At 51.5% G+C, this 57,671-nt stretch carries 50 protein-coding genes (1 of these 50 running past the window's edge); 43 read left to right on the top strand and 7 right to left on the bottom strand.

Features of this window, described 5'->3' with window-relative positions; translation table 11 throughout:
- The 5 genes from AB4876_RS15895 to AB4876_RS15875 all read left to right on the top strand — a co-directional run.
- Positions 1–965, top strand: partial view of a thrombospondin type 3 repeat-containing protein gene (locus AB4876_RS15895; protein WP_368382735.1) — the 3' end only. Its footprint begins 1,363 nt before the window's first position; the window shows 965 of its 2,328 coding nt (coding positions 1,364–2,328); its start codon lies beyond the left edge, outside the window; it ends in the stop codon at positions 963–965.
- 238 nt (positions 966–1,203) lie between these two features.
- Positions 1,204–1,902, top strand: coding sequence for a class I SAM-dependent methyltransferase (locus AB4876_RS15890; protein ID WP_368382734.1), 699 nt, complete (start codon positions 1,204–1,206; stop codon positions 1,900–1,902).
- 51 nt (positions 1,903–1,953) lie between these two features.
- Positions 1,954–2,853: a D-hexose-6-phosphate mutarotase gene (locus AB4876_RS15885; RefSeq protein WP_368382733.1), complete on the top strand. Its 900-nt coding sequence runs from the start codon at positions 1,954–1,956 to the stop codon at positions 2,851–2,853.
- Between the two features lie 203 nt (positions 2,854–3,056).
- Positions 3,057–3,602 carry a CC0125/CC1285 family lipoprotein gene (locus tag AB4876_RS15880; protein ID WP_368382732.1) on the top strand — a complete coding sequence of 182 codons (546 nt, stop codon included), beginning with the start codon at positions 3,057–3,059 and terminating at the stop codon, positions 3,600–3,602.
- Between the two features lie 67 nt (positions 3,603–3,669).
- On the top strand, positions 3,670–4,062 hold the full coding sequence (locus AB4876_RS15875) for a CoA-binding protein (protein ID WP_368382731.1): 393 nt from the start codon (positions 3,670–3,672) through the stop codon (positions 4,060–4,062).
- 77 nt (positions 4,063–4,139) lie between these two features.
- On the opposite strand, the gene AB4876_RS15870 is transcribed toward AB4876_RS15875, so the two are convergent.
- Positions 4,140–4,793 carry a urate hydroxylase PuuD gene (locus AB4876_RS15870; RefSeq protein WP_368382730.1) on the bottom strand — a complete coding sequence of 218 codons (654 nt, stop codon included), beginning with the start codon at positions 4,791–4,793 and terminating at the stop codon, positions 4,140–4,142.
- 233 nt (positions 4,794–5,026) lie between these two features.
- Between AB4876_RS15870 and AB4876_RS15865 the strand changes: the two genes are divergently transcribed.
- The 13 genes from AB4876_RS15865 to ispH all read left to right on the top strand — a co-directional run bounded on the left by AB4876_RS15865 (position 5,027) and on the right by ispH (position 20,262).
- Complete coding sequence (locus AB4876_RS15865; RefSeq protein WP_368382729.1) at positions 5,027–5,815, top strand: hypothetical protein; 789 nt, start codon at positions 5,027–5,029, stop codon at positions 5,813–5,815.
- Positions 5,816–5,934: 119 nt separating this feature from the next.
- Entirely contained in the window at positions 5,935–7,449 is a 1,515-nt protein-coding gene (locus AB4876_RS15860) for a fumarate hydratase (protein ID WP_368382728.1), read from the top strand.
- A 108-nt stretch (positions 7,450–7,557) separates the two neighbouring features.
- Entirely contained in the window at positions 7,558–8,997 is a 1,440-nt protein-coding gene (sbcB, locus tag AB4876_RS15855; protein ID WP_368382727.1) for an exodeoxyribonuclease I, read from the top strand.
- On the top strand, positions 8,994–9,275 hold the full coding sequence (locus AB4876_RS15850; RefSeq protein WP_368382726.1) for a GIY-YIG nuclease family protein: 282 nt from the start codon (positions 8,994–8,996) through the stop codon (positions 9,273–9,275). The genes sbcB and AB4876_RS15850 overlap by 4 nt, the downstream gene beginning before the upstream one ends.
- Before the next feature lie 38 nt (positions 9,276–9,313).
- On the top strand, positions 9,314–11,119 hold the full coding sequence (locus AB4876_RS15845; protein ID WP_368382725.1) for an ABC transporter transmembrane domain-containing protein: 1,806 nt from the start codon (positions 9,314–9,316) through the stop codon (positions 11,117–11,119).
- Between the two features lie 18 nt (positions 11,120–11,137).
- Positions 11,138–12,154, top strand: coding sequence for an aspartate carbamoyltransferase (locus AB4876_RS15840; protein WP_368382724.1), 1,017 nt, complete (start codon positions 11,138–11,140; stop codon positions 12,152–12,154).
- Between the two features lie 18 nt (positions 12,155–12,172).
- Positions 12,173–12,787, top strand: coding sequence for an NUDIX domain-containing protein (locus tag AB4876_RS15835; RefSeq protein ID WP_368382723.1), 615 nt, complete (start codon positions 12,173–12,175; stop codon positions 12,785–12,787).
- Positions 12,784–14,379, top strand: a complete 1,596-nt coding sequence (murJ, locus tag AB4876_RS15830) for a murein biosynthesis integral membrane protein MurJ (protein ID WP_368382722.1) — start codon at positions 12,784–12,786, stop codon at positions 14,377–14,379. The genes AB4876_RS15835 and murJ overlap by 4 nt, the downstream gene beginning before the upstream one ends.
- Positions 14,380–14,501: 122 nt before the next feature.
- Complete coding sequence (ribF, locus tag AB4876_RS15825; protein ID WP_368382721.1) at positions 14,502–15,431, top strand: bifunctional riboflavin kinase/FAD synthetase; 930 nt, start codon at positions 14,502–14,504, stop codon at positions 15,429–15,431.
- A gap of 26 nt (positions 15,432–15,457) precedes the next feature.
- Entirely contained in the window at positions 15,458–18,280 is a 2,823-nt protein-coding gene (ileS, locus tag AB4876_RS15820) for an isoleucine--tRNA ligase (protein WP_368382720.1), read from the top strand.
- The gene (gene lspA, locus AB4876_RS15815) at positions 18,273–18,794 is read left to right on the top strand and encodes a signal peptidase II (RefSeq protein WP_438273420.1); all 522 of its coding nucleotides are present in this window, start codon (positions 18,273–18,275) and stop codon (positions 18,792–18,794) included. The genes ileS and lspA overlap by 8 nt, the downstream gene beginning before the upstream one ends.
- A 21-nt stretch (positions 18,795–18,815) precedes the next feature.
- Positions 18,816–19,268, top strand: coding sequence for an FKBP-type peptidyl-prolyl cis-trans isomerase (gene fkpB, locus AB4876_RS15810; protein WP_368382718.1), 453 nt, complete (start codon positions 18,816–18,818; stop codon positions 19,266–19,268).
- Positions 19,269–19,314: 46 nt separating this feature from the next.
- Positions 19,315–20,262: a 4-hydroxy-3-methylbut-2-enyl diphosphate reductase gene (gene ispH / locus AB4876_RS15805; protein WP_368382763.1), complete on the top strand. Its 948-nt coding sequence runs from the start codon at positions 19,315–19,317 to the stop codon at positions 20,260–20,262.
- Positions 20,263–20,294: 32 nt separating this feature from the next.
- Here the strand turns inward: ispH and AB4876_RS15800 are convergent, their stop codons facing one another.
- Positions 20,295–20,801, bottom strand: coding sequence for a GspH/FimT family pseudopilin (locus AB4876_RS15800; RefSeq protein ID WP_368382717.1), 507 nt, complete (start codon positions 20,799–20,801; stop codon positions 20,295–20,297).
- Positions 20,802–20,970: 169 nt separating this feature from the next.
- Between AB4876_RS15800 and AB4876_RS15795 the strand changes: the two genes are divergently transcribed.
- The 12 genes from AB4876_RS15795 to AB4876_RS15740 all read left to right on the top strand — a co-directional run bounded on the left by AB4876_RS15795 (position 20,971) and on the right by AB4876_RS15740 (position 34,990).
- On the top strand, positions 20,971–21,483 hold the full coding sequence (locus AB4876_RS15795) for a GspH/FimT family pseudopilin (RefSeq protein ID WP_368382716.1): 513 nt from the start codon (positions 20,971–20,973) through the stop codon (positions 21,481–21,483).
- Entirely contained in the window at positions 21,480–21,920 is a 441-nt protein-coding gene (gene pilV, locus AB4876_RS15790) for a type IV pilus modification protein PilV (RefSeq protein WP_368382715.1), read from the top strand. The genes AB4876_RS15795 and pilV (AB4876_RS15790) overlap by 4 nt, the downstream gene beginning before the upstream one ends.
- A 2-nt stretch (positions 21,921–21,922) precedes the next feature.
- Complete coding sequence (locus AB4876_RS15785) at positions 21,923–22,978, top strand: PilW family protein (protein ID WP_368382714.1); 1,056 nt, start codon at positions 21,923–21,925, stop codon at positions 22,976–22,978.
- On the top strand, positions 22,975–23,535 hold the full coding sequence (locus tag AB4876_RS15780) for a pilus assembly PilX family protein (protein ID WP_368382713.1): 561 nt from the start codon (positions 22,975–22,977) through the stop codon (positions 23,533–23,535). The genes AB4876_RS15785 and AB4876_RS15780 overlap by 4 nt, the downstream gene beginning before the upstream one ends.
- A gap of 57 nt (positions 23,536–23,592) precedes the next feature.
- Positions 23,593–27,423, top strand: a complete 3,831-nt coding sequence (locus AB4876_RS15775) for a pilus assembly protein (protein ID WP_368382712.1) — start codon at positions 23,593–23,595, stop codon at positions 27,421–27,423.
- A gap of 11 nt (positions 27,424–27,434) precedes the next feature.
- On the top strand, positions 27,435–27,872 hold the full coding sequence (locus tag AB4876_RS15770; RefSeq protein WP_368382711.1) for a type IV pilin protein: 438 nt from the start codon (positions 27,435–27,437) through the stop codon (positions 27,870–27,872).
- 166 nt (positions 27,873–28,038) lie between these two features.
- Entirely contained in the window at positions 28,039–28,458 is a 420-nt protein-coding gene (locus AB4876_RS15765; protein ID WP_368382710.1) for a type IV pilin protein, read from the top strand.
- The gene (locus tag AB4876_RS15760; protein WP_368382709.1) at positions 28,446–28,913 is read left to right on the top strand and encodes a GspH/FimT family pseudopilin; all 468 of its coding nucleotides are present in this window, start codon (positions 28,446–28,448) and stop codon (positions 28,911–28,913) included. Before AB4876_RS15765 ends, AB4876_RS15760 begins: the two co-directional genes overlap by 13 nt.
- On the top strand, positions 28,907–29,485 hold the full coding sequence (gene pilV, locus AB4876_RS15755) for a type IV pilus modification protein PilV (protein ID WP_368382708.1): 579 nt from the start codon (positions 28,907–28,909) through the stop codon (positions 29,483–29,485). Before AB4876_RS15760 ends, pilV (AB4876_RS15755) begins: the two co-directional genes overlap by 7 nt.
- On the top strand, positions 29,482–30,537 hold the full coding sequence (locus AB4876_RS15750) for a PilW family protein (RefSeq protein WP_368382707.1): 1,056 nt from the start codon (positions 29,482–29,484) through the stop codon (positions 30,535–30,537). The genes pilV (AB4876_RS15755) and AB4876_RS15750 overlap by 4 nt, the downstream gene beginning before the upstream one ends.
- Positions 30,534–31,100: a pilus assembly PilX family protein gene (locus AB4876_RS15745; protein ID WP_438273419.1), complete on the top strand. Its 567-nt coding sequence runs from the start codon at positions 30,534–30,536 to the stop codon at positions 31,098–31,100. Before AB4876_RS15750 ends, AB4876_RS15745 begins: the two co-directional genes overlap by 4 nt.
- Positions 31,097–34,990 carry a PilC/PilY family type IV pilus protein gene (locus tag AB4876_RS15740; RefSeq protein ID WP_368382706.1) on the top strand — a complete coding sequence of 1,298 codons (3,894 nt, stop codon included), beginning with the start codon at positions 31,097–31,099 and terminating at the stop codon, positions 34,988–34,990. Before AB4876_RS15745 ends, AB4876_RS15740 begins: the two co-directional genes overlap by 4 nt.
- Positions 34,991–35,024: 34 nt before the next feature.
- On the opposite strand, the gene AB4876_RS15735 is transcribed toward AB4876_RS15740, so the two are convergent.
- Together AB4876_RS15735 and AB4876_RS15730 are read right to left on the bottom strand one after the other, a co-directional pair.
- A complete protein-coding gene (locus AB4876_RS15735; RefSeq protein ID WP_368382705.1) occupies positions 35,025–36,407 on the bottom strand; it encodes a sigma-54-dependent transcriptional regulator in 1,383 nt (460 codons plus the stop codon).
- 48 nt (positions 36,408–36,455) lie between these two features.
- Positions 36,456–38,045 (bottom strand): sensor histidine kinase, encoded by a 1,590-nt coding sequence (locus AB4876_RS15730; protein ID WP_368382704.1) that lies wholly within the window; start codon positions 38,043–38,045, stop codon positions 36,456–36,458.
- A 158-nt stretch (positions 38,046–38,203) separates the two neighbouring features.
- On the opposite strand from AB4876_RS15730, the gene AB4876_RS15725 reads away from it, so the two are divergent.
- The gene (locus tag AB4876_RS15725) at positions 38,204–39,832 is read left to right on the top strand and encodes an NAD+ synthase (protein WP_368382703.1); all 1,629 of its coding nucleotides are present in this window, start codon (positions 38,204–38,206) and stop codon (positions 39,830–39,832) included.
- A gap of 103 nt (positions 39,833–39,935) precedes the next feature.
- Entirely contained in the window at positions 39,936–41,543 is a 1,608-nt protein-coding gene (locus tag AB4876_RS15720; protein WP_368382702.1) for a glycerol-3-phosphate dehydrogenase/oxidase, read from the top strand.
- A gap of 208 nt (positions 41,544–41,751) precedes the next feature.
- On the opposite strand, the gene AB4876_RS15715 is transcribed toward AB4876_RS15720, so the two are convergent.
- The gene (locus AB4876_RS15715; RefSeq protein WP_368382701.1) at positions 41,752–42,624 is read right to left on the bottom strand and encodes an outer membrane protein assembly factor BamD; all 873 of its coding nucleotides are present in this window, start codon (positions 42,622–42,624) and stop codon (positions 41,752–41,754) included.
- 97 nt (positions 42,625–42,721) lie between these two features.
- Between AB4876_RS15715 and rluD the strand changes: the two genes are divergently transcribed.
- The 7 genes from rluD (at position 42,722) to AB4876_RS15680 (ending at position 51,388) form a co-directional block, all read left to right on the top strand.
- Positions 42,722–43,678 (top strand): 23S rRNA pseudouridine(1911/1915/1917) synthase RluD, encoded by a 957-nt coding sequence (rluD, locus tag AB4876_RS15710; RefSeq protein ID WP_368382700.1) that lies wholly within the window; start codon positions 42,722–42,724, stop codon positions 43,676–43,678.
- A complete protein-coding gene (gene pgeF, locus AB4876_RS15705; protein ID WP_368382699.1) occupies positions 43,679–44,446 on the top strand; it encodes a peptidoglycan editing factor PgeF in 768 nt (255 codons plus the stop codon).
- A 128-nt stretch (positions 44,447–44,574) separates the two neighbouring features.
- Entirely contained in the window at positions 44,575–47,163 is a 2,589-nt protein-coding gene (gene clpB / locus AB4876_RS15700) for an ATP-dependent chaperone ClpB (protein ID WP_368382698.1), read from the top strand.
- Positions 47,164–47,308: 145 nt separating this feature from the next.
- Complete coding sequence (locus tag AB4876_RS15695) at positions 47,309–48,889, top strand: DUF4331 domain-containing protein (RefSeq protein WP_368382697.1); 1,581 nt, start codon at positions 47,309–47,311, stop codon at positions 48,887–48,889.
- A gap of 12 nt (positions 48,890–48,901) precedes the next feature.
- On the top strand, positions 48,902–49,147 hold the full coding sequence (locus AB4876_RS15690; RefSeq protein ID WP_368382696.1) for a hypothetical protein: 246 nt from the start codon (positions 48,902–48,904) through the stop codon (positions 49,145–49,147).
- 22 nt (positions 49,148–49,169) lie between these two features.
- Complete coding sequence (locus AB4876_RS15685; RefSeq protein WP_368382695.1) at positions 49,170–50,285, top strand: tetratricopeptide repeat protein; 1,116 nt, start codon at positions 49,170–49,172, stop codon at positions 50,283–50,285.
- Complete coding sequence (locus AB4876_RS15680) at positions 50,282–51,388, top strand: HupE/UreJ family protein (protein WP_368382694.1); 1,107 nt, start codon at positions 50,282–50,284, stop codon at positions 51,386–51,388. The genes AB4876_RS15685 and AB4876_RS15680 overlap by 4 nt, the downstream gene beginning before the upstream one ends.
- A gap of 9 nt (positions 51,389–51,397) precedes the next feature.
- Here AB4876_RS15680 and AB4876_RS15675 read toward each other — a convergent pair whose 3' ends face one another.
- Entirely contained in the window at positions 51,398–51,847 is a 450-nt protein-coding gene (locus AB4876_RS15675; protein ID WP_368382693.1) for a DUF4124 domain-containing protein, read from the bottom strand.
- A 517-nt stretch (positions 51,848–52,364) separates the two neighbouring features.
- On the opposite strand from AB4876_RS15675, the gene AB4876_RS15670 reads away from it, so the two are divergent.
- From AB4876_RS15670 to AB4876_RS15655, 4 genes are all read left to right on the top strand, one after another.
- Complete coding sequence (locus AB4876_RS15670; RefSeq protein ID WP_368382692.1) at positions 52,365–54,113, top strand: acetolactate synthase 3 large subunit; 1,749 nt, start codon at positions 52,365–52,367, stop codon at positions 54,111–54,113.
- Between the two features lie 4 nt (positions 54,114–54,117).
- Complete coding sequence (ilvN, locus tag AB4876_RS15665) at positions 54,118–54,609, top strand: acetolactate synthase small subunit (protein WP_008251432.1); 492 nt, start codon at positions 54,118–54,120, stop codon at positions 54,607–54,609.
- A gap of 285 nt (positions 54,610–54,894) precedes the next feature.
- The gene (locus AB4876_RS15660) at positions 54,895–56,766 is read left to right on the top strand and encodes a hypothetical protein (RefSeq protein WP_368382691.1); all 1,872 of its coding nucleotides are present in this window, start codon (positions 54,895–54,897) and stop codon (positions 56,764–56,766) included.
- Positions 56,767–56,882: 116 nt separating this feature from the next.
- The gene (locus AB4876_RS15655) at positions 56,883–57,245 is read left to right on the top strand and encodes a YajD family HNH nuclease (RefSeq protein WP_368382690.1); all 363 of its coding nucleotides are present in this window, start codon (positions 56,883–56,885) and stop codon (positions 57,243–57,245) included.
- Positions 57,246–57,295: 50 nt separating this feature from the next.
- Here AB4876_RS15655 and AB4876_RS15650 read toward each other — a convergent pair whose 3' ends face one another.
- Positions 57,296–57,547: an alkaline phosphatase family protein gene (locus AB4876_RS15650; protein WP_368382689.1), complete on the bottom strand. Its 252-nt coding sequence runs from the start codon at positions 57,545–57,547 to the stop codon at positions 57,296–57,298.
- Between the last annotated feature and the right edge of the window lie 124 nt (positions 57,548–57,671).

Raw genomic sequence — 57,671 nt, 5'->3', positions numbered from 1 at the left:
AGCCGGGGGTGGATATCTTATTAACTCAGGGCATTCGCGATACCCTGTTTAACTTCAATGACGCCTGGTGGAATTATCAATGTTTGAGCGAGCGGGCGGCGAGCACCGGCCATGAAGTGCGGCTGCTAACCCATGAAAGTGGCCATATTATTCCCAACTTTATTGGCGAAACCCCCGATCCAATTTACTTTCAAGCCTTGGCGGGCAAGTTTGCCTGCGGTGCTAGGACTCAACGCAGTGCCACCATTGATTGGTTTAACGACAAGTTGCGGGGTCAGGCTCCGGCAGCTGATCTCAGCGGCCCCAACGAGATTTGTGTTTCATTGGCGGACGATGATGCGGTGAGTATTCCTGTGACAGAGTTCAAGGCTCGCCGATCTGCCAATGACGCGACCGTGCCAGTGTTTAGCGAATTTAATGACTTGGCGTTAGCCAATGTGCCAAATGGTGCGGCCGCTCAGGCGGCTCATGTCTTGGGGCAGGACGTCAATATTGTGCCGCTCCTAACGGTGGGTGATGGCAACGGCTTAATTATTGCGGGTATCCCTCAGCTTGATATTACGGTGACCACTCCGCAAGTGCTTAATGACGAAGCTTGCGCACTGGGTGGTGTGCCGACGATTCGGAGCGGCTGTGACAGCATCCTGTTTGTTGGTGTTGCGATTCGCAACGCGGGTGGCGAGTGGCGTTTGCTAGACGATCAAATCATGCCGGTGCGAGGCTTGGGTAATCATACCGATATTGATTTGGTGGGTATTGCCGAGCGCGTAGCGAAGGGGGACGAGCTGGGTTTGTGGGTCAGCGGCTATCACCCGCAATATCTCGAGTCATTTTCCCGCGACGCGACAATTCCGGTGGTAAACATAACAGCCAATGCGCGCTTACCTCTGTTTGCAGTGGATGCAGCCGGCGAGCCTAATTTTAGCTCTGCTGCCAGCGCTGCCATAGTGGCGTCTACCCCTTAATATTGGCGGTTGGGCCAGGGTATGCGCTGGCCCGCGCTTTTTCTATACGCGCCCACACCTTATTTTTGGATTATTGGCCAATATTGGCCGCCGCGACTAGATAAGAATTTGTGCCAGAGGCGCGCTCCTCACTATACTTAAACTCATTTTTTGCTGGAGGCTTGCCAGTTCTAGGCTGGTAAGGCCTCTTACTCTGTTGCAGGTGTCTTTTCTATTTTTAGGCTAATTTGGCCGTTTAGTGAGTGAGGGTGATTTGGATCTGTCGTCAATTGTTCCGTGGGGGCGCTCATATGCAGAGTACTGCCGGATGTTTGCGCTTAGCGAAAGGGATTTAGAGGGATATATTCTCGGCTGCGGTGATGGCCCCGCCAGTTTTAATGCCGAGCTGAGTCAAAATGGTGGTCGGATTATGTCGGTTGATCCCATCTATCAGTTCACCAAGGCTGAAATAAGTAGCCGAATTCAGCGTGTTTATCCCGGTATGATTGCCGAACTTGCCCGCCATGCCGATAATTACTACTGGAGCAGCTTTAAAGACCCTGGTCACCTTGGCTCCGTGCGCATGTCGGCGATGAACCGGTTTCTAGACGACTTTGATGTCGGTCTGGCTGAGGGGCGTTACGTTGAGGCGACTCTGCCTGAACTTCCTTTTTTCGATAATGAGTTTGATCTTGGGCTGTGCTCTCATTTGCTGTTTTTATACAGTGAGCAGATCGATGCCGCCCAGCATATTGAAGCCCTAACGGAGATGTGTCGCGTTGCTAAAGAGGTGCGAGTTTATCCGCTGCTTAGTCTTGATGGCCGTTTGTCGCAACACCTCCCAGGCGTGATACGCTATTTTAATGAACGGCATTATCAGGCCGAGCTAAAGGCCGTGCCCTATCAATTTCAAAAAGGTGCTAGCGATATGCTCACCCTGCGGAAAATTATTCGCTAGATGTTCGATGTATATAACTTAGTAAATAGAAACGTGAGGCTAGGATAAATAATGGTTTTAGACGCCCTAGAGTTACCCAGTGCCAAGCTGAATTTACTGCCGGCTAGTGACTTGTTTTCGGGGGCGGGTGACTTGCCGTTACTTGAATGTATTAGCCCTAAATGTACGGCGCTTATCGCTTTGCAGGGGGCGCAGGTTTTGTCCTTTTGTCCGGAGGGTGAAAACGACCTTCTGTGGCTGAGCCCGCTGGAATCTTTTGTGGCGGGCAAGGCTATTCGCGGCGGTATTCCGCTGTGCTTGCCGTGGTTTGGAGTGAATCGCCGCGAACCAGACTTAGCTAAACACGGCTTTGCGCGCCACCAGTCGTGGGTCTTGGAGAATGTGGCCGAGGCCGATGACGGTAATTTGGTGTTAAATTTTAGCTTCCAGCCAAGCGCGGCAGATTTGGCATTGTTCCCGTGGCCATTTTCAGCGCAACTTGAAGTGAGCTTGGGGGAATCCTTGCAGCTTAGTCTGACAATGAGTAACTCGGGCGTGGCAGCCATGCCGCTGAGCTTTGCAATGCACAGTTATTTTGCGGTGGCGGCATTGGATAAGTTGGCGCTCAAGGGCGTGTCTGGTGCGGAATATCTTGATAATTGTCGTCAGCTCGCGCGTTTTCAACAAGATGAGGCGCTGCGTTTTAATGTGGAAATAGATCGAGTATACGAAGGTTTAGGCGGTGAACAGCAGCTTTGTGACACCGCGCGAACAATGACGGTGACCGGCAGTGGCTGTGATACGGTGGTGGTGTGGAACCCAGGCGAGGCGCTAGCCAAGAATATGGCCGATGTTGGCGAGCACTTCTCTGAATACCTCTGTGTGGAGCGGGGTATGGCTTTTGCAGATGAGTTGCAGCTAGCCCCTGGTCAACAGCATGTTGCGATAATGACGGTGGCGAAGGCATGTTGATGCTATGCTTTAAGCAGAGTGTTTTGGGTGGTTTGTCTTAGTCATGGACCAAAATTCCGGCCCGTTAAAGGCCTCTAATTCACATAAAAATAATTCTGTTCAGTTTCAGTTAATCTCAACTAGGTATCATTACGTACACAATTTGATGAATGCCGCATCTACATTGGTATTTGCGGTTGGCAGTAATTTATGAGGGGAAAATTATGCGTTTAGTTTTAATTATGACTGCGATGTTATCGTTAGTATTAGTGGGCTGTAGCAGCAGCGGAACAGTATATAAACCCGCTGAAGAGCGCGGCGCTTATGGTTATACGGAAACAGAGTTAGGCAGTGATCGCTACCGAGTAACTTTTACCGGCAATAGCCGGACCGATAAAGAAACCGTGAACGATTACGCCATGTTGCGTGCCGCGGAGCTAACCTTGCAGAGTGGCTATAACTGGTTCCACTTGGTTAATCGCGATACCGAAGGCAAAACCCGCACCACCGGTGGTATTTCAGCCATTAATGATTTTGGTGGCCACACTGCAGTTTATCAGCGCTGTGGTTTAGTGAGCTGCGACACCGTGGTAACACAAACGCCTTCACGGTTGAGTGGTGGCGTGTCAACGTCAACTACCCGCACCAACTACCAAGCATCGCTGGAAATTAAAATGGGTAAAAACCCTATGCCAGATGACGCTGAGGCCTATAATGCCCAAGAGTTGGCGTCTACTTTACGTCGCTGGATTGGTCAAAAGTCGAAGTAAGCATATCGCTTCATTTTGCTCCAACCGGGTGCTAGTCACCCGGTTTTTTTTGTGAGGTCACAAGGTGTTGGCAGAGCGCAGTAATCATCAGTCTGAACAGGAAGTAGTGGTGGTCTTGGGGGCGAGCCCAAAACCTGAGCGCTATTCGTTTAAGGCAGTGAAATTGTTGGCGGAATACGGGCATCGAGTGTTGCCGGTGAATCCCTATCACCACGAAGTGGCAGGGATTACCTGCGTAGCGGGGCTTGATCAGCTCAATGAAAAAGTCGATACAGTGAGTGTGTATGTACGCGCCAATTTACTGGAAAAGGACCTTGCCCAGCTCATTGCGCTGGCGCCTAGGCGGGTCATTTTTAATCCCGGCACTGAGTCAGATGAAATGATGGCGGCCTTGGCGGAGGTGGGAATTGCTTGCGAAGAGGCCTGCACTTTGGTTTTGTTGCGCACCGGCCAGTATTGAATCTGCGGGCGCGAGTAAGTTTGATGCACAAAAAAGGGGAGCCAAGTGGCTCCCCTTTTTTGTGGTATAGCGTTTACTTAAACAAACTGCATTAGTGCGACCATGGCCACCGCAAGCGCGATACTGCAATGCACAACGCCTTTCACGGTTGTCATTGGGCCGGTCTTGCCGAACAGAGCATTAAGCTGAATTACAGCGATTAAACCGATGCAAATCCACAGGCCTAAGCTGATATCGACGCCGCTTTTACTTACCGCGGTCGTACCCGCAGCGCCAGTGCCGTGGAAAGAGCCGAGCATGCCAATGAGCATTGGCGCAGAGAATAAGGTGTTAGTGCGTGACGCTAGGCCAGCTTTAGGCGCTGCTTTAGCGGCGTCGCCAGGTGTAATGCCACACACAATTTTCTGGTTAGGCCAAATAATCAGCCATACGTTAAGGAACATCAGGGTGCCCATTAGCGCGCCAATAATAATGTAGCCATTCAGGCCGCGGGTCATGGTGAAGTGCAATAAACCTAGGCCAGTTAGGAAGGTAAACATTGCGCCCCAGCGAAACCACCACAGCGCACGGGGGGCGAGTTTTTTAACGGCATCGGCTTTGGCGGCAGGCTCGGCTTCTTTAAAGTACTCGGTTTGTATAAAATTGAAATAGTAGAGTAGGCCAATCCAGGTGACACCGAATAAAACGTGCAGCCAGCGTAATAGCAGATCTGGTGAGATAAATGCTTCCATTAAAGAACCCTCGTATGGCATTTGTTGTGAACTATTTTTTTGGATGGTCGCAGCTTTGTTGCCTCTGTAGCAATCAGAAGCTGCGCTGTATGAGCGTAAAACCGCTAAAGTATAGCAAAGCCGCTGAACTTGGGTAGCAATTGCTGCTCAAATGGCCGGCGCGATGCTTTATGCCCTGCCGCGTCAGTGTCATAATGATTTTTTCTGCCCCTAATTAGAGTGAGTTATTAAGCGTGAGTACGGAAAGACAAGAACCTAAAATTTCACTCTCTATTGACGAGGACGATATCGTCCGTCCTGCGGCGTCCAAAAAGCCCCAAGCAGCGGTTGCACCGCCTCCAGTGGCGAACAGCGGCGGTGGTGGTTTTGTTATGTTTATGCTGACGGTGTTGATTTTGGCGTTGGCGGCGGTTTCTTATTACCTCTTTGATCAATTGACCGCTACGCAGCAGCAGTTGCAGCTAGGCCAAGGTCGTATTGATTTACTTGAGCAGCGCTTGTCGGTTGCCGATGAGAGTATTACTGAAAGCAGTGTCAGCACTCAGGTTAAGCTCAAGGAGTTAGACGTTGAAGTGCGCAAGCTGTGGGACAATGTTTGGAAGAAACAAAAAGAAGAGCTAGCCCAGCACGATGTGAGTTTGGCAAAGCAAAAGGCAGATTTAGACAAAGCTGAGAAGCGTATCGCCGCGCTGGAAACCAAATTGCGGACCAGCGATGAGCAAGTTGCCAAAATTGCGAAGTCGTATAATTCTGAGCGTGAATCACTGACTTCCATGGCCGGTAAGCTGGATCGCGTGATTGCTCAGGCAGAAGTAAATCGCAAGCAATTATTGGACATGGGTAAGCAAGTGGCCTCTGGTGGTGCCTTGGATGCACGGGTTAAGGATATTGAGCGCCGCGTTACTCAAAATGACGAGTGGCTGGATTCGATTAATGCCTTCCGCAAGCAGGTTAATCGCGATATTGAGTCGATGCGCCAGACTATGTCCCAATACCACTCGGGCAGCCCAGCGCCTCGGTGAGGGTTTTTTGCTAGGTAGCTAAGTATTAGATGGCCGTGGTGTATACACCACGGCCATCTAGCTAGTGTATACTCTGCCGCCATTCTGGCCGCTGTCGCCATCATTTCAGGAGTCCTCCGATGACCGTAATCCGTCAAGACGATCTCATTCAGAGTGTGGCCGACGCGCTGCAATATATCTCTTACTACCACCCCGTTGATTTTATCCGCGCTATGGATGAAGCCTATCAGCGTGAAGAAAACCCTGCTGCCAAAGACGCCATGGCGCAGATTCTGATCAACTCGCGGATGTGTGCCGAGGGCAAACGCCCGATTTGCCAAGACACCGGTATTGTTACCGTCTTCTTAACGGTGGGCATGAACGTGCAGTGGGAAGGTACTATGGGCGTTAGCGACATGGTTAATGAAGGTGTGCGCCGCGCTTATAATCTGCCAGACAACGTTTTACGCGCCTCTATCCTTGACGATCCCGACGGTGCTCGCAGCAATACCAAAGACAATACCCCCGCGGTTATTCACTACCAAATCGTGCCTGGCGACACCGTAGAAGTACACGTTGCGGCCAAGGGCGGCGGTTCCGAAGCCAAATCAAAATTTGCCATGCTCAACCCTTCAGACTCAGTGGTAGATTGGGTATTGAAGATGGTGCCGACCATGGGCGCGGGCTGGTGCCCGCCGGGCATGCTGGGTATCGGTATTGGCGGCACTGCTGAAAAAGCGATGATTATCGCCAAAGAAGCGCTGCTCGACCCAATTGATATTCACGATTTGCAGAAGCGCGGCGCCAGCAATCGCGCTGAAGAACTTCGTTTAGAGCTGTTTGATAAAGTAAATAAGCTTGGTATTGGCGCTCAGGGTCTGGGTGGCTTAACTACGGTTCTTGATGTGAAGGTAAAAGACTTCCCAACTCACGCCGCCAATAAAGCCGTGGCAATGATTCCTAACTGCGCGGCGACTCGCCACGCCCACTTTACCTTAGACGGTAGCGGCCCAGCGGCGCTTACCCCACCATCATTGGATGAATGGCCAGAAGTAACCCGCGAAGCAGGCGATGCCAAGCGTGTTAATTTAGACACCGTTACCCAAGAGGAAATGGCCACTTGGAAGCCAGGCGACACCATTCTACTCAGCGGAAAAATGCTGACGGGTCGCGATGCTGCCCACAAGAAAATGGTCGATATGCTGGCCAAGGGCGAAGAGCTTCCCGTAGACCTGAAAGGTCGCTTTATCTATTACGTTGGCCCCGTTGACCCAGTGCGTGACGAAGTTGTTGGCCCCGCAGGCCCAACCACCGCGACGCGTATGGATAAATTCACCCGCACCATGCTCGCCGAAACCGGCTTAATGGGCATGATCGGTAAATCCGAGCGCGGCGATGTGGCCATCGACGCCATCAAGGAATTTGGTGCTACCTACCTAATGGCGGTTGGCGGCGCGGCGTATTTGGTTGCCCAGGCGATTAAAAAATCCGAAGTAGTTGGTTTCCCAGAGCTCGGCATGGAAGCGATCTATGAGTTCACCATTGAAGACATGCCGGTTACCGTAGCGGTGGACGTGCGCGGTGAGTCGGTGCACAAGATCGGGCCACAGATTTGGAAGGCGAAGATTGAAGAGCAGGCGATAGAAGTAGTCTGACGTCGGGGGTCGGACGTCTGACGCAGAGCGAGAGATGCCTGCTTGGACGTCCGACGCCAGACATCCAACGTCCGACGAGTAAGCGCTTTTCGCGTATAGGAGCACACCTTGGCAAAACAAACTTTCTACTGGCACGATTACGAAACTTGGGGCGCTAATCCCGCTCGTGATCGGCCGGTGCAGTTTGCTGGGGTGCGCACCGACGCAGATTTGAATATTATCGACGAGCCCCTAATGGTGTTCAGTCGGCCCAGCCCAGATTACCTTCCCCATCCAGAGGCCTGTTTAATTACCGGCATAACGCCCCAGCAGGCGCTGCATGATGGTGTGTCTGAGGCAGAGTTTATCGCTATTATTCACGCCGAGCTGGCGCAGCCAGGCACCTGCGGCGTGGGATATAACAGTATTCGCTTCGACGACGAAGTCACTCGCTACACCTTATACCGCAATTTTTTCGATCCCTATGCGCGGGAGTGGCAAAACGGCAATTCGCGCTGGGACCTGATTGATGTGGCGCGCTTGTGCAGAGCGCTGCGCCCAGACGGCATCGAGTGGCCAGTGCGGGAAGACGGCACCCCGAGCTTTCGGCTTGAAGAATTGTCGGCGGCCAATGGCCTAAGCCATGAATCCGCGCACGACGCCTTGTCAGATGTGTACGCCACCATCGATCTTGCTAAATTGCTCAAACAGCGCCAGCCAAAATTATTTGATTACGCTCTGGGTTTGCGCGATAAGCGCACGGTCGCGGCGATGTTAGACACCGTTACCCAAGTGCCGGTGTTGCATGTGTCGGGTCGCCTGCCGGCGGCTAAGTTTTGCTCAGCGCTAATGATGCCCTTGGCTCTGCACCCCGATAACAAAAACAGCGTAATTGTCTACGATCTGAGTGTTGATCCACAGCCGCTAATTGATTTGTCGGTAGAAGAAATTTCGGCGCGGGTATTCAGTGCCACCGCCGATTTGCCCGAGGGCGCAGAGCGTATCCCCCTCAAAGAGATTCATATCAACCGCGCCCCCATTGTCGTGACCGCGAAGTTGCTGGACGACACCGTGTGCGAGCGCTTACAGCTCGACATGGCTCAGTGTCGTCGCAATTGGCAGCGTATTCGTAAAAGCGGTGATCTCAAAGCCAAGCTACAAAAGCTGTTTGGTGGTCGCAAGTTTGCCGACAGTAATGACCCCGATGTGATGCTCTACGGCGGCGGATTTTTCAGTGGCGAAGATCGCCACTTGATGGATTCGGTGCGCAGCAGTGATCCTGAGTCTTTGGCGGGGCAGTCGTTTCCCTTTCGGGATCAGCGCTTGCCGGAACTGCTGTGGCGTTACCGCGCGCGCAATTACCCCATGACCTTGACTGGCGCCGAACGTCAGCAGTGGCTGGAGTTTTGTCGCCGTCGCCTGCGTCAACCAGAAGACGGCCAACTGGGGTTTGTTGAGTTTCGCCGTCGCCTCGGCGAACTGGCTTTAGAGCGCACTTCCTCGGCCGATAGCATGATTCTCGCTGAGCTGAGTGACTACGCCGACGCGCTGGAACACGAAGGTTTGTGAGTTCCTCCCCGTGGTGGGTGTATATGGTGCGCAGTCGCAGCGGTAAGCTGTATACCGGCATTAGCACCGATCCTGAGCGTCGCTTTCGTGAACATTGCGGCGAGGGTGGCCGCGGCGCGCGGTTCTTTCGCGGTGATCCCGCCGAGGCGATTGTCTACCGCGAGGCCGTTGAAAATCGCTCTGTGGCATCTCAGCGCGAGGCGGCAATCAAAAAAATGAAGCGCTGCGCTAAAGACAGCCTGATTAATGAAGCAAACGCCGCTTTCCCGTCAGCTTGATACAAGCGATAATGCCCGCCGATAAACAGGGGAAGGTGATGGCAGTTAGCGGTCCGGAACGAGAAAAAAGCACGAACGTCGGCGTATTAAAGGCCATGATGCAGTTTTTGCGGCCCTACTACTGGCAAATGATTGGCGCCAGTATCGCTCTTGTGTGTACCGCCGCGATTACCTTGTCTATCGGTCAGGGTTTGCGGATGTTAGTCGATCAGGGCTTCTCAAGTAATGCTACCGAAGCGGCGCTGAACGATGCGCTACTGCTGTTTATGGCGATGATTTTGCTGCTTGCCGCAGGCACATTTACTCGCTTTTATTTGGTGTCGTGGATTGGTGAGCGGGTTAGCGCCGATTTACGTAAAGCTGTTTTTGCCCATGTGGTACACCTGCATCCCGGTTACTTTGAAACCAATCTCAGCGGCGAAATTCAGTCTCGCATCACCACCGACACCACCTTGCTGCAAACCGTTATCGGTTCATCGGTATCCATCGCGCTGCGCAATTTGCTGATGTTTATTGGCGGAGTGATTTGGTTGTTTGTGACCAATCCTAAGTTAACGGCCCTCGTTATGCTCAGCGTGCCCTTGGTGGTGGTGCCCATTATTGTATTTGGTCGCCGCGTGCGCAGCTTGTCGCGTACCAGCCAAGATAAAATCGCAGGGGTAGGCACCTTTGTTGGTGAGTCGGTTAAAAATATTAAGATGGTGCAGGCGTTTAACCACCAAGAGCTTGATCGCAAGGCCTTTGATGGCCATGTTGAATCGGCGTTTCAAGTGGCTATTGGTCGCATTAAGCAGCGCTCATGGTTGACCACTTTTGTTATTACCTTGGTGCTGGGGGCGGTCACCGGTATGTTGTGGGTTGGCGGCCTAGACGTATTGGCGGGTAAAATTACTGGCGGTGAATTAGCGGCCTTTATTTTTTATGCGGTGATGGTCGCGGCATCGGTGGGTGCGATATCCGAGGTCTATGGCGATTTGCAGCGTGCGGCCGGCGCTACTGAGCGGCTGCTAGAATTGCTCGCTGCTGAAAACCTCGTGCCCTCATCAAATACCCCTGTGCCATTGCCAGCCGAGCCCAAAGGGCATTTGGAATTTGAGCAAGTTTGTTTTAGTTACCCGTCGCGCCCAGAGCAGCGGGCGATAGCCGATCTTTCTTTAGATATTAAGCCTGGTAGCAGTGTTGCCTTGGTGGGCAGCTCGGGTGCGGGTAAATCGACCTTGGTTGATTTGGTGCTGCGCTTTTACGATGTGCAGGGCGGCGCGATTCGCTTTGACGGCATCGATATTCGGGATTTGAGTTTAGACGATTTGCGTTCGCAAATTGCGATTGTGCCCCAGCAGCCGGTTTTGTTTACCGGTACCGTTGCCGATAATATTCGCTACGGTAAACCCGATGCAACGCTGGCCGAAATTGAAGAAGCAGCGCGCAAGGCCTACGCCCATGAATTTATTGAGCGTCTGAGCGAGGGTTACGACAGCTTTGTGGGCGAGGGTGGAATTCGCTTGTCTGGCGGCCAGCGCCAGCGGGTGGCGATTGCCCGCGCTATCTTGGCAGATCCAACTTTATTGCTACTCGACGAAGCGACTAGCGCGCTGGATGCGGAAAGCGAATACCAAGTGCAGCAAGCCCTAGCGCTGTTAATGAAAGGCCGCACTACCATTGTGATTGCCCACCGCCTTGCCACCGTGGTGGACGTGGATATTATTGCCGTGCTCGACCACGGTAAATTGGTGGATACCGGTAATCACGCCGAACTTTTACAAAGCTCGCCGCTCTACGCTAGGTGGGCGAGTTTACAGTTTGACGAAGGCAGCAGCAGTGCCGATGAATTGGCGACAGTGTAATTAACGCGGAGAGACCCTTTGAAATTTTCAGGTAGCCATATCCTCTCTATCAGTCAGTTTGACCGCTCCGATATTGAACGGGTGTTTGAAGTGGCCGATCGCATGGCGCCCTATGCGCACCGCCAGCGAGTGACCAAGGTGCTGGACGGCGCGATCCTTGGCAATATGTTTTTTGAACCCTCTACCCGAACGCGGGTGAGCTTTGGTTGCGCCTTTAATTTGCTGGGCGGCGAAGTGCGGGAAACCACCGGCTTTGAAACCTCGGCGATTGCCAAGGGCGAGTCGCTTTACGATACCGCGCGGGTATTAAGTGGTTACAGCGATGTGATTGTGATGCGCCACCCTGTATCTGGTTCGGTGGCGGAATTTGCCGCCGCGAGTCGGGTGCCGGTAATGAACGGCGGCGACGGCGCCAACGAGCACCCCAGTCAGGCCTTGCTAGACTTGTATACCATTCGCAAAGAATTACAGCATCAGGGCCGCAGTGATCTCGACGGTCTACGAATCGCCATGATCGGCGATTTAAAATACGGTCGCACCGTGCATTCACTGTGTAAATTGCTGTGCCTGTATCGCAATGTGACGGTGGTCTTAATTGCCCCGACTGAATTGCAAATGCCGCCGGCGATTGTTGAGCAGCTGCGCAGCGCCGGTCACACCGTGCTGGAGTCGGACGTGATGGAAGGCAGTATCTCCAAGGTCGATATTGCTTACTCTACGCGGATTCAGGAAGAGCGCTTTGCCGATCGCGCCGAGGCCGATCTGTATCGGGGCCGCTACCGCCTTAATCAGGCGATTTACACCCGCAACTGCGAACCCAATACCGTTATTATGCATCCGTTGCCTCGGGATTCGCGCTCAGAGGCCAATGAGCTCGACAACGACCTCAATGATAATCCGAATTTGGCGATTTTCCGGCAGGCAGATAATGGGGTATTGGTGCGTATGGCGCTGTTTGCCCTGATTTTAGATGTGGTAGAGCAAGTCGACAAAAACGCCAGAGACGTAAACTGGTATACCGAGCGTCGTTTTTAAGGGTGATGCAAATAGGCAATGGCTGATTTCAAACGCAGTGATATAGAAATAGATGAAGACCGCGCCGCTTGGCGCGGTTTTTTTCAAGTGCGGGCCTACCGCTTGCGTCACCGCTTGTATAAAGGCGGCTGGGGCCGCTGGCTGAGTCGCGAATTATTTATGCGCGGCCCCGCGGTGGGCTTGCTGCCTTACGATCCAGTCACCGACTGTATTTTACAGGTCGAGCAATTTCGGGTTGGCGCCATGAGCCGAGCGGCTAGTCCTTGGCTGCTGGAGTTAGTGGCGGGGATTATTGATAAGCCTGATGAAAATCCCGAAGACGTCGCCCGTCGCGAAGCCCTAGAAGAAGCCGGTTTAGACATTACCGACATGGAATCTATTGCCGAATACTATTCATCGCCCGGTGGCAGTGACGAGTATTTTTACTTGTTTTGCGGCCGCACAGATTTAAGCAACGCCGGTGGCTTTTATGGTTTGGCTGAGGAGGGCGAGGATATTCACGCCAAAGTGATTCCCTTTGCCGAGGCCATGGCCATGTTAGATGCCGGTCAGATCGACAATGCCCACAGCTTAATTGCCCTGCAATGGCTGCGTTTAAATCGCGAAGCGCTGCGCCAGCGGTGGTTGGCATGAGTGATGCCGCTGCACTAAAAGGCCCCGCTAAGCAGCGCGGTTTGCTGCGCTCAAGCTTGCTGGTTAGCGTGATGACCTTGTTGTCGCGGGTCTTGGGTTTAATTCGGGATGTGGTGATCGCCAACTTTCTCGGTGCCAGTAGCAATGCCGACTGCTTCTTTGTCGCCTTTAAAATCCCCAATTTTTTACGACGCCTGTTTGCCGAGGGCGCATTTTCTCAAGCCTTTGTGCCGGTCTTGTCGGAGTATCGAGAGAATGGCAGTACGGCGTCGATCAAGTTATTAATCGACCGCGTTGCTGGCGCCTTAGGCGGTGTTTTACTGATTGTTACCTCGGTGTGCGTGGTGGCTTCACCCCTGGTGGCAACATTGTTTGCGCCGGGCTTTAGGGATGACCCAGCCAAGTTCCAGCTCACCTCAGATATGATCCGCATCACCTTTCCCTATTTGTTTTTAATCTCTATGACTGGCTTTGCCGGCGGCATACTCAATACCTTTGGCCGCTATGCGGTGCCGGCGTTTACCCCCGTGCTGCTCAATATCTGCATGATTGTGGCAGCGGTGTATATGTCGCAATACTTTGCCGAACCGGCAATGGCGCTGGCTTGGGGTGTGTTGATGGCGGGCGCAGTCCAGATGGTGTTTCAGCTGCCCTTTTTGCAGCGTATTCAAATGCTGCCACGGCCGCGCTGGGCATGGCAGGACGAGGGCGTACAAAAAATAATCACCCTGATGATTCCCGCCTTGTTTGGCGTGTCTATTAGTCAAATCAATTTACTGCTCGACACCATACTGGCCTCGTTTTTACCCACTGGCAGTATCTCGTGGTTGTACTACTCAGACCGTTTGGTTGAGTTGCCGCTAGGGGTGTTCGCCATTGCTATCGCGACGGTGGTCTTACCTAATTTGTCGCGCCTGCGAGCTGGCGGCAATGAGCTGGCCTTTGGCGCAACCTTGGATTGGGGCTTGCGCAGTGTGCTGCTAATGGCGGTGCCGGCCACCGCGGCGCTGATGTTATTGGCTGAGCCTATTCTGACCACCCTGTTTCAATATGGCGAAATGAAGCTTAGCGACGTGACCATGTCGGCCTTGAGCCTGCGGGCTTACACCTTAGGCTTAATTCCCTTTATGTTGATCAAGGTTTTGGCGCCGGGCTTTTATGCGCGGCAAGACACCAAAACTCCGGTGCGGATTGGCATTATCGCCATGGTCGCCAACATGGTGATGAATATTGCGTTGGTAATACCTCTGCATCACTACTGGCAGATAGGCCATGCCGGGCTAGCCTTAGCTACTGTAGGCTCAGCGTGGCTTAACGCGGGGTTGTTATATCGCGGTCTCGGCAAAAAAGCGGGATTTAAAATCTTGCCTGGCTGGGGGCGCTACTGTCTGCAGTTGGGCTTAGCCGTGGCGGCCATGAGCGCTTGCCTCTGGTATGGTCTGCAGTGGTTTGATGGCTGGCAGCAGTGGGGCGCAATGCAGCGCGCGCTGCATTTGGGCGGCCTATGTGTGGCGGGCAGTGGCGCTTATATTGTGGTAATGCTTGTCTGCGGCTTACGCCTTAAAGACTTGCGCGGCTCGGCGCCCCATTAAATAGTGTTTCATTGATCGACTTCATGAATAGGAAGGCGGCGCGATTAGCGTAACACTGACGTTTAGTCCAGCCCCTTCCTAGGCTATAATCACCCGCTTTGTAAATTACAACGATGGTAGACATGGAGTTAATTCGCGGAATTAGACATTTTCGCCCCGAACATCGCGGCTGCGTAGCCACGATTGGTGCATTCGATGGTGTCCATTTGGGGCATCAGGCGGTGTTGCGCCAGTTAATTGCCAAGGGTGTGGAAATGGGCCTGCCGTCGACCGTGGTTTTGTTTGAGCCTCTGCCACGGGAGTTCTTTTCGCCAAATGATGCGCCCGCGCGCTTAATGAGCTTTCGGGAGAAGTTCGATGCCCTGCGGGATCTCGGAATAGACCGTGTATTGCGCATTCGCTTCACTCCTGAGTTTCGGGATATGACGGCCAACGAATTCATTCACACCCTGTTCGTTGCTGGCTTGGGCGTGAAATACATCGTAGTGGGCGACGATTTGCGCTTTGGCCGCAATCGCAGTGGTGATTTTGAGCTACTGCGCAAATTCGGCAAGGTTGACGGTTTTGAGGTGGTAGATACCTCTACCCTAAAAATTACCGATGAGCGGGTGAGCAGTACGCGTATTCGCGAAGTGCTGGCCGAGGCAGATTTTGTCCTAGCCGAGCGCTTGCTTGGTCGGCCATATAGTATTTTTGGCCGAGTGATGGTTGGTCAGCAACTGGGGCGCACTATTGGCACCCCGACCGCCAATGTCGAATTACATCGCCTGCGGGCCCCGCTTTCGGGTGTATTCGCAGTAGAGGTGTATGGCGCAGCAGATGGTATGTGTCCCGGCGTCGCCAATGTTGGCGTGCGACCAACCATTGGCGATTTATCCAAAGCCATTTTAGAAGTCCATTTGTTGAACTTTAGTCAGAATATATACGGCCGCAAAATTCGCGTGGTATTTCGCAAAAAATTGCGTGATGAAGCGAAGTTTGACGGACTAGATGCCCTGCAGGCACAAATTGCCGTTGATGTTGAACAGGCGCGATCCTTTTTTAATTTATAAACTTTTGGAATGTGTAAGAAGCCACTATGAGTGAATACAAGCACACCTTGAATCTGCCCGAGACCAGTTTTGCCATGAAAGCAAATTTGGCCCAACGTGAACCCAGTATGCTGAAACGCTGGCAGGAAGAGGACGTTTATCAGCAAATTCGCGACGCTCGCGTGGGGCGGCAGAAATTTGTACTTCACGACGGCCCTCCGTATGCCAATGGCGATATTCATATTGGTCACGCGGTAAATAAAATTCTCAAAGACATTATCGTTAAGTCGAAAACCCTCAGCGGTTTTGACGCGCCCTACGTGCCAGGTTGGGATTGCCACGGTCTGCCAATTGAGCTCAATGTTGAAAAGAAAGTAGGCAAGGCTGGCCATAAAGTAGATGCCGCTACGTTTCGCGAAAAATGCCGCGAATACGCCTATAAGCAGGTGAATGGTCAGCGTGAAGACTTTAAACGCCTAGGCGTGTTTGGCGACTGGGAAAAGCCCTATCTGACCATGGATTTTGGCTTTGAGGCCAATATCATTCGCGCTCTTGGCCAAATTGTCGACAACGGGCATTTGCACAAAGGCTTTAAGCCCGTGCACTGGTGCATGGACTGCGGCTCTGCACTGGCCGAAGCCGAAGTGGAATACAAAGACAAAACCTCACCAGCGATTGACGTCGCTTTTGCCGCGGTAGATCGCGCTGCGATGCTCGCGGCGGGCGGTTTGCCTGCGGACACCGAGGGCGAGTTAAATTTGGTCATTTGGACCACCACGCCGTGGACTATTCCCGCCAATATGGCGGTGAGTCTGCACCCCGAGCTGGATTATGTGTGGGTGTCATACACCCGCAACAGTGGCGAGACTATTGTCGTGCTCCTTGCCGATGCGCTGCACGAGTCTGCTATGGCGCGCTACGGCGTTGAAGACTTTACGGTTGTTGGGCGCTGCAAGGGCGCCGCGCTAGAAAATCTGCTGCTGCAACACCCGCTGTACAGCCGCCAGGTGCCGGTAATTCTCGGTGAGCATGTGACAACCGATGCCGGTACCGGCGCCGTTCACACCGCGCCTGCGCATGGTCAAGATGACTTTGTGGTGGGTAAGGCTTATGGCCTAGAAGTGTATAACCCTGTTGCCGCCAACGGCACCTTCTTACCAGACACCGAAATCTTTGCTGGTCAGCATGTGTTTAAGGCCAACGACAGTGTAATTGCCGCGCTAAGCGAACGCGGTCGTTTACTGCTGCATAAGCCTTTGGAGCACAGCTACCCCCATTGCTGGCGCCATAAAAGTCCGATTATTTTCCGCGCCACACCCCAGTGGTTTGTCAGCATGAGCCAAAACGGACTGCTGGATACCGCGATGAAGGAAGTTGACGCGGTAAATTGGATGCCCGGTTGGGGTCGTGCGCGCATTGAGTCCATGATGCAAGAGCGTCCAGACTGGTGCGTATCGCGTCAGCGTACTTGGGGCGCACCGATTGCTTTATTAGTTCACAAAGACACTGCCGAACTGCACCCCAATACGCCGGCGCTGATTGAAGAAATCGCTAAGCGCGTCGAGCAAGCCGGTATTCAAGCGTGGTTTGACCTTGACGTCAGCGAGCTATTGGGCGACGACGCCAGCGACTACGTTAAAGTGAGCGATACCTTAGATGTTTGGTTCGACTCTGGTGTTACTCATTACGCGGTCTTAGCGCAGCGCGATAATTTGCAGTTTCCTGCCGATCTTTATTTGGAGGGCTCGGATCAGCATCGCGGTTGGTTCCAGTCGTCTATGTTGACCTCGGTGGCGACGAATGGCTGCGCACCTTATAAAAGCGTGTTGACCCACGGGTTTGCGGTAGATGCTCAAGGCCGAAAAATGTCGAAGTCGGTCGGCAATGTGGTTGCGCCGCAAAAAGTCATGAATACCTTGGGCGCCGATATTTTACGCCTGTGGGTGGCGGCAACTGATTACCGCAACGAGATGACCGTCTCCGACGAAATTTTTAAACGCACCGCCGATTCTTATCGCCGTATTCGCAATACCGCGCGGTTCTTATTGGCCAATATGGCCGGCTTTGAGCCCCAAGAGCACGCGGTTGAACTTGGCGATATGCTGGCCATGGATCGCTGGATAATGCACCGCGCCGCCGAGCTGCAAGACGAGATTGTCGCGGCTTACGAGGCGTATCAATTCCATTTGATCTACCAGAAATTGCATAATTTCTGTGTGTTGGAGTTGGGCGGCTTTTATTTGGATATCATTAAAGATCGTCAGTACACCACCAAGGCCAATAGTTTGCCTCGGCGCTCGGCGCAAACCGCGATGTACCACATCGCGGAAGCGCTGACCCGCTGGATTGCACCGATATTAAGCTTTACTGCCGACGAGTTATGGGAGCATCTACCTGGCGAGCACAGTGGCACCGTGTTTGCGGCGGAGTGGTATCAAGGCTTGAGCCGTATGGACGCTGGTGCAGAAATGGACGGCGAATTCTGGGAAACCGTGCAGACCGTTAAATCAGCTGTCAACAAAGTGCTAGAAGGCGCCAAAAAAGAAGGTTTGGTGGGCGGCAGTTTGGCGACCGAAGTTACCTTGTTCTGCGACGAAGCCTTGCTAAACAATTTAATGAAGTTGGGCGATGAGCTGCGCTTCGTATTAATTAGCTCTGCGGCACGTTTAGCGCCGCTGTCCACCGCTAACGAAGCAGTGGCGACCGATGTTGAAGGCTTGCAGGTGCGAGTCGCTGCTAGCGAAGGTGAGAAATGCAGTCGCTGCTGGCATCACCGTGAAGAAGTCGGTCAGTCCTTGGCGCATCCTGAATTGTGCTTCCGCTGTATTGATAATGTCGATGGCAACGGCGAAGTGCGGTTCTATGCTTGAGTCTGGGGTCAGCTTTGAGCAGGCCGCGGAGCGGCGCAGCCGCGTGTTTTGGCTGTTAGTAGTCATTGCGGTTATTGCTGCCGATCAGGTCAGTAAATACTTTGCCAATACCATGCTGGGCTACGCTCAGCCGCACCCGGTACTGCCGGTTTTGGATATTACTCTGCACTATAATCGCGGTGCGGCGTTTAGCTTTTTGAGCGACGCGGGCGGTTGGCAGCGCTGGTTTTTTAGCGTTATTGCCCTTGCCGTGAGTGTTTATATTGCTGTTTGGTTGCAGCGCCTTAAACGTGAACAGTGGCTGTTGTCGCTGGCTCTGGCGCTGGTACTGGGTGGTGCACTGGGTAATTTATGGGACCGCATGTGGTATGGCTATGTTATCGATTTTATTTCGGTACATTGGGAACATCACTATTTTCCCACTTTTAATATTGCCGATGCGGGGATTAGCGTGGGCGCGGTACTACTCCTGCTAGATATGTTTTTAAATCCCGAAACTGAAAAATCATCCTGAGGGATGTGTGGATTCTACTGAATGACTGATATGCAAATTGCTCCCGGCACTGAAATTACCCTGCACTTCGCCCTAGGTATTATTGACGGCGATGAAGTGGATTCTACCTTTGGTGGTAAACCCGCGACCTTTAACTATGGCGATGGTAGTCTGCTGCCCGGTGTAGAGGCTAAATTGCTTGGCTTGAGTGCGGGTGCCAGTGAAACCTTTACCCTGGCGCCAGAAGATGCCTTTGGCCAGCGCAATCCGGCCAATATTCAGCGCTTTCCCCGTAGTCAGTTTGCGGCCGATATGGTGCTTGAGGAGGGTGTGGTGATTTCCTTCGCCGATGCCGCTAGAGCGGAATTGCCTGGCGTTGTGAGTGAGGTGAGCGATGAATCGGTTATGGTCGACTTTAACCACCCTTTGGCGGGTCGTAGCCTCGCCTTTCGAGTTGAAATTCTAAGTGTAAACGCGCAGGCTGAAGCGAGTTAAACGCAATTGATAAGCAGGTGATGTAGTGGCGGGCACAGAGAAAAACATGCCGATTATGATGGCTAATCCGCGGGGCTTTTGCGCTGGGGTTGATCGCGCCATTGAAATTGTGAATCGGGCCCTAGATGTATTCGGTGCGCCGATCTATGTGCGTCACGAGGTTGTTCATAATAAATTTGTGGTTGAAAACCTGCGTCAGCGCGGTGCGATTTTTGTCGACGAATTGGTTGAAGTGCCGGACGATAAGATCGTTATTTTTAGTGCTCACGGCGTCTCCCAGGCGGTGCGTAAAGAAGCCGAAACCCGCGGCTTAAAAGTATTTGATGCCACTTGCCCGCTAGTGACCAAGGTTCATATGGAAGTGGTTCACTTTAGCGGCGACGGTCGTGAGTGCGTACTGATCGGCCACAAGGGCCATCCCGAGGTTGAGGGTACCATGGGTCAGTATAGCGGTGCCCAAGGTGGCGATATTTATCTGGTTGAAGACGTTGAGCAGGCCCTAGCGCTGGAGGTGCAAAATCCTGAACGCCTGTCTTTTGTTACCCAGACCACTTTATCTATGGACGATACCGCGGCGGTAATCGATGCGCTGCGCAGTAAGTTCCCTAAGATTGAAGGTCCGCGCAAAGACGATATTTGCTACGCCACCCAAAACCGGCAAGATGCCGTGAAAACTTTGGCGGAGCAGGTGGATTTGGTTTTGGTTGTGGGCTCGCCGAATAGCTCTAATTCTAATCGGCTCCGCGAACTTGCCGAGCGTATTGGCTGCAAGGCCTATTTGATCGACAGCGAGAGCGATATTCGCACTGAGTGGCTGGCGGGTAATCCGCGTATCGGCATCACTGCTGGGGCGTCTGCGCCTGAAATTTTGGTGCATGCGGTAGTGCAGCGCCTGTGTGAACTGGGTGCGCAAGCGCCGGTGGAGTTATCTGGCCGGCCGGAAAATATTACTTTCTCGCTGCCTAAAGAGCTGCGCTTAGTTGAGGTTTCCTGAAGTTTCGCCGGTGCGGTTTAGGCCAAGTGTGATCACGGGCAGCTAGCGCTATTGATTTTTTCGAGCCGAAGTCGGCCGCCGATACTGATAACAATTTTGTATTGCTCGGTTATGCCGGTTTTGCACAGCCTTATTGTACCCACTTGAAAAGCACCGCTGGCGCTCTCTGCGCGGCCATTAGGTAAATACGATACGTAGTTTGCCACTTTTGAATTTCCGCTAATATAAACGCTGGGGTGATCTGCTGGCCGCGATAGGATAGTTTCGTTAGGCTCTCGCTGGCCGTTGCCATTGCTGTCTATAAAAAGCTCTACCCCTTGGTTCCATTCGCCATCTTGATTCCAAACGCTGATTCGATTTTGCTGAGTTATGGCTGTTGCGCGGGCGCTGGTGAGTATTCGCAGCACATCATTGGCTGCGCTGCGCAGCTGTTGTTGCTGAATAAGGGTGCTGAATGCGGGAATGGCAACGAGGCCCAAAATCGCGCTAATGGCGAGCCCCGTTAACAGTTCAATTAGGGTGACCCCTCGGTTATCCATTATGGATTCCTTTCCATAGTAGCTTACACTGGTAGTATTGGCGCTAATGCGTATTAGGCACTATATTTAGAGAGATATATGCGCTTTTGCTCACTTCCTATGAGCGGGATCGCATTGCTATTAATTTACGTATTGCACGTTTAAAGTCAAGGTCGACAAGGGATTGAGGATGTTAGGTCACAAAAAGTCAGTTTTTGGGTATACGTTAATTGAACTGATGGTGACTGTTGCGGTTGTGGCCGTACTGGCAACAGTGGCGATACCTAATTTTAGCTCGTTTATTAGTAAGTCCCGCGAGCGGGCTGACGTGCAGTCGATGTTGAAGGCTTTGGTGGCCGCTCGCTCCGAGGCTGTGGTGCGCGCGCGTCCAGTAACATTAACCGCGAATGCTGGGGATTGGGCTAAAGGTTGGCGCAGCTGGGTCGATATTAATGACAACGGCAGTTACGATGCGGGAGAGGCATTTAAAGAGACCTCCGCCATTAAAACCAGTGCGGTAATCACAGCCAAAATTGGCACCACCGCAGTGACGAGTGTGACCTTTGATAATCAAGGTTTTATTAAGGATTCTAAAGCAGTGGTGTTGAGTTACCGTAGTTCACCTGAAAAATGCAGTCATGATCGCGATATTAATATCACTGCGAGCGGTCAGGTGACTATTTCCGATCGGGTATGCCCATGAGTCGGAATTCTGAGCGCGGGGTCTCCCTGATCGAGGTGTTAATCGCAGTGCTTATTACGGCAACCGGCGTGTTGGGCGCTGCGGCACTGCAATTAAACTCGGTGAAGTTTAATCAAATGGCAAATGTACGCTCGGCAGCGGTATTTTTGTCAAATGACATTACCGATCGTATGCGAGCAAATCGGGTTTTGGCCCTCGCTGGACGTTACGACATAGCGATAGATGATGATGCGCCGGAGGGTGACACTATAGTAGATATCGATTTACAAGAGTGGTTGGCCGAGTTGGCGTTGCGTTTACCTGGCGGCGACGGATCCATTGTGCGCGCAGGTAATGTTATTACCGTGACGGTACAGTGGGATGAGGGCCGTTTGAGTAAATCTAGAATTGCCGGTGACGGCGATATCCAGAGCTTTGTATTTGTGACGGAGTTCTGAGCATGAAGTTAATGCGTATGAAGTTAAATCCAATTAAACAAGCGGGCTTTGGGCTTGTGGAATTGATGATAGCAGTGACTCTCGGGATTCTGCTCAGCACCGCCGTTGTCCAAGTTTTTCTGGCCACTAGTACCAGCTCAAAAATGTTAGATTCCATGGCCCAAATTCAAGAGAACGCGCGCTTTGCTATGCGTTTTTTGTCCCGTGAAATTCGTATGGCCGGCTATATGGGCTGCAGTTCTATTGGCGCGGCGGGCTTTAATAATATTGCGCTGCCGGCAAGTACGGCTATTTTTACCCCAGGCACGGCCTTGGTCGGTGTTGATAATGTAACTGGCGGTGATGCCATGTCGGCAGTCGTGGGAACCGATAGGCTGACCATAAAGCGCGCATCAGATCAGTTCATTACCCTCACAGGAAATTTAGCTCCAAACAATGCCAATATCCAAGTTGAAGATAATTCAATTGGCTTTGTGAAAGAAGATTTTGTTATGGTCACCGATTGTTTAAATGGCGATATGTTTCGCATAACCAATACCCCTAAGAAAAAGGGTGAAGGCCAAACCACATTGGCCCATGCAAATGGTAGCAATTCAGATAATCGTCTAAGCAAAATTTATACTGGCGAGGCTGAGGTGTTTGGTTTTCAGGTCATTGATTTTTTTATTGCTGATACCGGTCGTAAAAGCTCCGCGGGCAATCCGATTAATGCTCTGTATTTTCAACAATTAACCTTAACCTCTGGCGGGGTGGCGACAGCGCCGACGGAGCTGGTGGAAGGTGTCGAAAATTTGCAGCTTAGTTACGGCGTAGACACCAATGCAGATCGCGCTGTTGATGTGTATCAAACCGGTGCGGAGGTTGCGGATTGGGCGACGGTGCTCAGTGTGCGTATTGAACTGATTATGTACGGTTCTGAAGACAATGTAGTAGGCAAAACAGGTAGCGTCAACGCGCAGCTGCTCAATGACGCCGATGGCGATTTAATTGCCAACAACGATGGCCGGCTGCGCCAAGTTTTTACCAATGTATTTACCATCAGGAATAGATTGCAATGAGTGCCCTAATGCATATAACGATGCAAAGATGTGGGCATGCGCGCGCTTCGCAGCAAGGTGCAGCGCTGATTGTGAGTTTGGTGTTTATGCTGATCTTAACGATTATCAGTATCGCCTCTTTGCAAACCGCGACCTTGCAGGAGCGCATGGCGGGTAATATGAAAGAAAATACCATTGCCTTTCAGTCGGCCGAAGCTGCGCTGCGCACCGCAGAAGAAGTGTTGCGCAGCGGTATACTGCCCGGTTTTGACGGCACTGGAGGCTTTTACCAATCTTGTCCCGATCCGGGTGATACTCGCGATGCCTGTAAGTACCCAGCGTGGGCAGATTACGACTCAGTGGGCTGGTTAAGCCTGAACAACAAAATACCTGATGCGGCTAAACAGCCAGAATACATTATTCAGCAGATGAACCGCGCAGGGAATAAAAATGAAGTACTGGATGCCGATCGTCCAGTGTCACGAGACGGATTTTACCGAATTATTGCGCGTGGTTACGGTTTCAGTGATCGCAGTATGGTGGTGTTAACAACCACCTATAAACGCCAAGAATTGTAGGGTCGCGACCGGCCACTAATTAATTAAGAAGTTACGCAGGTGCGTAGGGGAAATATTATGAAACAGCAAAATGGCTTTACTATTGACGGGGCTAAAAGCTGGCGCAATACAGTAGGCTTATTTGCCCTTATGCTGTTGACGACGGCGGGGCTGGTGGCGCCAGTGTCTGCGCAAACTACTTGTGTCGCCACCGCAACCTCCGGTGATTATATTGGTAAAAATAATAGTAACGACAGTTACGTTTACTCGAGCTTGTCGAGTATCGACAGAGTAGTAAGTTATGTTTTGAAAACTGGCAATGCCACGGGCTGCCCCAGCGCTGCGTTTCGTACTAGCGGGAATATTTTAACGGTACTGAATGATAAGGATTATTCGTATACGTGTATTGCTACGGTAACAGTAGAGGGTAATAAGCTTGGCTGTACCGATCCGGTGTCTACGAGTTTAGAAGGTATTGCGCAAGCGCCATTGTTTTTGACCCAGGCCATTCCACCCAATGTAATGTATGTGTTGGATGACTCCGGCTCAATGCAGTTTGAATTAATGCCTGACGATATTATTGCCGGCAGTAGTCGTTATATATTCCCCCGCGCAAACGGTATTTATGGCGGCAGCGATTATTCAAATTATGTTCCTACTGTTGATGACAATGATGCCTACAATGCACGTTCTCGCTCCCCGCAAATTAATAGTTTGTATTACAACCCTGGATCTACCTATTACCCTTGGGTGAAATCGGATAACAGTAGCTTCCCAAATGCGAGTCCGACCTGTGCATTGCATAACCCTATGCGTACCACATTATTGCCTAGTGCAGCGTACTGCCGTAATTTGACGGTGGACAATAGTAATTACAATAGTAATTCTTGGTTGAGCTGTAAGAGTGATGGCAGCTGTACTTCGACTACAAGTACTAAAACATTTTGGCCCGCGACTTACTTTTGGTACAAAGGCAGTGGTAGCTATTGGAATTGGGCGAGTTACGAGCGGAAACAAATTAAGTTTGGCCAGACCTTTACCGGTCATGGTCGGGAAAAGCGTGACGACTGCGTGGCAGCTTCCCTGGGCGTGTGTACCTACGCTGAGGAGATTCAAAACTTTGCTAACTGGTATACCTATTATCGCTCGCGAGTATCTATGGCCAGAGCGGGATCTGGATTCGCTTTTGTTAGCCAGAGTAGCGGCTTACGGATTGGTTTTGGCAGTATAAATCAGGGTAGTACTTCGGTTGATGGCGTGAACTCAGAAGTTGTTGTCAAAGGCGTTCGTAAGTTTGCGGGCAGTGATCGCGAAGCGTTTTATGACGCGCTTTACGGTCGAGATATCCCCAGTGCGGGGACGCCTTTACGGCGCGCCATCGATGCGGTTGGCACATATTATAAACGTAGCGACAATCGAGGCCCTTGGGGCAATACCCCAGGTACGAACGACACCAGCACTCAACTATCTTGTCGCCGTAACTACACGGTATTGATGACCGACGGGTATTGGTCAGGTAGCTCCGTGTCAGGTGGGGGCGGCAATAATAACGACGGTACCGATAACCCAAGTCATGCCGGGCCAACTGGGCAGAGCTTCCAATACAAAGCTGTCTCACCGTTTAAAGACAGTCGAAGTGATACCCTCGCTGATGTCGCGATGTACTACTGGAAGAATGATTTACGTAGCGATATGCCGAATACCCTCGCCGAATCAAAGGATAATCCTGCTTTCTGGCAGCACATGGTGACATTTGGTGTTGGTTTGGGCGTTGCCGGTACAGTTGACCCAACGGCGGCATTTGCAGCTATTCAAACCGGCGCTGATATTGATTGGCCAAACCCAACTAGTGCCGATGCCCATAAAATTGATGATTTATTGCATGCCGGCGTGAATAGCCGCGGTGGCTTTTTTAGTGCGGCTGAACCTGCCAAGTTTGCTAATGATTTGTCTGGCGTGCTGGATACAATCTCTAGCCAAAGCAAATCTTCTGCGTCATCAATTGCGGCAAACTCTACCCGCTTAGATTCAGGCACCTTGGTATATCAGGCGAGCTTCAATAGCTTGGATTGGGCGGGCAGAATTGTTGCCTACAACCTAAATACCGACGGTAGCTTGAAAGGGATAGCATGGGATTCAAATACCAATAGCATTGCCAGTGCAGCGACCCGTAATATTATTGTGGGTTTAGGTGCGCCGGGAACGTTAGTGACATCGGCCATTAGTCTTACCGCGAGTAATTACGATGCCTTGTCCTTAAGTTTGCAGACCGCTCTGCTTACCGGTGGCTCGCTAACGACTGCGTTAGATCGGCTGGCGTGGTTGCGTGGAGATAAAAGTAAGGAGGGCGTCACCCTGCGTCAGCGTTCGACGCCGCTAGGTGACATCATTAATTCCGACCCGTATTTTGTCGACAATCTGGCAGACTATGGTTTTAGCGTACTAAGCGGCACGGAAGGTAGTACCTATAAAACGTTTTTGAGTGAGAAGAAAGCGCGGACGTCAATGATCTATGTTGGTGCTAACGATGGCATGCTCCATGGCTTCGATGCGCTGACGGGTAAAGAAAAGTTCGCATACTTGCCTGTTGCAAGCTTTCCAAAACTTGCCGCCTTAACTGACCCTGCTTATGTGCACAGCTATACCGTAGATGGCTCACCCAGAGCCAGCGACGCTTACATAAATGGTAAGTGGAGAACCGTATTGCTTGGTTCAATGGGGGCGGGTGGTAATTCAGTGTTTGCCATTGATGTTACCGATCCAGAATCATTAACTAAAAATAGCTTCTTATGGGAAAAAGCAACATCTTTGCTTGATACTGACAAGCTCGGTGTTGCGATGAGTGAGCCAGTAATCGCCCGTTTAGAGGCTGGTAATAAGTGGGTCGCCATCTTCGGAAATGGTTACGCCTCCGGTGACAATGTAAAACTCCTGGTCGTTGATCTGGCAACTGGCGCTGTATTAAAGGCAATTGATACTGGTGTTAGTGGGGTTGGTAATGGCTTGGGTACACCCGTTCCCGTTGACGTGGACAGTGACCGGATAACCGATTACGTCTACGCAGGCGACTTAAAGGGTAATTTGTGGAAGTTTGATTTTACGGGTAATAGCATCGCTACCTGGGATGTTGCCTTTAAAGATGGCAGCGTTCCAAAACCGTTATTCCAAGCAGTCGACAACGATGGTGTCGCGCAGCCGATCACCGTGCGGCCAACCGTGGGCTCGCATAAAGACAGCGGATATATGGTGTATTTTGGTACCGGTAAATATTTTGAGTACGCTGACGCTGTCGTTGGTAGCAGCCCGCAAATACAGGACTTTTACGGTATTCGGGATGTTGGCTCGCGAGTGCTGAACCGTGGTGATTTAATTACTCAAACAGTTGTTTTTGAAGGTGATGGTACCTTAACCGATGGTAGCTCGAGTGCATTTCCTGTGCGTTTGGTGAGTAATAACAGCCCAGACAGTGCGCCGGTATATGGCTGGCATTTGCGTTTACTGTCGCCAAGTGGGGTCGCGACGGGGGAGCGCGCGGTATCTAAACCGATACTTCGTAATGGTCGAATTATCTTTACCAGTATCATCCCTAATAGTGATGCTTGCGGCTATGGTGGTAAGAGCTGGTTGATGGAGTTAGATGCGAGTAATGGCGGCCGCTTAAATAGTCCTGCCCTAGATGTAAATGCTGACGGTAAGGTTGATGAACTAGATAAAATTTTGTTTGAAGGCGAGTATTACCCTATCAGTGGTCGCGGCAGTGACGAAATGATAAAAACGCCAGGTATTATTGGCGCGGGTGACTTGGAGTATAAATACACCTCAGGCAGCAGCGGCACCATCGGTGTGGTTACCGAGTCTGCGGGTGAAAGCGAGCTATTGGGACGTCAATCCTGGAGACAGTTTCAGTGAGGAGTAGATGCGTGCAAAGAGATTTGGGTTTTAGCTTGATTGAATTAATGGTGACAGTGGCGATTATTGGGATTCTTGCCTCGATCGCCTACCCCAGTTACCAAGAGCAAATTGCCAAGTCTCGGCGTAATGAGGCGACTAATGCCTTGTTTAGCAGTGCGCAGGCCCTAGAGCGCTTTTATTCGGCCAATGGTCGTTATACCACTGTCTCTGGTGGTACAACCCTGCCTGCGGTTATTGTCACCAAGGTGCCAGACAATGGCACTGCGTATTACACGATTGCGGCAACCGCTGCGGCGAATAATACATTTACCCTAAAGGCGACCCGCAGCGGCCCAATGGTTGGTGATGCTTGCGGTAACTTCACTTTGGACGAGACTGGTCAGTTGGCTTTGCTTGATAAGCCCTCGGGTTCGAGTAAAAGTGTTGCCGATTGCTGGCGGCGTTAGGTGATTTGTAGGTGGGCGTTGAATTAACCTGGGTTCTAACGACACAATTTAGCCATCTTGCCGGCCGCTGGTCGCTAAAAATCGACCAATTGTCGGAATTTAACTGACATTGCTCAGTACCCCGACTAGCCTGTAAATTCCAAAATTTACAGGCTGTTAGCTCCTTATGAATAACGCCACTAATCAACGCGGCTTTACCTTGATTGAATTAATGATCACGGTTGCCATTATTGGCATTCTCGCCACTATTGCCATGCCCTCCTATCGTGAATACGTCATGCGCAGCAACCGCACGGCGGCCGCTAGTTATCTGCTAGAAGTAGCGAATTTACAGGAGCGTTATTTTTTAGACGCCCGCGCCTACGCTGCCGATATGGCTGCCCTCGGTGCCACGCCGCCAACAGAAGTCTCCAGTAACTACACTATCACTACGGCTGGGGACAACACCGCTACGCCGCCGGCCTACACTGTTACCGCCACTCCGATATCGACAGGGCCGCAAGCCAGCGACAGCTGCGGCACGCTCACCTTGAATAGCAAAGGCGAAAAAGGTTATGCCAGCGGAGCGAGCAGATGCTGGAACTAAGTGTAAAGACAAAGCTAAGCCGGGGTTTTACCCTGCTTGAACTAATGGTAACCCTAGCTATAGCGGCGATTTTGGCGTCGATCGCAGCGCCGTCGTTTAACGGTTTAATTGAGAGCCAGCGCGTGCGCAGTGCGAGTAATGATTTGATGTCGTCAATCAATTTGGCGCGCAGCGAGGCGGTGACACGCAATGCGATTGTTACTGTGGCGCAGGCTAGTGGTGGTTGGACCGACGGCTGGAGAATAAGTGTTGGCGCCAATGATCTACGTATAGAAGACTCGCTGGCAGGCGTTAGTGTTACGGCTGGTATAAGCAGTTTTAATTATAACAGCAGCGGTAGAGCAACAACGGCGGTTAATTTTACTGTGGCGCCGGATTCAGGTAACGCCGATAGAACGCGCTGTGTGGCAGTTTCGCTTAATGGTAAACCGTCTAGTAAGAAGGGGGCATGTTAATGCGACGCGGGGTTAGTAACGCACAGGGCTTTACCTTAATCGAAGTCTTAGTCGCCTTGGTCGTACTATTAGTAGGCATGATGGGCGCGGCAGGCTTAATGGTGAGAACTGTTCAGCAGGAGGTTGAGGCCTATCAGCGCTTACAGGCATTAAATCTATTGCAAGATATCACCGACCGTATCAATGCGAATCGCAATGTAGTGAGCTGTTATTCCAATGGTGCTACGGGTATTACCGTAGGTTACGGGGTGGAAGACATTGCCGCGTGCAGTTCGGGCACGAGTGAAGAGAATGCCCGCGCCGACGTCGATTTGTCTGATTGGAATGACAATTTAAACGGCGCTGCAGAGCAAAATAGCGACAGCGAGAATGTCGGGGCCATGATTGGTGCGCGGGGCTGTATTGTGCAGCTAAGCGCAGTAGATCAAGTCTATCGCGTTACCGTTGCTTGGCAGGGTTTAAGCGAAACCGTGGCGCCTACCGAAGACAATGGCTGTGGCAAAGACAGCTATGGCAATGAGAAGCTGCGTCGCACCGTGAGCGCGGTAGTGCGCATTGGTGACTTGTCATGATGAGTTTTAAATCTAGCCTTGCTCGCAGTAGAGGCCTGTCCCTTGTCGAGATCCTGATTTCCCTTAGCCTTGGCGCCTTTATGTTAATAGGTATCATTAGCTTGATTGCCTCGGTTAGCAGTACGCGACAGGCTTTGACCAAAACCTCGGAGCAAATTGAAAACGGTCGCTATGCGCTGCAACTATTTGCTGAGGATATCGCCATGGCCGGCTTCTTTGGCAAATATCATCCTGGCGTTGGTATAGCAGTCCCAACCTTGCCAGACCCTTGCTCTACCGGCAGCGTGTTGTCGGAGCTCGGTTTTAATAATGCTTTGATTGATCCCCAGCTACCTGTTGCCGTAGCTGGCTACGCCAGCGGCACGACACTGCCAACCTGTATATCGTCGGAGTCGGCGGTGGCCAACTCTGAGGTACTGGTCGTGCACAGAGTGGCGCCTTCGCCGATATTGCCCAGTACTGTTCTCACTGGCAATACAGTGCCTTATTTTCAGGTTTCGGATTGCAGTAGCAATGCCACCGCCTTCGTCTTTGATAAAGACCCCAGCAACCTTACCTTGAAGGAGCAGGACTGCCTCACCGAAGCCGAAGTGTGGCCGTATCAGGTGCGCAGCTATTTTATTGCCCATTGTGAGGATTGCAGTAATGGTGGCGATGGTAAGCCGAGCTTAAAAGTGCGGGAATATATGGGCGGTAGCACCACAACCCATGCTTTGGTGAGCGGTGTAGAAGATATGCATTTTTCCTATGGCCTAGATTTAAATCTAGATGGCGGCCCCGACTGCTATGTGGATGATCCGAGTGCTGATGTTGCGCCAGCTAGTTGTACAACGGCTGGCTGGTCTGTGGCAGATGCCGAAAATTGGGAGGATGTTGTCGCGGTGCGCGTTTATTTACTGGTGCGCGGCTCCGAAGTCGCTGGAGCAGTGAATAACAGTAAGACTTTTGATATGGGGCGCGCAAGTAGGGTGGGTCCGTTTACTGATGGTTTTAAACGGCAGGTTTATTCCAGCGTGATTACGATTCCCAATGTTGCAGGAGCGAGAGAGTGATGAAGTCTCGGTATCAATCGCCAATGCTGAATCAGCACGGCGTTGTGTTGATTGTGGTGTTAATTATGCTTGGCGTGTTTAGCGTGATTGTGGTGAGTATGATTGGCGGCAGCAATATTAATTTTAAAATTGCCGGCAATCAGCAATATCGTATGGAAGCGAAAATGGCGGCCCGCAATGGCGTAGAGTCCTATATTAGTAATCCCGCCAACTTTGCGCTGCCCTTGCCAACCAGTAATGCCTATGTAAATAGCGATTTTAATGGCGATGGTGTCGCCGACATGGTTGCCGTCGTAGCACCGCCCGATTGTTTGCGAGCGGTGCCTATACTGCAATCTGAATTAGATGTTACCGATCCTCATGACGCGCAGTGTGTGGGCAGTGCCCAACAGAGTAATTCGGGCATTTTTTACGCTGCAGGATCGTCTGGAGCAGGCAACTCTTGGTGTAGCAAAATGACCTGGGATGTTGGTGCAAAGGTTAATGACGCCAAGACCGGCGTTGATTTGGCCATGCATCAGGGCGTGTATTTACGCGCGATTATCGGAACAACTTGCTTATGAACAATGTTACTACTATCAGCCAGGCTTGGCGTGAGGTGAGTATGAAGCGGATCCTAAAGTACGGCGTATGTATGCTGACCGCGATGGCAGCAAGTTTCTTAGCATCGAATGCCTTTGCAGAGGATATCGATTTGTTCTCTGGCCTTAACCCCGCGAGTGATAATCCGCCGACGGTATTGCTGGGCTGGCATAGTTCAGCAAACTCAAACGCCAATGTGATTCACGGCTGCACCTACTCGGATGGCAGTGGTGAGCCGGCGTTGGGTGATACAGTCGGTGGCATGGAACAGTGTGCGATTGTAAACACGATGTTGTCCTTAAAGCAGCCGGCTAACTCCGCGCTCTTAGGTGCCATAAAAATTGGTGTCATGGTTTTTAATCAAAACAGCTTTAGTAGTTTTAATAATGGCACCAGCCTTGGCAATGGCAATGATAGCTGCGGTTATCTTATGGTGCCACCGACACTACTCGACAGTGATGGCATTGATTCATTTATTAATTTGTTGAAAAAATTTGAAAAATCTCATTTAGCAAACCAGTCACGCTTGGGTGATTTAATTGCGGAAAGCTGGGCAATGTTAAACGGGTTTTCTACTTCTTGCTCTGGTGTGAATTACAGTTCACTAGCCAGTGTTGCCACAGAGTGTCGCGATGCAGTGTTGGTGTATTTGGGCAATGCGACCAAGGAGACCGCAAATGTTTCTGACGGCACGGGTGATCCAGATGTACTACTTAAAAATGAGCTGAGCTCGGCATTTGGCTATAGCTCCAGCTCGGAAAAGTATAAGTTTTTTAGCACCCCGCGCGCGGTCACCCTGCTTAACAACTCAGGTTCTGCTAATAATAAATACTGGGGCGATGAGTGGACTCGCTTTATGAATTTGGTGGATGTCGACAATAGCGCCCAGAGTGATCGTAATGTCACAACCTACTCGATTGCGGTTTATGACCCTGAATTGGAAGCAAAGTTGGCAGGGGAGATTAACTTTCTCTCCGATTTGGCGACCGAGGGTGGTGGCAAGGCATTTAAAGTAGAGAAGACGCAGTCGGTCGCGCTGTCAGAAGTATTGCTGCAAATATTTAACGAAGTCCAAGACGTAAATAGCGTGTTCTCGTCCGCGACTTTGCCGGTGAGCGCGAATACTCAGGGAACCTACTTAAACCAAGTGTTTATTGCGATGTTCCGACCTGACGGATTGGCTGGGCCGCGCTGGAGCGGGAATGTTAAGCAATACCAATTGGGTTTCGATTCCGGTGGCAACACCGTACTGACCGATGCCACACAGGATGTTTCGGCAGCGGTGACCTCGGTGACAAACCCGGTAACAGGCGCTATCGCGAGTTCGGCGACTAGCTTTTGGACAAGCAATACCCCGAAAAACAGTGACGGCAGTGCAGTTGCTAATTGGCCGCTTGACGGCTTTTGGCGAAATAGCCCAGAAGGCGATGCCTTCTTTAAAGACGCGCCCGACGGAGACTTGGTTGAAAAAGGCGGTGCAGGGCAGCTATTGCGTATCAATAATCTTACCAGTAGCGCTAACCGGAAAGTTCTAACGTGTAACGCTGCGGGCAGTTGCCCAACAGCATCGGATCTACCTGTGTTTGCGACGTCGAATACGGCGCTAGTAGCTAACTTGAATGGAATTCTTGCTGCACCGCAGTTAGGCGGGGCTGCAACTATAACGGTAGGTCGCTACGATACTGATGAATCACTTTCTACCTCGTGCTCGGGCAATGGTGCGAACACAGTTTGTGTTATTACTCATGACGGTAGCGGTGGCACCAATTTAAATTCGACTTTTGATAAAGTGGTTGTCCTCGGGGCTTGGAATACCGGCCTTGCGGATAATAAGAAAATTTGTTCTTACAGCGCGCCCTGTGCGGTGTCAAATGTGACCAGTACCAGTTTCAGCGTGGCCAGCAAAGATATTCCAGATAATGCGAGTTACTCTGGGGCGACGATAGTTGAGTTGAGTAAGGAGGCTAAAATCAATCAAACGAGCCATGGTTTGGCTAAGGGCTCTACCGTCGACTTATTTGATTGTGCCCTTACTGGTTCTGCTGCGAATACTTACAATACGAACCTTGTTACGGATAAAGTTCAGGGGAGTGTTGCGACGATAATCGATGAGAATGAGTACACCGTAATTCTAGGAGATTATGTACTAGCCGAAAGCGATGCAGGTGTGAATTGTGGTCGTAGCCAGGAGTCCCTGACTGCCGAGAACCTTGTTAATTGGACTCGGGGTGATGACATTGTTGGCAACGAAACCAAGCGTGGGCCTTGTCCGCCCGAGTCCCGGGACGATAGCACATGCCCGATTTCGGTACGTGGCTCGGTGCACGGCGATGTTTTGCACTCGCGGCCTGCCGTTATAAATTACGGCGGTACAACCGGGGTAGTGGTTTATTACGGTTCTAACGATGGTCATTTTCGCGCTATCAACGGTAATCAGGATGATTATATTGGAACTGTTCGCCCCGGTGGTGAGTTGTGGAGTTTTGTTGCGCCGGAGTTTTTTAATAAGTTAAGTCGTCAGTATAAAAATGATCCGGTTGTTAAATACCCAACGGTTGTCGATAGCGACGCTGAGCCCCGTGATTATTTTTTTGACGGCACCACAACCGTATTACAGGACGGCCGCACTGGTACGTCGACCGCGGGTAAATCCTATATTTATATGTCGGCGCGTCGCGGCGGCAGATTAATCTACGCAATGGACGTAACCGATCCTGCCGCGCCCAAGTTTTTGTGGCGCCTAAGTGATGCCGATGTTCCTGAGTTGGGACAAACTTGGTCGCAGCCGCGCGTGGCGCAAATTAAGAGTCATGGGAACCCCGTGCTAATTTTTGGCGCGGGTTATGATCCTGCGGAGGATGCGGAACCGGCACCGAGCAGCAATTCTATGGGGCGCGGTATTTTAATTGTTGATGCGGTGACTGGCGGCGTACTGTGGGCCGCGCTACCGAGTTGTACAGGGGTTAGCTTAGCCACGGGCGGGACCTGCGTGATTACTAGCGCGCTCACCAAGTCGATTCCTGCCGATATAACCATGCTCGATCGCGATATCGACGGCTATATTGACCGGCTTTATGCCGCTGACGTTGGTGGTAATGTGTGGCGGGTTGATCTAGAGGCGAATAGTCCCGCAACGCCGACCTTCGCAGATTTCCAGATGACCAAATTGGCAGCGCTCGGCGGTAGCGGTAATGACGCGCGGAAATTTTTGTTTGGCCCAGATGTGGTGCCAACCAATAATTTTGATGCCGTTGTACTGAGTTCAGGTGATCGCGAGCATCCACTTTACACCGACCAAACCACCGCCGGATTGGCCTATAACGTTAATAATCGCTTTTACCTAATTATGGACCCTAATAAGGGCAAATCTGTCGCCAGTGGTACCGCGGTAATAACCGATGCAGATCTTGTGAACCAGACCGACGTTCAATGTATAGACGGTTCTGGTAACTTAGTGGCTTGCACTGATGCCGACGCCCAAGAGTTACGTTTTGACGGCGTTGCAAACGGCAGCTTTGATGGCTATTACATTAATTTACGCGATGGCGAAAAAGGCGTTAACGCGCCCCTGGCTGTTGCAGGTAAAGTCTATTTTGGTACCAACCAGCCTGATGTGCCCTCAAATGGGAGCTGTACTGCAAACCTAGGAAATGCCGGTGCGTATATTATTGATTTATTTGCGGGCAGCTTTCATCGTCAAACCTTTGCGGGCGGTGGCCTACCACCTTCGCCTATTGCGGGTTTGGTGACGATCGACGGTAAAACAGTGCCGTTTATTATAGGTGGTGCGGGGCCTTCACCCTTTGACCCCAGTGATCCAGAATTGGATTTATCTGGTGGGCGCAAGCGAACATATTTTTTCTTCAAATAGAATAAATAAAAACGGCGACTTTAAGTTGCCGTTTTTATTTATCTAAGCTGTATTTTTTAAGCTTGTAGCGAAACTGCCGAAAGGTAAGGCCCAAGGTTTTAGCCGATTCGGTTTTATTCCAGCGATTGGCTTCTAGGGCATCGGCAATAATCTCTTTTTCAATGCCGGCGATATATTCTTCGAGCTGTCCACTTGCGGCTCTGAAGTGATTGCCGTTATCTGGAATAGTGCCTTTTACATTGTTTTGCGCAGGGATACTGGGCAGCGACAGGTCGCCGGCGGTTATGGTGTTGTTTTCACACAGGGTGGCTGCGCGCTCGATGATATTTTCCAGCTCGCGAACATTGCCTGGAAAACCGTATTGGCAAAGGGTGGTGAGGGCGGATTTATCTAAAATTGGCGGCTTTACCCCCCACTCTTGGCCAATTTTTTCTAGCATGAATTTAGCTAATAACGGGATATCACTGGCGCGGTCGCGTAGGCTGGGCACCTGCACTTCAATAACATTGATGCGATAAAACAAATCGCTGCGAAAACGCTCGGCGGCAACCGCTTTGGCTAAGTCGCGGTGGGTCGCGCTGAGAATGCGCACATCTACAGGGATCTCTTGGGTGGAACCAATGCGGCGCACGGCCTTTTCTTGAATGGCGCGCAATAACTTAACCTGCATGTTTAGGGGTAAGTCCGCTACCTCGTCGAGGAAGAGCGTGCCGCCATTGGCGGCTTCAAATAGGCCCTCTTTATGGTCGTAAGCGCCGGTAAAACTGCCTTTGCTATGGCCAAAAAATTCACTCTCTACTAGCTCGCTGGGGATTGCACCGCAGTTAACCGGCACAAAGGGAGCATCGCTGCGGGGGCCGTTGGCGTGAATAAGTCTGGCGACCACTTCTTTGCCGCTGCCCGACTCACCGCTGATATACACCGGCGCCTGACTCCGCGACAGTTTTAAAATTTGCTCTCGCAAATTGATAATACTTTGAGTTTCACCAAGCAAGCGGGTATTGCTGCTGCCATCGAACTGGGGCTCGCGGCGGTCTAGTTTTAAGGCGGTTTTAACCAGGCCCCGCAATTGTTCAACGGATACCGGCTTGGAGATAAAGTCAAAGGCACCTGATTTTAGCGCTTCTACGGCGAGCTCGGTACTGCCATAGGCAGTGAGTACCGCCACGGCAGTGCACAGCGAGCTGTTTTGAATATGGCGAACTATTTCCAGTCCAGAGCCATCAGGCAGTTTTATATCGGTAAGGCAAAGGCTGATATTGGCGGTGCTGCCAAGCGCCTGAATTGCGTCGCGCACATTGCCCACCGCAATGGTGTTTAAACCCATTCGACTGATGGTGATATCCAGTAGTTCGCGAATATCTGGCTCATCATCAATGATTAAAACGGTTTGCTGCATGGTGGTTCGCTCTTTCATTATGACTGATTTAATACTGCTTGTGGTATGGCTTACCCGATTGCGCTTTTAATCAAGCAGATTGCCGCGGTCGGGATGTGAGAATTGTAATCGAAAACAACTTTGCGCAAGTGTGGTGCGCTGGTAATAAATATGGATTTGATTGGCTAAACATAATTCCCGACATAAATAGAGCCCTAGGCCGTTGCCTTGTGATTGGGTCGTGAAAAAGGGTTCAAATATTTTATCTTCATCTTCCGGCTTTATACCGGCGCCGTTGTCGATAATGTCCAGTATTACTGCCCCTGAGCGGGGCGAGCTGTGGCAACGAAATAGTAATTCGGCTTTGCCGTGTTCGGCGGCGCCATGTCGGGCACCATTGTCGGCGATATTCGAGATTATTTGACTGAGCTGGCTGCGGTCGACATTAACGATGTCGAACTCGCTTTGTTTTTCGAGGCTCATACTGAGGCCGCAGTGTTCGGTGGGCTGCCAGTTGTCTATAAAGTCTTGCAGCCATTCGCTTATCGCAAAGCGCTGGGGTTGCGGCGTGCGCCCTCGCGACAGTTCCAAAATATTTTTGATAATGTCATTCATGCGCAGGGCGTGACTTTGAATAATGTCGGCAAAGCGGGTGTCACTACTGTCGAGATTTGGGCTTTCGGCGAGTAATTGGGCCGCGTGGCTAATGGCACTCAAGGGGTTGCGGATTTCATGGGCTATACTGGCGGTGAAGCGTCCCAGCGAGGCGAGCTTCAGGTTTTGAGCGCGCTGGGTAATTTTGCTGATGTTCTCAATATAAAGCAGACAGTCGCTGTGATCGTGGGCCTCGAGGTTAGTCATATTTACGTGTACTTCGAGGTGTTGCGGGCCCGCGGCAATAATACGTGAATGGTTAATGCCCTCTTTGGCCATTTCAATAAGCACCGCTGGGGCGTACTGATCTTGATCTGGCAAGGCGGGGCGGATATCAAGCAACTCTTGGGCGGCGGCATTGATGAGTTTGATGTGGCCCGTTTGTGACATCACAATAATGCCGGTCTGCATTCTTTGCACAATGCGCTGATTTATTGCCGATAGTTTCTCAATATCGGTGCGCCGGCGCTCTGCTAATTGCTGAGTTTTAACAATGCGGGCGCTGAGGTAGCGAATGGCAATGGCTGCGGAAAAATAGGCCATTCCAGTGATGCCAGCAACAATAAATTGCTGGGTGCCAACGCGCTCGTAAAGAGTGTGTACGGTAACTTCGCTGATGGCGGTGATCGTAGCGAGGGCGGCAATCGCTAAGCTCAGTTGGCTAGATAGGGTGATGCTGGCGGCGCTAATTGACACAATGAGTAACAGCGGCAAACCGGAATCGGCGCTGCCAGAGCAATAGCTCATAAAGATAATGGCGCCAATATCGACGAAAAACTCGAAAAACAGTTGGGTAGGGCTGTAGCGCCCCGTCATGAAATAGTGGCGTACTAACAGGCCTAGGGCAAAAATGGCGTAGGCTGAAGCCACCACCGCAAATAATTGGGGGGCGCTGGTGCCCAATGTCGACTTAGCGGGGCCAAAGATGAGCGCCACAAAAAAGGCGCCAGCCAGCGCAAAGCGATAGGCACTGTATACGCGCATTATTGCGCGCTGCTGGATATGATCTGGGGCGATGGCCATAATATACCTTAGTGAGTTCTAGTCTCAGTTTATACGTCCATAGTGGGGGATGCACTCTCGCTTATTTGATAGAATAATGCGTCCTAATTGAGTGCTAGGCTCGAGCTGCCGTAAATAAGCCGAAATTAGCCCCCGTTTTTGTAGATGGAAACCGTTTAATGACTTCACTGCGTATTGTGCTGGCTCAAATTAATCCTGTGGTTGGGGATATTGAAGGCAACACTAACAAGATTATTGCCACCATAGAGACGGCGGTTTCTCGTCACGACCCTCAGTTAATCTTATTTCCCGAGCTGGTAGTGACCGGCTATCCGCCAGAGGATTTGCTGCTGCGCGAGAGCTTGGTGCATCGCATTGAGCGGGCGCTGCAAAAAATCGCCAGCCAAGCTCCTAAGTGCTACGTGGTGGTGGGCTATCCCCGGTCCTTAGACGGTAATTTATACAATGCCGCTGGGGTGTTTTTTGGCGGTAAGTTGGTTAACGAATATCACAAGCAGTGCCTGCCCAATTATCGGGTATTTGACGAAAAGCGTTACTTTAAAGAGGGTAAGCACACCCTAGTAATGGATATCTTTGGGGTGCCAACCGCGATCAGTATCTGCGAAGACGTTTGGGAAGACGCGCCCACCGCTGGCGCGAAGGCCGAAGGTGCTCAGCTAATGCTGAACCTTAGCGCGTCACCATTCCACGCGGGCAAACAAATAGAGCGCGAGGCATTGCTGGCCCAGCGTGCATGGCAGGGCGGTATGCCGGTGGTGTACTGCAATTTGGTGGGTGGCCAAGATGAATTAGTTTTTGATGGCGCCTCGATGGTGGTGTCGGCGGAAGGCGAATTAATCTCCCGCAGCCCTGCTTATATTGAATATATTAGCTGCGTTACTGCGAACTGGGATGGTCGCCGCCTGCGTTTTGAAGAGGGCGAAGTCAGCGATTTACGTCCGGTGTTAGAAGATATTTACGAGACTCTTGTGCTGGGCGTGCGGGATTACGTTAATAAGAATGGCTTTAAGAGTGTGGTCTTAGGTCTGTCGGGCGGTATCGATTCGGCGGTGACCTTGGCTATCGCTGTAGATGCGCTGGGCGCGGATCGAGTGGAGGCGGTAATGATGCCCTTCCGTTACACGGCCTCAATGAGCATGGAAGATGCTCAGGCCCAAGCGGCTATTCTCAAAGTGCGTTATCAGGTGATTTCCATCGAATCGGTTTACGATGCCTTTATGCTGGCCCTAAGTGACGAGTTTGAAGGTCTAAGTGCCGACAAAACCGAAGAGAACTTGCAGGCCCGCTGTCGCGGTGTGTTGCTGATGGCGATCTCCAATAAAAAGGGTTCGCTGGTACTAACCACCGGCAATAAGAGTGAAGTGGCAGTGGGCTATTCCACCCTGTACGGTGATATGGCCGGCGGCTTTGATGTGCTCAAAGACGTCTCGAAGATTCGAGTTTTTGAATTGGCACGCTACCGTAATAGGTTGTCGCCAGCAATTCCCCAGCGAGTTATCGATCGGCCGCCGTCGGCGGAACTGGCGCCAGACCAAAAAGATGAAGACAGTTTACCTCCCTACGATATTCTCGATCAGGTCATTGAGCGTTATATTGAACACGACGAGAGCGCCGAGACGATTATTGCCGCGGGTTTTGAACGCGAGATGGTTTATCGGATTTTGCGACTGATCGATATCAATGAGTACAAGCGCCGCCAAGCCCCAATCGGCACGCGGATTACCGAGCGTGGCTTTGGTCGCGATCGTCGCTACCCCATCACCCAAAAATGGCCGATTGGCGATTAATAGGGTGTTTTTCAACAAGATAGCTTAATAAGGCTGCTAAGACTTACGGCTGTGTTTCGCAGCCGGTGTATTTCCGCATCAGACAATCAGGGAATAGGGCAGCATGGAATTACGGGCAAGCAATGTACGAAAGCTCAAGGACGGAACTTTCGATGTTTTAATACTTGGTGGTGGTATTAACGGCGCGGTGTCGGCTGCCGCGCTGGCGGCCAAGGGCGCGAAAGTTGCGTTGATTGACCGAGGCGATTTTGCCGGGCTAACCAGCTCTAACTCTTCGAATCTAGCGTGGGGGGGAATTAAATACTTAGAGAATCACGAGTATTTTCTGGTTGATAAGCTCTGCCGTAGCCGCAATCATTTGATGCGCAGCTACCCCTCAACGGTAAAAGAAATTCGTTTTCTCACCACCATTCAGCGCGGTTTTCGTTTTCCGGCCTTTTTGGTCTACTTGGGCACCATTGTGTATTGGGCATTTGGCCGCTTTGTGACCCGCGCCCCCCGCTATATGAGTCGCGCCGCGCTGGCCAAAGCCGAGACGGTGATTGATACCGGCAATGCCGAAGGAGGCTTTGAATACTCGGATTGCTACCTTTACGACAATGACGCGCGCTTTGTCTTTAACTTTGTGCGCACCAGCCTGAATTACGGCGGTATTGTTGCTAACTACGTTGAGTCCCTCGGCGCTGAGCGCCGCGATGGTCTGTGGCACAGCGAGGTGCGCGATAATATCAGTGGCGAGCAATTTACTATTCGCGCCAAAGTGCTAATAAACGCCTGTGGTCCCTATGTGGACACTCACAACCAGTTAAGTGGGCAGCGCACTGCGCACCGTCATTTGTTCTCCAAAGGCATTCACCTGATTGTTGATCGCCTTACTGAAAGTCAGCGCATACTGACTTTCTTCGCCAGTGATGGCCGCCTGTTCTTTGTTATTCCCATGGGCCCCAAGACCTGTATTGGTACTACCGACAGCCAGGTTGAAAGCCCTGAAGTTGAAGTGACTGAGGCTGACCGCCAATTTGTGCTGGATAACGTCAACGACTTGCTCAAGCTTGAAAAGCCGCTGACCACTGCCGACATCATCTCTGAACGCTGTGGTGTGCGGCCCTTGGCACTAAAAGGCGAAGACGGCGTGGCCGATTGGGTGAAGCTGTCTCGCAAGCACGCGATTGACGTTGATGAGCAAGGTCAGCATCTCAGTATTTTCGGCGGCAAACTCACTGACTGCATCAACGTCGGCGACGAGGTAGCTGAATTGGTGGCGGATTTAGGTATAAACCTGCCCTACGCCAAGCAGCGCTGGTACGGGGAGCCAGGTAATAGCGTAAAACGCGAATACCTGCATCAGGCGGCGTTGATGAATCTCGATACCCTAACTGACCCTAGCTCGTCAGAGCCACTGACCCAGCGCCTTTGGCGCCGCTACGGGCGCAGCGCCATCGAAATGCTCGAAATGATTCGCGAAGACCCGAGCAGCGCAGAGTTACTTATTGAAAACGCCGAGTACCTGCGCTGTGAGATCGAGCACGCCGCAAGGCGAGAAATGATTACCAAGCTCGACGACTTCCTGCGCCGCCGCTCGAAAATAGCGCTGGTAGTGCGCCGCGAAGACATAATCAATGCCCCCGGTTTGCGGGAAGCTTGTGAGATTTTGTTTGGCGACGAAGCGGAAGCGAAGCTGGCAGAGTATGTGGCGGCGACTGCTGGGTGATTCGCTGGATGCCGGACGGGAGACGGGAGACGCAAAGGCTTTGAACCCCGGAGCTTATCTTAGCGTCTCCCGTCCAGCGTATAGCAACTAAGACGGCATCCACAAAAAAAGGCCGCAATCGGCGGCCTTATTACAAACTATGTTACTTGCTGGAGCTTAGGCTTAACGCCAAAAGCGTTTCCCATCTCCCGTAAAGCGTCTTGCAGTCCTACTGCTCAGTCTCTTCCCGATTATCAAACTTCGGCGGCTCATAGCGATCAAACAAGCCTAGGGTCGCTTTATTGATAACAGAACCTTCCTGATCCAAGCCAACTTGGCTAACAAAATTGCCATTTTTGTCTAGTGAGGGGTGCTTGGGGTAGTTTTTGCGCAACACCATCAGCGATTGGTCGGCTAGGTCGTTCATGCCCAGCAGCAAATACGCTTGTACCATCACCGCGAGGGCGTCTGGTATGGCGGGGGTTTGCGGCAGGTTTTCAATAACGTAGCGACCGCGGTTGGCGGCTGCGAGGTAAGCTTTACGCTTGAAATAGTAATTGGCAACGTTAATTTCGTAGCGCGCCAAGCGGTTGCGCAACTGCACCATACGCGCTTTGGCGTCGGGCGCGTATTCACTGTCTGGGAAACGTTGCAGCAACTGCCGGAAATCGTCAAACGACTTAATCGTCGAGCCGGGATCGCGCTGGGTCATATCCGTGGGGATAAACCGCTCCAAAAAGCCTTCACCTTCGGTGTAGTTGGCTAGTCCACGCATATAATAGGCGTAATCAACTTTCGGGTGCTGGGGGTGCAAGCGAATAAAACGATCCGCCGCAGCCACTGCCGCTTCGTTGTCGCCACCGCGATAATACCCGTAAATAATCTCTAACTGGGCCTGTTCGGCGTAAGGGCCGAAAGGATAGCGGCTTTCGAGGAGCTGTAAATTCTCCACGGCCAATGAAAAGTTTTTGCTTTTCAGGTAGCCTTGCGCAGCTTCGTAGATTTCTCGCTCCGACATTTCGGGCCGATCTGGATCGCTGGCACAGCCAGCCACCAATATGCTTATAAAGAGAAGTGCAAAGACCTTAACGACAGCTTTCATGTAATTTTTCCAAATAGCGGAATATCCCCAATGATCCCTTGCCTTAGCGAGGGCCTGCTATTTAAACACAGCGCGAAGATGGTATAAAGAATCAGCTATGACCGAGATTATAGATCGACAGGAAATTGTCCCCGCGGGCTTCAATGGCGACCGCTTTGACCAAGTGGCCGCGCAGTTGTTCCCAGAGTACTCGCGCTCGCGCCTCCAGACCTGGATAAAAAGTGGCGAACTCACCGTTAATGGCGAGATTCAGCGAACTCGCGACAAAGTTTATGAAGACGATAAGCTAAATTTGCACGCCGAATTACAGTCCGAAGTGCGCTGGGAAGCCGAGAAAATTGAGCTTGATATCGTCTTTGAAGACGAACACGTTCTGGTTATTAATAAACCGGCGGGCTTAGTCGTGCACCCCGGCGCAGGTAACCCTGACGGCACGTTGTTGAATGCCCTGCTAAATCACTTCCCCGATATCGCTACCGTCCCGCGCGCGGGAATTGTTCACCGTCTCGATCGTGATACCACCGGCTTGATGATTGCCGCTAAAACCTTGGAAGCTCACACTAGCTTGGTTGCTCAGCTTCAGGCTAGGGAAGTACACCGCGAATACGATGCAGTGGTCTTTGGCACCATGACTGGTGGCGGCACGGTTGAAGAGCCCATGGGGCGTCATCCGCGCCAGCGCACTAAAATGGCAGTGAGTCAAATTGGTGGTAAAGAGGCGATTACTCATTATCGAGTGACGCGGCGCTATTTAAACCACACCCATATTCGCTGCTTTTTAGAAACCGGCCGCACCCACCAAATTCGGGTGCATATGGCGCATATTAAATATCCTTTGATTGGCGATCCGCTCTACGCTGGTCGGCCGCGTTTGCCTAAGGGCGCCAGTGAGGTGTTGATTACCCAGTTGCGCGGCTTTGGCCGTCAGGCGCTGCACGCGCGCCGGTTGGAACTAGAACACCCCATTTCCGGTGACACCATGTCTTGGGAAGTGCCGCTGCCAGAAGATATGAAAGCCTTGCTCGCTGTGCTGTCTACCGAGGATGTACGCTGAGTGTGGCTGACGCCTGATTGGCCGGCACCGGCGTCGGTGGTCGCGCTATCGACCACCCGAAGTGGTTTTGCGGGGTTTAAGGGCGTGAGTACGGGCCCGTATGAAGGCTTTAATCTTGGCGACCACGTTGCCGACAGCCCAGAAGCGGTGGCAGAAAATCGCGATCAGTTACTTGGCGCCTGCGCCGGTTTAGCGAGTATTGGCTGGCTGAATCAAGTGCATGGCACTGATGTTGTGACGCTGGCGCAATCGCGAGTCGCTGTGCCCAGTGCCGACGCCAGTATTTCCAATGTGGTGGGTTTGGGTTGTGGGGTGCTAACCGCCGACTGTGTGCCGGTACTGTTTTGCCGTCGCGATGGAACGCAAGTGGCCGCTGCTCACGCCGGTTGGCGGGGGCTGTGTGCTGGGGTCTTGGCGAACACTGTACAAGCGTTTAATTGTCCGACCAATGAGTTGTTGGCGTGGATTGGCCCCGCTATCTCCCAAGCTCACTTTGAGGTTGGCGTAGAGGTTTATCAGGCTTTTAAAACGGGTTTTGTGGGGCCAGAATCTGCCGATATTGACGCAGCATTTAAGCCCGTTGCGGCCAAATCGAGTCATTACCATGCTGATCTATACGCACTTGCTAAAGCACAATTGCACTCTCTTGGCGTGGGCTGGGTGGGTGGCGCGCAGCGCTGCACGTTTGCCGAGGCAGATGAGTTTTATTCCTTTCGTCGTGACGGCGTCACCGGTCGCCAATTAAGTTTGATCTATATCAAGTCCTAGGCTCTTAATCCCTCCTTAGCTAGTGTTTACCCCTATCTCATCTTGAAATTTGCATGCTGCTCCCCCATTTATAGAGCATGACAAGAGAAGGCATTCGCCTTCTAGTTACTGTTGTCGGAGAGCTCAAAATGCGAATAGATCGTTTTACTACTTCTTTGCAAGCTGCGGTTGCAGATGCTCAGTCACTGGCGCTGGGTAAAGACCATCAATACATTGAAGCCCTGCATTTACTGAGTGCCCTGCTCAAGCAGCAAGGTGGCAGTGCCAAGCCTTTGTTGACCCAAGCAGGCGCCAATATTCCCCTGCTAGAACAGAGTATAGCGGCGGCGCTGGAGCGTATGCCCACGGTACAGGGTGCTGCTGGTGATGTGCATATATCACCAGCTTTGGCACGTATTTTTAATGTTACTGACAAGCTCTCGCAGCAGCGCAAAGACAGCTATATTTCTAGCGAACTGGTGCTGTTGGCGATACTGGAATCGACTGACGAAGCCGCTAAGCTCTTGGCCGATAGCGGCGTTAAAAAAGGCGCGCTCAATGCGGCAATTGATAAAGTGCGCGGCGGCCAAGCGGTAGATGATGCCTCGGCCGAAGAGTCACGCCAAGCCTTAGATAAATACACCATTGATTTAACCGAACGCGCCGAGTCAGGAAAATTAGATCCAGTGATCGGCCGCGACGATGAAATTCGCCGAACTATTCAGGTTCTGCAGCGTAGAACCAAAAATAATCCAGTGCTGATTGGCGAACCTGGGGTTGGTAAAACCGCGATTGTTGAAGGTTTGGCGCAGCGCATAGTTAACGGCGAAGTGCCCGAGGGTTTAAAGAATAAGCGGGTTCTGTCTTTAGATTTGGGTGCACTGTTGGCCGGCGCAAAATTCCGTGGTGATTTTGAAGAGCGCTTAAAAGCCGTGCTCAACGAATTGTCTAAAGAAGAAGGCCGGGTGATTCTGTTTATCGACGAATTGCACACCATGGTCGGCGCCGGTAAAGCTGAAGGCGCTATGGACGCCGGCAATATGCTTAAGCCGGCTTTGGCACGGGGTGAACTGCACTGCGTAGGCGCAACAACGCTAAATGAGTATCGCCAATCTATTGAGAAAGACGCGGCGCTTGAGCGGCGCTTCCAAAAAGTCTTGGTAGAGGAGCCTTCTGAAGAAGACACCATCGCGATTTTGCGTGGCCTAAAAGAGCGCTACGAAGTGCATCACGGCGTCGATATTACTGACTCGGCGATTATCGCTGCTACTAAATTATCCCAGCGCTATATCACCGATCGGCAGTTACCCGATAAGGCGATTGACTTAATTGACGAAGCAGCCAGCCGCATTCGTATGGAAATTGATTCCAAGCCCGAGGTTATGGATAAGCTCGAGCGGCGCTTGATTCAATTGAAAATTCAGCGCGAGGCTGTCAAAAAAGACGACGATCTCGCCGCTCGTAAACAGCTGGAATTGCTGAATGCGGATATCACCAAGGTTGAAAAAGAATTTTCAGACCTGAATGAGATTTGGAAGGGTGAAAAGGCAGCGTTGCAAGGTTCGGCGCAAATTAAGGTGGATTTAGAGCAGGCCAAGCTTGAATTGGAAACCGCCCGCCGAGCAGGTGATTTAACCCGGATGTCTGAGCTGCAGTACGGCAAAATTCCCGAGCTGGAAAAGCAATTAGTCAGTGCCGATGCCGTGGATCACGGCACTATGCAATTGCTGCGCAATAAGGTTTCTGAAGAAGAAGTCGCCGAAGTCGTCTCGCGCTGGACCGGCATTCCGATTAGTAAAATGCTGGAAGGTGAGCGCGATAAACTGCTGCGCATGGAAGATGAGCTGCATCAGCGGGTAATTGGCCAGAGCGAGGCGGTAGAGGCCGTATCCAATGCCGTGCGTCGCAGTCGGGCCGGCTTAAGTGACCCCAATCGGCCGAACGGTTCCTTCTTGTTCTTGGGGCCAACAGGTGTTGGTAAAACGGAGCTGTGCAAAGCGCTGTCGATGTTCCTTTACGACAGCGAAGACGCCATGGTGCGCATCGATATGTCGGAGTTTATGGAGAAGCATTCGGTGGCTCGCTTAATCGGCGCGCCTCCGGGCTATGTCGGCTACGAAGAGGGCGGCTATCTCACCGAGGCGGTACGCCGCCGTCCATACTCATTGCTGTTATTGGATGAAGTAGAGAAGGCTCACCCCGATGTGTTTAATATTTTATTGCAGGTTTTGGATGACGGGCGTCTCACCGACGGTCAAGGTCGCACCGTCGATTTTCGCAATACCGTGATCGTGATGACCTCGAATCTTGGCTCCGACGTTATTCAGGACATGACCGTTGCCGGTAGCGAATACCCTAAAATTCGCGATGCGGTGCTCAATGTGGTGTCGGGGCATTTCCGTCCTGAATTTATTAACCGTATTGATGAATTGGTGGTGTTTGAGCCCTTAGATCGCACTCAGGTACAGGCCATTGCCGGTATTCAGTTGGGCATTTTAAATAGCCGTTTGGCTGACAGGGAGCTGCGCCTTGAAGTGAGCGATGAAGCCCTGGATCGCCTAGCTGATATTGGTTTTGATCCGGTATACGGCGCGCGGCCGCTCAAGCGAGCGATTCAGCAGCAATTTGAAAACCCCTTGGCGCAAAGCTTACTGAAAGGTGAGTTTGTTGCCGGCCAGGTAATCAATGCCACGGTCGAAGAGGGAGAGATTGTGTTTAAAGCACCGCGCTTACAGTGAGCGTTTCCACTTTTTGAATAAGCGCTTAGCAAAGTACTGATATGAGTCTAGGTGGAAATTCGTATTGATTTGGTGTTCAAGGTGATCTATGGGCGTGCCTGAGTCGTAAAGACGGGGCACAACCACTAATAACCGAGGTGCCACCATGAAATACCACACTCAGCGATCCCCACAGCGAGGGCTGCTGGCTCTATCTGTTCTTAGCGCAGCCATACTCAGCCAGTATGCGATGGCATCCAGCCACCGCGAAGCACCATTCATCGCCGGTTCGCCTAAAGTCGATGGCACCGATTTCTATATGTTCCGCAGCTATGAAGCGGATCGCGGTGATTATGTAACCCTGATTGCCAACTACCAGCCCCTGCAAGACGCCTACGGCGGTCCCAACTACTTTACTATGGACCCGACCGCCCTTTATGAAATACATATCGACAATAATGGCGATGCAGTAGAAGACCTTACGTTTCAATTTAAATTTAACAATGCCTACGGCCAGGCCAATGCTGCCGGTTTAATCACCGATGGTGAAATTGAAACAGGCAACGGCGGTGTGCAAGTGCCGTTGGCTGCGGTGGGCGGCGGCAGTGGCACTACCCCTGGCTTTTTGAATGTGGTCGAAACCTATTCAGTGAATGTGGTTAGCGGTGATCGCCGCAGCGGAACGAGCAGCGCAGTGAGTATGGCGGGCGGTGGCACTACCTTCACCAAGCCAGTTGATAATATCGGTACTAAAACGATTCCCGATTACGCAGGCTACGCCGCGCAGTATGTGTACGATATTAGTGTGCCGGGTTGCACTGGCCAAGGCCGTTTGTTTGTTGGTCAGCGCCGCGAAGGCTTTGTGGTGAATTTGGGTGAGATTTTCGACCAAGTAAACTTGAATCCTCTGGGCGCGCGCGATTCCCGCAGCAATACCATTGCCAATAAAAATGTAACCTCCTTGGCTTTAGAGCTGCCCATTAGCTGCTTAACAGCTGGCGGTGATCCGGTTATTGGTGCCTGGACTACGGCGAGCAAACGTCAAGGCCGGATACTGAATCCTAATCCAGCTGGCCCAGTGGCTGGCGATGCGGGTCAAGGCCCAAGTGTTGAAGGCGGTGCGTGGACTCAGGTATCTCGCCTCGGTAGCCCGCTGGTTAATGAGGTGGTAATCGGTATTACCGACAAAGACAAATTCAATGCCAGCGAGCCGAAAGACGACGTAGCGAATTTTGCCAGCTATGTGCTGTACCCAACGCTGCCAACCTTGGTCGAAGTGCTGTTTGGCGTGCCTGCACCGATGCCGGAAGGCGGTCGGACTGACTTGCTAGCGGCCTTTGTAACCGGTGTGAGCACCGGTGCTAGCGATACTCCCGCTAACTTTAAATTTACCGCGCCGGCAAATTTAACAACACCGGGTGAAATGCTGCGCATGAACACTGCTATTGGTGCCGTGGTGCCGGGCGCCGAGGGTTACAGTGATTTAGGCTTCTTGGGCTGCGATTTAGCAGGCTTCCCCAATGGTCGTCGCGTAACAGACGACGTTGTTGATATTGCACTGACAGTAGCCGAAGGCGCTTTATTGGGCGCTAATGGTTTGCAAACCTGCGATCTTAGCGGTGACTCGCCAGCGGTGGCGAATCCTGGCGCAGTGGTAAACGACGGTGCCAAGCCTAATCCCGCTGAGTACTCAACGAGCTTCCCGTATTTGGCTACGCCTATTGCTGGCGCAGTCTCTGCCAATTAAGAGGAGCTAGCCATGAATACGATGCTGAAATGCAGTCTCGCTCTTGCCGTTGTGGCAGGCCTTTCCGCCTGTAATGACAGTGATAGTAAATACGACGGTCAGGGAAAAGTTGGTGGCAATGCTGAGCAGAGCTTTAGCCAATTGCTGACTTCGGTGTTTTTGCGTGATGCCAATGCCGACCCCGTTGCGATTAATGACGCGAATGTCACTGAGGATTTCGATCCTCAGGCGATTGCCGATTTATCAGCAGCTAATTAAGACCATGGCGCGAGTGAATACTTTGCGGTTTACAAATAATACTCGCGCCATACTCCCCCTGTTAATGGGGTTTATTCTTGGGCCTGGTTTATCGCTAGTAGCCAGTGCGTTAACGGGGCCTCCGGTCACTCATCCTACTCGTGATGAACAGACAGTTTTTACTATTACCAAGCAAGCGACTCCCCAAAATACCCTACAGAACTCCTTGTTAGCGACGACTCCAGAGCAGCACATTGCCCGCGCCAGGCAGGCCTTGTTGGATTTTCAGCGTAGCGCTAATCCGCGCTTGCTAGGCGATGCGCAGCGTGAGCTGGCAGGGGTGTCAGCTGAGGATTACACCCCTGATTTCTACCTTTACCGCGCGTCCTTACGACAAAGCTTGCATCAGTTTTCAGCTGCTGTCGCTGACCTTGCGGTGCTAAGTAAGTTACAGCCAAATAATTTCCACGCGCAGATGATGCGCTTCAATATTGCCTTCGTTAGTGGCGATACGGTCGTTGCGGATTTGGCCTGCGATAAACTGGCGAACGCGAGCAAAGACCTTTACGCGGCGAGTTGCCGACAATTGTTGCGAGCGGCCGCTACTGAAAATGTAGTGGAGGCGGAAGCCGCATACCATGAGTTAAAAACCGCCATGGCCAAGGCTGGGCCCTTGGCCGACCGCCAAGCGCTAAGCTGGGCGAGCGGCAGTTTGGCCGATATCGCTGAGCGTGCAGGCCGTGATGATGCCGCGCAGCTGTGGCAATTGGTGCTCAGTATGAACCCCTATGACGTGTATGCTAGGGCGCGCTTGGCGGCGCTAAAGTTAGCGACCAACAACAATGCTGCCGTTTTGGCATTAACCGGTCAGTATTTGGCGGTGGACTCACTTGCGGTGCTGCATGCCATTGCCGCGCGCAGGCAAGGCGGTGGTGAGCAGCTTATTAGTGTGTTGCGTGAGCGTTTTAATGAGGCGCTGTGGCGGGGTGAGGTCTTACATAAGCGCGCTTACGCCCAGTTTTTATTAGATATAGAATCGAAACCCGCAGCGGCGCTGTTGTGGGCGCAAAACAATTGGCAGGAGCAGCGAGAGTGGCCAGATACTCAGTTATTAATACGGGCCAGGCGCGCCGCAGCACAAGCGGAAAATAGTCAATGATCCGATTGCTGCTGTTGGTTTTTAGTCTGTGGTTTTCGCTGAGCGCCCACGCCCACAAAGCCAGTGATAGTTTTATTTATGTGTATGCAGACAAGATCCGCCTAGATATTGCGCTGGAAGATATGCAGCGTTTGCAGAGTTTTGATCTTAATGGCGATAGTCTGCTTACTTGGGGCGAGTTGCGGGCGGGGGAGTCGCAGTTCCGCGCGCTGCTTAGGGAAACAGTTCGCCTCAAACGTCGCGGCGGCGATTGCCCTATATTATTTCGCTTAGACGGCCTAAGTGAGCACAGCGATGGTAGTTACGCCGCTTGGTCGCTAGATGCCGCCTGTTTGCACGAAACCGACGAACTAACGCTATCGTACTCGCTATTATTTGATGTTGATCCTCTGCATCGTGCCCTTGTGGCGGTAAATGTTGGCGAGGGTAAAACCCTGTTGTCGTCAGATTTAGTACAAAGCGATGAACATGTGCAATTAAGTGTGCTGTCGCCGACCAGCCCGCAGCTGGTGTTGGGCAATGTCACGGCGTGGACCACCGCCCTTAAATTTAGCAAAGAGGGCGCAATTCATTTAGCGCTAGGTTATGACCATCTGATGTTTTTGCTTGCACTGCTGCTACCGGTAACTCGACAGCGCGACAAAACGCCGCTGCGAACGGTGTGTGCTGAGGTAGTGGGTATCGTCACTATGTTTACCTTGGCGCACAGCCTAACCTTGGTCAGTGCAAGCTTGGGTTGGTTTAATCTGCCCTCGCGGCCTGTGGAGATTGGTATTGCCCTGTCGATCAGTTTCGCTGCCCTATTGGTGCTGTTCAATGTAAGTGCGGTATTTCAGCGGCGCTTGGCGATGAGCGTGGGTTTGCTCCACGGTTTTGGTTTTGCAGGGGTGCTGGCGGGCATGCTGTCGGCTAGCCCTATGAAGCTTGTCGCATTGGGAAGCTTTAATCTTGGTATCGAGCTGGCTCAGTTGGCGGTGGTGCTAGTGGTGCTCCCGCTGCTGTATTACTTGGCGGCGAGTCAGTTCTATCAGCGCCGCCTGTTACCACTTACCGCCATAGTCTTGGCGGCGTGCGGGGTGTTTATGGCGTGGCAGCGTTTTTAGTAGCTAGGCTTAGTTGCAGTGCACGTTAATGACTTCCTGGGCGCGATTTTTCTGCTCGTTTATTTCTTCGCTATTTAAAAACCGGCTGCTGCCATCGGCATTGCTAATTCGAATGCGGGTGCCATTGGTGGCGAGGGATTGCATATTCGCCTTGGCCTTAGTGCAAAGCTCAGGGTTTTTAGGCGGAAGCACTTCCATCTTCTCTGGTAGCGCTTCGCTTGCTGCGGCAACCTTGTCGGTGCTGCTGTCAGTGTCACTAACACTCACGTCGCTGTCTAAGCTTGCGCTGCTCGAGGTTCTAATGAATGTCGATTCGCGGCCATTTGGTGGCTTTTGGGTGAAATGCGTTTTGCCTTCGTCATCGCTCCATCGGTAGTAGCCTTTTTTGTCAGCATGGCTATTGAGGCTAGTGCATAATAGGGCGGCGCAAAGGCCTGAGATCAGTATGGTCTTATTCATAGCGTGTTGGTGCCGTAAAGATAAGTTATAAGGATTATGGCAGATTATTAGCGCTTAAGAAAAACAGTCGCTAATTTCTGTGGCCGACTGCGCTGATTTAAGCGGAATACTTGCTAATCCCGTGAATTTACGGGAAATTTGGTATTGACATAAGCGGCCATAGGTTAAAAAATACGCAGTCTATCTTTGCGATAGCAAATGGCTGTTTTCCGCGCCGCTTACCTGCGGCCAAAGTACAGAGTGCGACTCATCGTGTTGCACGGCTACAACAGTAGTTCCATTCACTCTGCAGACACATGACCTGTGTTGCGAGATTGCCCGCACCGCGTTATCCCGCGTTGCATATAAGCGCTGCTCAGCAGCATTTTGGCGTTTCGCCCGGACTTCAGCCGTGTCGGCTGGGACCGGTGGTAATGTGTTTCGACATCTTTGTTCTTGTTAATCGAGTTTCGGGCGTGTTGCTCGGGCTATTTTTTTACAAGTTTTTGCGTATTCAAACTGAATCGAGGGTATTTCAGTGGAATTGTTATCTGGCGGCGAAATGATCGCACGCGCCATGGAAGACGAGGGTGTAGAGTTCATCTTCGGCTACCCAGGTGGTGCCGTACTGCATATTTACGATGCTTTATTTAAAAGCTGCAAGGTGCCGCATATTCTTGTGCGTCACGAACAAGCGGCGACCCACGCGGCAGACGGCTATGCTCGCGCTACCGGCAAGCCTGGCGTGGTGTTGGTTACTTCTGGCCCAGGCGCAACCAATGCCATAACCGGCATTGCCACCGCGTATATGGACTCCATCCCAATGGTGGTCTTGTCAGGTCAGGTCATGAGTCACTTGATTGGCGAAGACGCTTTTCAGGAAACTGATATGCTGGGTATTTCTCGGCCTATCGTTAAACACAGTTTTCAGGTAACTCGCACTGAGGATATTCCTGAGATCATCAAAAAGGCCTTCTACATTGCCACGACTGGCCGTCCCGGTCCGGTGGTTATCGACCTGCCTAAGGATTTAACCAATCCCCACGACAAATTCGAATACAACTACCCCAAAAAGGTAAAGCTGCGCTCCTACACGCCAGCGACTCGCGGTCACTCTGGGCAAATTAAAAAGGCAGCCAGTTTGTTGCTGTCGGCTAAACGTCCGATCATCTACGCCGGTGGCGGTGTCGTACAGGGCAATGCCTCTGAGCAATTGCGGGTATTAGCGCGGGAACTGAATTTCCCAGTTACCCACACCTTGATGGGCTTGGGTGCTTACCCTGCCAGCGACCGCCAGTTTGTCGGCATGCTGGGGATGCACGGCTTTTACGAAGCCAATAACGCCATGCACCACAGCGATGTGATCTTGGCGGTTGGCGCGCGTTTTGACGACCGCGTTACCAACACCACCGGTAAATTCTGCCCCGGCGCCAAAATTGTTCATATCGACATTGACCCCGCGGCAATCTCTAAAACTATCGCGGCCGACGTGCCGATTGTTGGCCCGGTAGACTCGGTGTTGAATGATCTGCTGGCGGTGATTCACGAAATGCGTGCTGCCGATACCAGCCTGCCAGACAAAGATGCACTGCAGCACTGGTGGAATCAAATCGACGAGTGGCGTGACACTCATGGCCTGTGGGTTCGCCCTCAGTACGACACCACCACGCCGTTTATTAAACCCCAGCAGGTTATTGAAACCCTGTGCAAGGTAACTCACGGGAAGGCTTACGTTGCCTCAGATGTTGGTCAACACCAGATGTTTGCCGCGCAGTACTACAAGTTTGATGAGCCGCGGCGCTGGTTGAACTCTGGCGGCCTCGGCACCATGGGCTTTGGCCTGCCCGCAGCGATGGGCGCCAAACTGGCCTTCCCAGACGCAGACGTTGCCTGTGTTACTGGCGAGGGCAGTATTCAGATGAATATTCAGGAACTGTCGACCTGCGCCCAATACAATATTCCAGTGAAAATAATCAGCTTGTATAACGGCTACCTGGGTATGGTTAAACAGTGGCAGGACATGCAATACGATGGCCGCTACTCGGAAAGTGTTTACGAAAACTCGCTGCCTAACTTTGTGAAACTGGCCGAAGCCTATGGTCATGTCGGTATCAAAGTTACCCAGTTGAGTGATTTGGAAGAGGCAATGAAAGAAGCCTTTGCCCGTAAAAACGATCTGGTGTTTATGGATATTCACGTAGATCCACACGAGCATGTATACCCAATGCATATCGCCCCTAACGGCAGCATGCGCGATATGTGGCTGAGCAAAACGGAGCGGACCTAAAATGATGCGACACATAATTTCGGTATTGTTGGAAAATGAGCCGGGTGCCCTGTCGCGGGTGGTGGGTTTATTCTCACAGCGCGGTTACAACATTGAGACGCTCAACGTTGCACCCACAGAAGATCCGACTCTTTCGCGCTTAACCTTAACTACGATTGGCGACGACCACAAAATTGAACAGATCACCAAACACCTCAATCGCCTGATTGACGTTGTTAAATTGGTAGACCTGTCTGAAGGTGCTCACATTGAGCGTGAACTTATGTTGGTTAAAGTGCGTGCCACCGGTGCCCAGCGCGCCGAAATCAAGCGCTGCACCGATATCTTTCGCGGTCAGATCGTCGACGTCGGCCCCAGTGTGTACACCATTCAGGTGACTGGCGCAGCTGACAAGCTCGACTCCTTCCTAGAAGCCGTTGGTGAAGCGGCGATCATGGAAGTGGTGCGTAGCGGTGTTTCGGGTATTGCGCGTGGTGAGAAAATATTGAGTCTGTAATTAGGGCTCGAGTGATTGACGAGGCGCCTGCGGGCGCCTTTTTTTTTGCGGGATTTTGGTGGGTAAGCTGATTAATTAATGCACTTGGGTTTATTTTGCTACTTATATTAGTTAAATTATTTAGCGCTAATTATTGAACTTTAGAAGTTAGTAGGTCAGTAATTGAGGCATAAACTGTAGATTTAGATACCGTTTTAATTAAAGTGCGATATTAATCTGGTTGGCGGGTCCTTGCAGGAATCACTTTGTATACTAGCGTAAATTTTAAAATGAAAGGGAAATGAAATGGATCTTCAGATGAAGAAAGTCAATGTCGTGCGCCTTAAATCACTTGCCGTTGGCCTCATGTCGGTAAGCACGCTGTCGGGGTGTTTTAGTGACAGCAAAGCGAAATCGCCTGCAGTAGTAGAAACCAGTACGTTTAGAGTACAAATGGTTGACCAAAGCGGTACACGTTTAAGTACGGGCAGCATCAAAATCGTTGATGCCGTGGGTAGCGAAGGCGATGCGCCACGTTTTTCCTTAGCATCAGATAATAAGTCCAAAACGGAATATAGCGTTGTTGATGATGCCGTTGCAGGCACGGGCGGGGTAATCGATCTTAACTTGTTGTCGTCGTCGTCGCTAATTAGTGATGACCCATTAGATGTTGTTTTTGTCGGTTCAGCGCCAAATTTTGTATCCAGTAGCTCTTTGCAAAGCATTACCGCTCCGGGTGATTACCTTATAACGATCACCTTGACCGCAATAAACTCTCCAGCGTCTGTTCCTGTTGCAAGTCAATCTACTACTGGCAGTGCAACGTCAGCTGGCGGCGTGACTAATACGGTAGCCGATATTTCCAGTAGTACGGTTACACGAGCTGCTGATAGCGTTAGCAATACTGCCGCTGTAAAAGGCTCTACAGCTGTAACCGTTCCTGCTGGTACGCAATTAAAAACAAGCAATGGCGCGCCGGCGGCTCCTGGCGAACTTACGTTAACGGTCGTGCATTTTGATAATGATACTGGTGCGGATGTCGATCCCGATTTTGTGCCGTCGAACGGCTCATTGGCACTGTTCCCCGGCGGCTTGGATACAACGATCGAGGACGATGATCCGAGTACGCCCGAATCAGGCTCGTTTTCATCGGCAGGTTTTGCGGCGATTGAGTTGCGCGATTCCAATGGTGATTTAATTACTGAATTCAGCGGTAATCCCGTTTCAATTGAAATTACTATACCCGCAGGCACTCCATTTCCTGAAGGTGCAACTGGAGCGGGGTTGGTTGATACAGCACCTGTCGGCACTGTCAACGCTGGCGATACTGTACCCGTATGGACATACAACGAATTGACGGGTAAGTGGAAGCCTCAATTAGATCCAGATACAGGTTTGCCGATCATCGCGACGGTTGAAAGTAAGCCCGACAGCACCTTATTTGTTTCTTTTGAAACCGATCATCTAACGTATTTTAATCTGGATTACTGGTATAACTACTGTAATTCGAGTGTTTATGCTCCTGCGAGCTTTAATGTCATTGACGCCGCTGGTCAGCCTAATACGCGGCAGTTCTCTCTGTCGTACTACCAAAGTAGCGGTGGTTGGGCGCGGACTAAACGCGCATATTCTTTGGACACATTCTCTTCGGTTGATGTGTACCGAGCACCGAACTTCCCAGTGGTGTTTGAACTTAAAGAAGGCAGCGAGAGCCTGATAGCGACTTTTGAGCCAGCCGCTGGCGACCCGATACTGTCTCAAAACGGTAAGCTTTCGCTGAGTAATATCTGTGAATTGGACGGTGGGACGATAAAGTTGGGTAAAACTAACCCCGGCGCCCCCACAAATATTCCCGTTGATTTTACTGTAGTTAATTCGTGTAGTGATATTCCTAGTGAATTTATTGCAGTTAGTGATGCAACCGCATTTGTAACTGGTGGTGACAGTAGTGTAGTAAATGTTCCTTTGGGGGCGTCGACAGGTACTGGTACTACAAACTTAAGTTCTAATGTGGCCTTTATTTTCTCTGCGACGGCAGATGGGAGTACAAATTCAACGCCGACCTTTACGCCCGCGCAAGTGAGTGACAGTGGTGTTCGCTTAGTGCTTGGTAGCCAAACATGCTCAACAGCTACAGGTGGTACCGGTGCTACAGGTAGTACAGGTTCAACATTGTAGTCAGATAAGCAATAATGTGATGAAGTGTAAAGAGGGCGATTAATAACCGCCCTTTTTTTGTCGTGCTATAAATAGACAGTAGTCTATGGGAAATAATAAACCTTAAAGGTATGACTATGACCAGCCAGAAAAAAACACTCGATCAGGTACTCGCCGAGCAGCGGGAATACAATGCCAAGCGCGCCAGTGGTTACCGAGAAAAGGCCTTAAAGCTATACCCGTGGACCTGTGGGCGCTGCGCACGTGACTTTGAACGTAAAGGTTTGTCGGAGTTGACGGTTCACCATGTAGATCACAATCACGACAACAACCCCGCTGATGGCAGTAATTGGGAGCTATTGTGTATTTACTGCCATGACGAAGAACATACAAAATATGAAAATTTGGTACGCTATGGCAGTACCAGTGAGAAAAAGGTGAAGGCCGCTACGTTCAACCCTTTTGCTGATTTAAAGGCGAAGCTGGAAGGTAAAGAATAATCTGCAGCTACGGCTAAATTTAAGAATACCGCGGTTATAGCGGGCGGTGTTTAAACCGCCGCGGCTATACAGGGCTTTACCGTCGTTTGGGCATCTTGCAGTGTTTTATGCGCAAATGGCTTGTTGTGGCCAACAATGCCCAGTAGCTCACATATTGAGCCGCAAATTTCGGTTTGCTTTGGTGCCGCGTCGGGGCGGTGTGAAAAGCCCGCGCCGATCACAAATAGTGGAATGTCGCGCTCTTCTGGGAGGGTGCCACCGTGGCTCTTATCAGCGTTCATGCCGTGGTCAGAGGTGATCAATACTCCCCCTGTGTCAGGCTAGTTGTCGCTTCTAATTTTCAGTTAGAGGCAGTAAATGATGAAAGCAAGATTTACCCAATCGTTCAAAATTCAAGCAGTGAAGAAGGCCTTCAGTCGCAGCAGC

It is taken from the genome of Zhongshania guokunii, assembly GCF_040892635.1.
Taxonomy (GTDB): domain Bacteria; phylum Pseudomonadota; class Gammaproteobacteria; order Pseudomonadales; family Spongiibacteraceae; genus Spongiibacter; species Spongiibacter guokunii.
This window is presented reverse-complemented; position numbering and strand designations above follow the sequence as displayed.

Coding starts and splice junctions, on each gene's coding strand:
- AB4876_RS15695 (WP_368382697.1), top strand. CDS start 47,309: ATGAAATACCACACTCAGCGATCCCCACAGCGAGGGCTGCTGGCTCTA.
- fkpB (WP_368382718.1), top strand. CDS start 18,816: ATGACTGATATGCAAATTGCTCCCGGCACTGAAATTACCCTGCACTTC.
- clpB (WP_368382698.1), top strand. CDS start 44,575: ATGCGAATAGATCGTTTTACTACTTCTTTGCAAGCTGCGGTTGCAGAT.
- AB4876_RS15735 (WP_368382705.1), bottom strand. CDS start 36,407: ATGAAAGAGCGAACCACCATGCAGCAAACCGTTTTAATCATTGATGAT.
- AB4876_RS15880 (WP_368382732.1), top strand. CDS start 3,057: ATGCGTTTAGTTTTAATTATGACTGCGATGTTATCGTTAGTATTAGTG.
- AB4876_RS15885 (WP_368382733.1), top strand. CDS start 1,954: ATGGTTTTAGACGCCCTAGAGTTACCCAGTGCCAAGCTGAATTTACTG.
- AB4876_RS15795 (WP_368382716.1), top strand. CDS start 20,971: ATGTTAGGTCACAAAAAGTCAGTTTTTGGGTATACGTTAATTGAACTG.
- ilvN (WP_008251432.1), top strand. CDS start 54,118: ATGCGACACATAATTTCGGTATTGTTGGAAAATGAGCCGGGTGCCCTG.
- AB4876_RS15740 (WP_368382706.1), top strand. CDS start 31,097: ATGAACAATGTTACTACTATCAGCCAGGCTTGGCGTGAGGTGAGTATG.
- AB4876_RS15660 (WP_368382691.1), top strand. CDS start 54,895: ATGGATCTTCAGATGAAGAAAGTCAATGTCGTGCGCCTTAAATCACTT.
- AB4876_RS15835 (WP_368382723.1), top strand. CDS start 12,173: ATGGCTGATTTCAAACGCAGTGATATAGAAATAGATGAAGACCGCGCC.
- AB4876_RS15680 (WP_368382694.1), top strand. CDS start 50,282: ATGATCCGATTGCTGCTGTTGGTTTTTAGTCTGTGGTTTTCGCTGAGC.
- rluD (WP_368382700.1), top strand. CDS start 42,722: ATGACCGAGATTATAGATCGACAGGAAATTGTCCCCGCGGGCTTCAAT.
- AB4876_RS15750 (WP_368382707.1), top strand. CDS start 29,482: ATGATGAGTTTTAAATCTAGCCTTGCTCGCAGTAGAGGCCTGTCCCTT.
- AB4876_RS15675 (WP_368382693.1), bottom strand. CDS start 51,847: ATGAATAAGACCATACTGATCTCAGGCCTTTGCGCCGCCCTATTATGC.
- AB4876_RS15730 (WP_368382704.1), bottom strand. CDS start 38,045: ATGGCCATCGCCCCAGATCATATCCAGCAGCGCGCAATAATGCGCGTA.
- AB4876_RS15800 (WP_368382717.1), bottom strand. CDS start 20,801: ATGGATAACCGAGGGGTCACCCTAATTGAACTGTTAACGGGGCTCGCC.
- AB4876_RS15765 (WP_368382710.1), top strand. CDS start 28,039: ATGAATAACGCCACTAATCAACGCGGCTTTACCTTGATTGAATTAATG.
- AB4876_RS15785 (WP_368382714.1), top strand. CDS start 21,923: ATGAAGTTAATGCGTATGAAGTTAAATCCAATTAAACAAGCGGGCTTT.
- AB4876_RS15780 (WP_368382713.1), top strand. CDS start 22,975: ATGAGTGCCCTAATGCATATAACGATGCAAAGATGTGGGCATGCGCGC.
- ileS (WP_368382720.1), top strand. CDS start 15,458: ATGAGTGAATACAAGCACACCTTGAATCTGCCCGAGACCAGTTTTGCC.
- pilV (WP_368382708.1), top strand. CDS start 28,907: ATGTTAATGCGACGCGGGGTTAGTAACGCACAGGGCTTTACCTTAATC.
- AB4876_RS15845 (WP_368382725.1), top strand. CDS start 9,314: ATGGCAGTTAGCGGTCCGGAACGAGAAAAAAGCACGAACGTCGGCGTA.
- AB4876_RS15655 (WP_368382690.1), top strand. CDS start 56,883: ATGACCAGCCAGAAAAAAACACTCGATCAGGTACTCGCCGAGCAGCGG.
- ribF (WP_368382721.1), top strand. CDS start 14,502: ATGGAGTTAATTCGCGGAATTAGACATTTTCGCCCCGAACATCGCGGC.
- AB4876_RS15725 (WP_368382703.1), top strand. CDS start 38,204: ATGACTTCACTGCGTATTGTGCTGGCTCAAATTAATCCTGTGGTTGGG.
- AB4876_RS15860 (WP_368382728.1), top strand. CDS start 5,935: ATGACCGTAATCCGTCAAGACGATCTCATTCAGAGTGTGGCCGACGCG.
- lspA (WP_438273420.1), top strand. CDS start 18,273: ATGCTTGAGTCTGGGGTCAGCTTTGAGCAGGCCGCGGAGCGGCGCAGC.
- AB4876_RS15690 (WP_368382696.1), top strand. CDS start 48,902: ATGAATACGATGCTGAAATGCAGTCTCGCTCTTGCCGTTGTGGCAGGC.
- AB4876_RS15715 (WP_368382701.1), bottom strand. CDS start 42,624: ATGAAAGCTGTCGTTAAGGTCTTTGCACTTCTCTTTATAAGCATATTG.
- AB4876_RS15775 (WP_368382712.1), top strand. CDS start 23,593: ATGAAACAGCAAAATGGCTTTACTATTGACGGGGCTAAAAGCTGGCGC.
- ispH (WP_368382763.1), top strand. CDS start 19,315: ATGCCGATTATGATGGCTAATCCGCGGGGCTTTTGCGCTGGGGTTGAT.
- AB4876_RS15870 (WP_368382730.1), bottom strand. CDS start 4,793: ATGGAAGCATTTATCTCACCAGATCTGCTATTACGCTGGCTGCACGTT.
- AB4876_RS15760 (WP_368382709.1), top strand. CDS start 28,446: ATGCTGGAACTAAGTGTAAAGACAAAGCTAAGCCGGGGTTTTACCCTG.
- pilV (WP_368382715.1), top strand. CDS start 21,480: ATGAGTCGGAATTCTGAGCGCGGGGTCTCCCTGATCGAGGTGTTAATC.
- AB4876_RS15720 (WP_368382702.1), top strand. CDS start 39,936: ATGGAATTACGGGCAAGCAATGTACGAAAGCTCAAGGACGGAACTTTC.
- murJ (WP_368382722.1), top strand. CDS start 12,784: ATGAGTGATGCCGCTGCACTAAAAGGCCCCGCTAAGCAGCGCGGTTTG.